The 55,851-nt window shown below is 63.6% G+C and carries 17 protein-coding genes; 12 read left to right on the top strand and 5 right to left on the bottom strand.

The window, feature by feature from the left end:
• Together ABDJ38_RS16500 and ABDJ38_RS16495 are read right to left on the bottom strand one after the other, a co-directional pair.
• On the bottom strand, nucleotides 1–5,448 hold a 5,448-nt coding region (locus ABDJ38_RS16500), incomplete at its 3' end, for a two-partner secretion domain-containing protein (protein WP_346786235.1).
• 16 nt (nucleotides 5,449–5,464) lie between these two features.
• Nucleotides 5,465–7,189: a ShlB/FhaC/HecB family hemolysin secretion/activation protein gene (locus ABDJ38_RS16495; RefSeq protein WP_346786234.1), complete on the bottom strand. Its 1,725-nt coding sequence runs from the start codon at nucleotides 7,187–7,189 to the stop codon at nucleotides 5,465–5,467.
• A 450-nt stretch (nucleotides 7,190–7,639) separates the two neighbouring features.
• Between ABDJ38_RS16495 and ABDJ38_RS16490 the strand changes: the two genes are divergently transcribed.
• From ABDJ38_RS16490 to ABDJ38_RS16440, 11 genes are all read left to right on the top strand, one after another.
• Nucleotides 7,640–8,842 (top strand): AAA family ATPase, encoded by a 1,203-nt coding sequence (locus tag ABDJ38_RS16490; protein WP_346786233.1) that lies wholly within the window; start codon nucleotides 7,640–7,642, stop codon nucleotides 8,840–8,842.
• A 74-nt stretch (nucleotides 8,843–8,916) separates the two neighbouring features.
• Complete coding sequence (locus tag ABDJ38_RS16485) at nucleotides 8,917–9,993, top strand: ParB/RepB/Spo0J family partition protein (protein ID WP_346786232.1); 1,077 nt, start codon at nucleotides 8,917–8,919, stop codon at nucleotides 9,991–9,993.
• 79 nt (nucleotides 9,994–10,072) lie between these two features.
• Nucleotides 10,073–11,320 (top strand): replication initiator protein A, encoded by a 1,248-nt coding sequence (locus tag ABDJ38_RS16480; RefSeq protein ID WP_346786231.1) that lies wholly within the window; start codon nucleotides 10,073–10,075, stop codon nucleotides 11,318–11,320.
• Between the two features lie 944 nt (nucleotides 11,321–12,264).
• Complete coding sequence (locus ABDJ38_RS16475) at nucleotides 12,265–13,563, top strand: TolC family protein (protein WP_346786230.1); 1,299 nt, start codon at nucleotides 12,265–12,267, stop codon at nucleotides 13,561–13,563.
• Nucleotides 13,563–15,770: an ATP-binding cassette domain-containing protein gene (locus ABDJ38_RS16470; protein ID WP_346786236.1), complete on the top strand. Its 2,208-nt coding sequence runs from the start codon at nucleotides 13,563–13,565 to the stop codon at nucleotides 15,768–15,770. The genes ABDJ38_RS16475 and ABDJ38_RS16470 overlap by 1 nt, the downstream gene beginning before the upstream one ends.
• Nucleotides 15,767–16,978, top strand: coding sequence for a beta-barrel domain-containing protein (locus ABDJ38_RS16465; protein WP_346786229.1), 1,212 nt, complete (start codon nucleotides 15,767–15,769; stop codon nucleotides 16,976–16,978). Before ABDJ38_RS16470 ends, ABDJ38_RS16465 begins: the two co-directional genes overlap by 4 nt.
• A gap of 36 nt (nucleotides 16,979–17,014) precedes the next feature.
• Nucleotides 17,015–21,340, top strand: coding sequence for a putative Ig domain-containing protein (locus ABDJ38_RS16460; protein ID WP_346786228.1), 4,326 nt, complete (start codon nucleotides 17,015–17,017; stop codon nucleotides 21,338–21,340).
• A gap of 84 nt (nucleotides 21,341–21,424) precedes the next feature.
• Nucleotides 21,425–38,101: a hypothetical protein gene (locus ABDJ38_RS16455; RefSeq protein WP_346786227.1), complete on the top strand. Its 16,677-nt coding sequence runs from the start codon at nucleotides 21,425–21,427 to the stop codon at nucleotides 38,099–38,101.
• Nucleotides 38,098–40,539 (top strand): tetratricopeptide repeat protein, encoded by a 2,442-nt coding sequence (locus ABDJ38_RS16450; RefSeq protein WP_346786226.1) that lies wholly within the window; start codon nucleotides 38,098–38,100, stop codon nucleotides 40,537–40,539. Before ABDJ38_RS16455 ends, ABDJ38_RS16450 begins: the two co-directional genes overlap by 4 nt.
• 27 nt (nucleotides 40,540–40,566) lie before the next feature.
• Entirely contained in the window at nucleotides 40,567–43,122 is a 2,556-nt protein-coding gene (locus ABDJ38_RS16445; protein WP_346786225.1) for a M10 family metallopeptidase C-terminal domain-containing protein, read from the top strand.
• A gap of 441 nt (nucleotides 43,123–43,563) precedes the next feature.
• Nucleotides 43,564–44,697: a Fic family protein gene (locus ABDJ38_RS16440; RefSeq protein ID WP_346786224.1), complete on the top strand. Its 1,134-nt coding sequence runs from the start codon at nucleotides 43,564–43,566 to the stop codon at nucleotides 44,695–44,697.
• A 192-nt stretch (nucleotides 44,698–44,889) separates the two neighbouring features.
• Here the strand turns inward: ABDJ38_RS16440 and ABDJ38_RS16435 are convergent, their stop codons facing one another.
• Nucleotides 44,890–51,537 carry an MBG domain-containing protein gene (locus ABDJ38_RS16435; protein ID WP_346786223.1) on the bottom strand — a complete coding sequence of 2,216 codons (6,648 nt, stop codon included), beginning with the start codon at nucleotides 51,535–51,537 and terminating at the stop codon, nucleotides 44,890–44,892.
• 20 nt (nucleotides 51,538–51,557) lie between these two features.
• Nucleotides 51,558–53,243 carry a ShlB/FhaC/HecB family hemolysin secretion/activation protein gene (locus tag ABDJ38_RS16430; protein ID WP_346786222.1) on the bottom strand — a complete coding sequence of 562 codons (1,686 nt, stop codon included), beginning with the start codon at nucleotides 53,241–53,243 and terminating at the stop codon, nucleotides 51,558–51,560.
• Between the two features lie 701 nt (nucleotides 53,244–53,944).
• Between ABDJ38_RS16430 and ABDJ38_RS16425 the strand changes: the two genes are divergently transcribed.
• Entirely contained in the window at nucleotides 53,945–54,127 is a 183-nt protein-coding gene (locus tag ABDJ38_RS16425; RefSeq protein ID WP_346786221.1) for a type II toxin-antitoxin system RelE/ParE family toxin, read from the top strand.
• A gap of 20 nt (nucleotides 54,128–54,147) precedes the next feature.
• On the opposite strand, the gene ABDJ38_RS16420 is transcribed toward ABDJ38_RS16425, so the two are convergent.
• On the bottom strand, nucleotides 54,148–55,851 hold a 1,704-nt coding region (locus ABDJ38_RS16420; RefSeq protein ID WP_346786220.1), incomplete at its 5' end, for a beta strand repeat-containing protein.

The following is a 55,851-nucleotide window of genomic DNA, read 5'->3' as shown; positions in this document are numbered from 1 at the left end:
CAGCCCCGTTCCTTCGATTGCGTAGCTGCCGATATCGCTGGTGCTGCCAGCACTCGTCGTCCAGCTCGCGCTGCCCGAGGTGATCGACGCCAGCGTATCGCCGCTCGCAAGGTTGCTCGCCGAGGCGGTGCCGGTCATCGTGCCCGGCGTATCGCCGTAGATGCGGCTCAACGCGTCTGCCGTATAGGTCACCACCGTCGCGCGCGGCGTAATCTTGTAGGTCCCTTGCGCGTAGGTGATCTTGTAGTTGAGTGCGCTCGTCAGCCCGGCCGGCGTCAGCGAATAGTCACCTGCATTCGCGCTGGACGTGGTGATACCCGTCGCCGTGCCGCCCAATTGCAACGTGTCGCCGTTGATCAGGCCGCTGCTGGCAAGCGTGGCGCTCTTCACGCTGCCGTCATAGGCACTGCTTCCGCCGACCGAGATCGTCAGCGTCGGCTGTTCGGCATAGACGAAGCGATTGCCCGAGGGGGGCGTGGCCGCAAAGGCCAGCGTCGAAAGATCAAGGGCGGTGCCATAGTAGCTCGTGCCCACAAGCCCGCCGCGCGTGCCGCCAAGCCCCGTGCCCTGATAGACCAGCCAGCGCCCGCCGGTGGCCGACGACAAGGCCGAGGCATCGCCATTGTTGGTGAAGGAGCCCCCTGCGGCAAGCAGGATAGCATCACCGCTGGCGCTGCTGCTGAGCGAAGCCCCATTGGCGATGCTGAGATTGCCCGTGGTGGCAACGGCCACCGATCCGGTGCGTGACAGAACGCTATCGATCGCGAAATCCTGCCGCGCCGCAATCACGAACGGCATGGCGGCAAGCGCCGTATTGGCCGCGCTTACCACCGAAGCGCCAAACGTATTGTCCACCTCCGTCAACAGCGCCGAGGTGCTGCCCAGCGCCGTGTTGTGATGGGCCCGCCCGAGCTTCAGCGTGCCCACCGCGAAATTGCCGTCGCTGTCGAGCGACAGCCCGTCACCATAGGCCAGCCCGCCGATGGTGCTGGCCCCGTCGGCTGTGAGCGTGGCGGCCAGCTTCGCAGTGCCATCGGCGTAGCTTTCAGGGCTCACAGGAGCATAGAAATAGCCATTGGCCCCTGCTTGGACAGAGCCGTAAAGCGACGGGTTCACGCCATTGAGACTGAGCCCAACGGAGGCAAGGGCCGCAGTTGTGCCATCGGCATTGGTGACCGTGCCCGACACCGCTTGCACCCCATCGGGGAAGAAAAACGACAGATAGGGATAGAGGCCAGAGCCGGTGGCCCACGTGCTGCCATCGAACCCGCTTGGCAGACTGCCCGACTGGAATTGGGCAGTGGTGAGCGCAGTGCTCCCGCCAGCGCTGGTCGTCTGGCCAGTGGTTTCGCTGTCCCAATAGCTGTTGTTTACCGAGGTTCCGGCCCCGAGAAGTCCGATCAGACCGCCGACGTCGGAGAGACTGGAGACGGCACCGGTGGCGTAGCTATCGTTCACGGTGCCGCCACCAAAGCCTCCGATCAGACCGCCAGCCCTGGTGTTGCTCGACACTGCGCCGGTGGCAAAGGCGTTGCTCACGGTGCCAAGGCTAACCGATCCGATCAGGCCGCCGGCAGAGGAACCAATAACCTTCACCCGGCCGGTGGCGAAGCTATCCATCACCAGGGAATCCTGCCCGATACTCCCGGCCAGACCGCCTGCGCTGCTGTCCCCCGACACTGTGCCCGTGGCAAAGCTCTTGCTTACGGTGCCGTTATCATCAACCCTGCCGATCAGGCCGCCGACACCGCCGACGCCGTTCACAGTACCGGTAGCATAGCTCTGGCTCACCACCGGCAGGCCATCGGCATCCGTCAGAAATCCGATCAGACTTCCGACCTGCCCGCTGCCGCTAACAGATCCACCAACCACCCCGACGTTGGAAACCAAGCCACCAGAGACATAACCAAACAGCCCGACACCATTAAGTGACGGCCGTTCGATCGCCAGCTCCGAAATGCGGTGGCCACCGCCGAGGAATGTGCCGGTGAACGGGTTGCTGTCAGTCCCCACCGGCGCAAAGCCCGCATTGCTGTTCCATCCGGCAGTGGCGCTGGCATCGATATCGGCGCCGAGCAGATAGCTGCCCGCCAGATTGCCCTGCATTCCCTGCAGGTCGGTGCCGGTGGTCGATCCCTCGGCACCAAGGCTGGTGATGATCGTGTGAACATTGTCGTTCAGCGAGAAGCTGCCCGGTGAAGCGCCGGTCAGCGGATTGCCGCTGGCATCGAGATAGGTCAGGCTGCCGCGGAACCCGTTTGCCGTGAGGCCGAAGCTCAGGTTGTCGAGGCTCGTGCTGTCATAGGCCATCGCGACATCGCCCGCACCCAGCACCGTGATCGGTGCGGTAATGGCGATCGAACCGCCAGCAACAAGGCCGAGGTTCTGGCCGTCACGCACGGTAACCGCGTCGGACACGTACAGGTTCGTCGCAGAAAATCTCATCGGATGATCGACATCCACCGCTTCGTCGATATCGAACTCGCTGCTGGCAAAAAATCGCTCGGGCCCGGTATTTTCGATGGCATTGACAGCCGCTGCGTTGCCGGCAAAATAGGTCAGCAGAAAGCTGCGGGTCGGCACGCGCGAGAGCAGTGTCTGATCGGTGTAGTGAAGGAAAGCCCCCTCGACGAGGTTGAGCGTCCGGTTCGTCTCACCGGCATAGCCGAAGGTAGCCGCAGCGCTTCGCGACGCATCGATGTTGGCAAAGGCGAACAGGTCACCGCCACTGCTGGAGATATCCGGATCGCCAAGCGCATAGTAATAGCCATTGGCGCCGGTCAACCCCGGGATCAGCAACCCGGCGCGGCTTCCGGCATAGACGGCCTTGCCCGAAACCAGATTGCCTAAATTATCTTTCAACGTGCCTGACACAGCATGCACGCCATCGGGGAACATGAGCCGGTTATAGGGATAAAGCCCGCTCACCCCCCTCCAAAAAAAGGGGGAACCGGCGAGCCCCGCCGGCAGCGTGCCCGATTGCAGCTGGGCTGTCGTAAGCCCGGTGCCGCCCACACCGGTCAAAAAACCGGTTGTGTCAGTGTCCCAGTAGTTGGCATTTATGGAGCCAGCAATAGCGCTGTCGCCGAATAGTACACCCACATTGCTATTGCCTGAAACAGAACCGGTAAAAATATTGCTATTTATAGAAACATATGACGACCCACCGTCTTTTTTCCCCAGAATACCACCAACATAATCGTTCCCGGAGACTGATCCGGCAGAGAAATTATTCTGAAGCTTTGCAGGCCCATCACTACCCCCAAGCACACCGCCTACATAATCATTTCCTGAAACCGATCCCGCAAAGTAATTATGGTAGATATTATAAAATGGGTTTGAGCCAGAATCGCCAACAATCCCGCCAACCCTGTTGTTGCCACTAACATTCGCAATAGAAACTGTACTATTTACATATCCATCGGAACGACCGGCAAGGCCCCCGACCTTATCTCGCCCTGAAACATGGCCGCTAACTCCAACATTATCAGATCCTGCTATATCGCTATTGCCAAAAGCCCCTCCAACATTATCTCTTCCCGTTATCGATATATTATGTAAGTTAAAGTTACTTGCAGAATAATATTCACCAACAAATTCAATATTACCAAAAAAGCCGATATTGTCGGCGGCAGGACGGTAGATTGTGAGTCCGGAAATAGTGTGGCCAGCTCCTTGGAAGGCCCCAGTGAATTTGTTTGTGCTGTTGCCTATTGGAAGGAAGCCAGCGCCACCGTTCCAGCTCGCAGTCGCGCTGGCATCGATGTCGGCGGCGAGAAGGTAGTAGTTACCCAGATCGCCATTCATCCCTTGCAGATCGGCGCCGGTGGTCGATCCTTCGGCACCGAGGCTGGTGATGATCGTGTAGCTCTTGCCATTGGTCGTGTAGCTGCCTGGGCTGGGACCGGTCAGCGCGCTGCCATCTTCAGCGAGATAGGTGAAGCTGCCCTTGAAACTGTAACCGCCTCTAACAAATGTAATATGAGAGGTCGAAGTGACATTGGCGTTGACATGGCCAGCTCCCTTGACTGTGATCGGTGCGGTAACGGTGATTGCTTGGGAGCTCAGCGTCAAACCGCCGTTGGTCATCGTCATGGCGGCGTTGACATCAATATCAGTCACCGCATCGAGCGTCAGGACATTGTCCGACCATGTGAGCGCATCGGCAACGGTGATATTGCCTTCCTGACTGCCGCCCGATCCGGTCGAGACCGTAACATCGGCCATTGCCAGCGCGTTCTGGAGCGTGGTCACATTGATCACGCTGTCATCGCCACTGGCGGTGAAGCCTGACTGGTTGCTGTCCGGGTCATTCGAAATCGTGACATTGTACGGATCGAGCAGCAGGTCGCCCGTCTTGCCCTTCGGCGCGCGCAGGTCGCTACTGCCCGTGTAGGCCAGCAGCACCTTGCCCGAAACCTCGGCCGAGCCGCCATCGCCGCCCGCCGCGCCGCCGCGCGCGGTGATCGTGCCGGCAAAGTCGGTCTTGCGGTCCGACCACAGCACAACCTCACCGCCATCGCCCTGCGCCAGCGCATCGGCGCGGATCACGGTCGCGCCATCGACGCTCAGGCTCCTCGCATGGGCGAGGTCGCCCGTGCCCTGATAGCCGCCGCCGATTGCGATCGAACCGCCGCCCGTCACCCCGGAGGCATCGATCTGTGCGCCGGTCAGCTGCACCTCGGCACCGGTCAGGCGGATCGTGCCGCCCTCCTGGCTCACGCTCGAGGCGTTGAGCGCGCCCGACACCTGCACCACCCCGCGCGCCAGATCGGTCGCGGTGCCGGTGGTCAGCGCGATGGTACGCGCGTCGATCGTGCCGGCAACGCTGATCCCGCCCTGCGGCACACCGACCTGCAGGAACCCGTCGCCGCCAAGATCGAGCGCCGCGCGCCCCTCGCTGTCCTCGACCAGACTGGCCAGCACAAGGCCATCGCCTGCCGCACCCCCCAGCAGCCCCGCAAAGCCGCCGCGCGCAAAGCGCAGCGCCTGCCCATCGCGCGGCGCGCTCACGGTCAGCCTGTTGCCGCCAGCCATGAAGTCCTCGTCGGCAATGTCGAGCGTCGAGGCGGTGAACCCGGCCGCGTTCACGCTGCCGGTGCCGGTGATCATGATCCCGTTGGGGTTGACCAGGAATACTTGCCCGTTCGCCTGCAGGTGCCCGGCGATCACGCTGGTGGCGTCGCCCGTCACACGGTTCAGCAGCGCCGACGAGACATCGGGCTGCACGACCTTCACCGTGCTGCCCTCCCCCACCGAGAAGCTCTGCCAGTTGACGATCGCCCGGTCGCTGCTCTGGGTGATGGTCATGTGATTGGCATCGGGGGTATCGATGGCCACCTGGCCGCCCGCAACAGCGCCGCCCTGCGGCAATGCCCCGGCCAGGGCACTGACCGGAGTAAGGGCGCTGGCAGTGGCCAGAAGGGCAGGAAGAGTGCGTGTTATCATAGTCTTTACCCCGAAATCAGAAACGCAGCATCAGGCTGACGGAGAGGCGGTCGTCCCAACCGCCGGGCAGATGGGCGCGGCCATATTCAAAGGCTGGCTGGAACAAGAGGCCACTGCCTGGGTCGATCACCGAGCCGCGCAGGCCCGCCCCGAAGGCCCAGGCCCGCGTCGTCTTGCGTTCCAGCGCAGTCGGCTGCTCGAAGCTCACCGCGCCGTGCGCGGCAAAGGCATAGGGCGAGAAGCTGGCCACGCTGCCCCCGCCCGACCAGCTGAAGGGCGCGCGCAATTCGCCGCGGGCGGCATAGCCCTTGTCACCCTGCAACACCCCGGTCGACAACGCCGAGATGGCATCGTCACCGGCAATGCCGAACTGCTCGGAGTTGACCAGCACCTCGCCGAACGACACCTGCCCCTTGGCATTGAGGTTCAGCGACAGGTGCTGCGCCAGCGGCAGGTCGAGCCGCGCCGAGCCTTTCAGCTTGCGGAAACCGGCATCGGCCCCCTGGCGCGACAGCGGCAGTAGCTCGGTCGCATCGCTTGCAGTGCGCGCGCCCAGCCCCTTGATCCCCCTCGACGCCTCGACATCGGCATAGAACGCACCCCCGTTCGCCAGATAGCTGGCCCCGTCGAAGCCGAACCGCAGCACCCGCAGCCTGTCGACCGAGATCGGCAAGGGGCTGGGCGTCACGATGTCGGCCGTCTCCTTGTGCGCATCGAAGGTGACATGCGCGGCCAGCGTTACTGCGCGCCGCCGGATGATCGGATAGCGCAGCTGCCCCGAAAGCCGGGTGAAGTGGCTGGCAAAGCCGGGCTCACCGGCGGCGTGATCGAGCCTGCTCTTCGCATCGGAATAGGATGCCGTGAACGTCAGCCCGTCGGTGCCGAGCGGCAGGATAATGCCCGCCGCCAGCGCCCGGTTGCGCGGGCTTTCGCCAAAGTAGCCACGTCCGCCCCGGGCCGCCGGATCGCCCGAAGCGCGCAGATAGACCAGCTCGCCCGCGCCCAGCACCGAGCGCAGGTCGACCCCGAGGCTGAGCGACACCCCGCCCAGCGAATCGGGCAGGCCGTTCTCGAGTGAAACAAAGCTGCTGAAGGGGCGCCACTCGCCGCTGACCCTCAGCACGACCGCCCCCTCGGCCTCGCCCGGCACGAGCGTCGAGCGCAGGCTGAGGCCGGGCAGCTCGCCCGCCAGCGTCAGGGCTCGGTCGATCTCGTTCAGCCCCACCCCCGGACGCCCGACCAACCGCTGCAATATGGCCGCAACGCGCCCGCGCTGGCGAGCCGGAACCGCGCTGAGGTCAAGCTCGGAGATGAAGCCGTCGACCACCAGCAGGCGCAGCGTGCCCCCGTCGCGCAGATCCTGCTGCGGCACCAGCACACGCGCGAGCACACGTCCGCGCCGCACTTCGATCGCCTCGGCTGCGCCCGCTGCCGCGAACACCTCAGCAACGGTGACGACCTTGCCGGTCAGCCGCGCGCGCAGCATGGCCATGGTCGCGGGCGCAAGCGCGGCACCTTCGAGCGTGATGTCAGCCAGCGTGAGCGAGACACTCCCGGCGCCTTCAGGGGCCTGCATCGTCGCCTCGGCGGGGAGCCGCAAGGGCGCTTGCGGGGCAGGCGCCGCGGGTGGAGCGAGCGTATCGGGCAAGGTCTGGCTGGCGGTCTGCGCCATGGCCGGAGCCGACAGCGCCAGCCCCGCAACGCAAAGCGAGGCAAGGCACGACCCTCGCCCCAACCGCACTAAACCGTCCGTACCAGCAGACAGCCCCGGGTGAGCACGAGGTTTTACTTGGCGAAGCGATCTCGCCGATAAGTCATAAATCATGATTAGCCTTCAATGCGCCCAGATTCCGGTCGTCTATTCGGCTTCTTATTATCCTGCCCCCTTCCCATGGTCAGGAGAGGAAGGATACGTAACTTCATGGAATCATTAACTATGCGAAAGAAGTTCTCGCCGGGCCGCTGAGGCCATCACGACGAGTTCTTTTCACCACCGCATGGGCCTGGGCGACGCGGGCGCCCGATCCCGGGAGAATGCTCGCGCTAGGCAGCGGGGCCGAAGGCCAGGCAGCGATCAATTGGCGGGCGCCGCGTCACTCCGGCCCCGTACAAACCCGGGCGAGCAATCCACATTGCAATTTTGCACGTTTTCCGCCATTGCTGGCTGCATACAGGTTCAAAGGCGCACCTCATGCCAGAAAAGCATTCAATCGGATCTCAAATCGGTGATCTCGCGCAAAGCGGCGAGAAGATGATCGAGCGGTTGCGCCGCAAGGCCTTCCTGCCCGAAAGCCGCAAGGGCCTCAACGTGCGGTTCGGCATTGCCGAGGCGGCCGGGTTGCTCGGCTGTTCCACCAACCGCATCCGCATGGCCGAGGACGACGGGCGCCTGCCCCCTCCCCCCGCCGGCGACAATGGCCGCCGCCTCGGCTATTCGATCGAGGATATGCTCAACATGCGCGAGGTGCTCGGCGCCTCGCCCCGGCGCGCCAGCGGCGATCCTGCCGCCATGATCGCGGTGCAGAACTTCAAGGGCGGCGTGGGCAAGTCCACCGTCACCACCCACCTTGCCCACTATTTCGCCGTGCGCGGTTATCGCGTGCTGGTGGTCGATTGCGACAGCCAGGCCACCACCACCACGCTGTTCGGCTTCAACCCGCATTTCAACATCACCCGCGAAGAGACGCTATACCCCTATCTCTCGATCGATCCGACCCAGGCCGACCTGCTCTATGCGGTCAAGCACACGCCCTGGCCCAATGTCGATCTTATCCCCTCGAACCTCGAACTGTTCGATGTGGAATACGAACTGGCCGCCGCCGGAGCCGATGGGCAGAGCGTTCTCGCTACGCGATTTCGCAAGCTAAAACAAGGGCTTACGGATATTTCGCGCAATTATGACGTGGTCATCCTCGATCCGCCGCCGGCGCTGGGCACGATCAGCCTGGCGGTGATGCAGGCGGCCAATGCGCTGCTGGTGCCGCTGGCGGCGACGACGCCCGATTTCTGCTCCACCGTCCAGTTCCTCTCGATGATGGATCAGGTGCTCGAACAGTTGACCGAGGCGGGGATCGCGGTGGACTACCAGTTCGTGCGGCTGCTGTGTTCGAAGTTCGACGCCAACGATCCCAGCCATGACATGGTGCGCGCGATCATGGAACAGAGCTTCGGCCCTGCCCTCCTCCCCGTGCCCATCCTCGAAAGCGCCGAGATCAGCCATGCGGCCATGCGCATGATGACGATCTACGAACTCGAAAAGCCGATCGGCACCGCGCGCACGCACAAGCGCTGCCGCGCCAATCTGGATGAGGCGCTGGGCCAGGTCGAGCAACTGGTGCGCAGCACATGGGGCCGGGTCGACAGAATCGACGAGGAGCTGGTGGTCAATGGCTAAGGAAGTGCTTTCCTACATGCCCGCTTTTGTGCTGAGGCCCCTGCCCTCCCCCTCAAGGCAAGGAGGCCCGGCGCGTGGCTAAGAAGCAGAAGGACTATCTGGCAGACCTGTTGGCCGATGACGAGGCTGCGCCCTCCCCTGCCCCCTCCCCTTCGGAAACTCCGAAGCAGGAGCCTGCTGTCGCCATGACCACAGAACAGCGGCGCGAGCGGGCGCGCGGCACCACCCTGCTCGGCCGTGAAAGCGCGCTGGCGCGGGTGGCCACCGGCGAGGTGCGGCAGGTCACGCAATTGCTGCTCGATCCGGCGCGGGTGCGCGTGTGGCCGGGCAATGCCCGCAGCTACGAGCATCTGAGCGAGGAGAGCTGCCGCGAACTGATCGATTCCATCGTTGCCGAAGGCGGGCAGAAAGTCCCCGCAGTGGTGCGCCGGATCGAGGGCGATCCGGAGCATGACTACGAGGTGATCGCGGGCACGCGGCGGCACTGGTCGATCAGCTGGCTGCGCCGCCATTCCTATCCCGAGATGAAGTTCGTGGCGCAGGTGGCCGACCTCGACGACGAGGCCGCCTTCCGCCTGGCCGATCTCGAAAACCGCGCGCGCAAGGACGTGTCGGACCTCGAACGCGCGCGCAACTATGCCGAGGCCCTGAAGGCGCACTACGGCAACCACCTCACCCGCATGGCCGAGCGGCTGAAGCTGTCGAAAGGGTGGCTGTCGAAGATGCTCAAGGTGGCATCGCTGCCCGATGCGGTGATCGCGGCCTTTGCCTCGCCCGCCGAGGTGCAGCTGAAGCCCGCCTATCCGCTGGCACAGGCGATGGACGACAAGGCGCGCGCCGCAGCCATTCGCCGCAAGGCCGATGCGCTGGCGAAGCAGCAGGCCGAACGCAAGGCCTCGGGCGAGAGCGCCCTCCCCTCGCCCGAGGTAATCGCGCAGTTGCTCGCCGCCGGGCAAGACAAGGCGAGCGCCGTCCCGCTGGTGATCGCCGGTGCCCATGGGCGACCTGCGGTCAGTGTCACGGCCTGCAACCGGCAGGGCGTGACCTTGCGCCTGCACGCCGGGCACGGCCTCTCCGAAGAGGAACTGGTCGCCCGCGTGCAGGATGCGCTGGCCTCGCTCGACGAGCAGGGCCGCGGGCTGCAACGGTGACCGCCCTGCCCCCTTCGCCAAGCCGTGTTTCCCCGGGGAAACGCAGCGCAGCGCAGTACCGCGAAGCGAAACATCAGGCATGAGCCGCGCCCGCCGCCAGTCCGTTCCCGAGCAGTTCGACCTGTTCCTGCCCTATCTGGCGGACCTGCCCTTGCGCGATCAGCGCGAGATGATGGAGCGGCCCTTCTTCAGTCTCGCCAAGACCAAGCGCGTGAAGCCGATCGACTATACCAGCCCTGACGGCAAGCTGTGGGTCCATGTCAGCGCCAATCCCGATTATGGCATGGCCACGATCTGGGATGCGGACATCCTGATCTACTGCGCCAGCCAGCTGGCCGACATGGCCCGGCGCGGGGTCAACGACGTGCCGCGCAAGCTGCACCTCATGCCCTATGACCTGCTGCGCGCCATCGGCCGCCCGACCACGGGCCGCGCTTACGAGCTGCTGGGCCAGGCGCTTGACCGGCTCGTATCCACCACGATCAAGACCAACATCCGCGCCGAGAACCGCCGCGAGGCGACCTTCAGCTGGCTCGATGGCTGGACCCAGCTGGTCGACGAGAAGACCGAGCGCAGCCGGGGCATGACTATCGAGCTGTCCAACTGGTTCTGGGAAGGGGTGATGATGAAGGGCGGGGTGCTCAGCATCGACCGCGCCTATTTCGACATCACCGGCGGCCGCGAACGCTGGCTCTATCGCGTTGCGCGCAAGCACGCGGGCGGGGCAGGGGAGGGGGGCTTTGCCATCTCAATGCCCGTCCTGTTCGAGAAGTCCGGGGCCGAAGGGCAATATCGCCGCTTCAAGTTCGAGATGCTCAAGCTGGCCGAGAAGAACGCCTTGCCCGGCTATGCGCTGGCGGTGGAAACTTCGGCCCGCGATGGCGAGCCGATGCTGCGGATGACGCGGGTGGACGGGAAGGATGGCGCCGAGAAGGGCCTTGCGCAAGCGAAGGAGCCTGCATCCGCCAGCGAGGCGGGGCAGGGGAGGGCGCAGGCTGTTTCCCCGGGGAAACGCCGCGAGGCGAAGGCAGCGCTTGATCCCGCTTCCGAGAGCGAAAGCGCCGCGCCCGAAACTGTCGACGCCAGCAAGCTCGTCCGCTCGGCCATTGCGGGCCTGAGCGACAAGGCCACGCGCGGTTTCATGACCGACGAGACGATCGCGCACCTGCGCGAGAAATGCCCCGGTTGGGATCTATACGCGCTCCACGCCGAGTTCACCCGCTGGGTAGATGCCGACGCCACCCGCCTGCCTGCCAACTGGCAGAAAGCGTTCATCGGGTGGGTGAAGCGCCATCACGAAAAGCACCGCCACCAGCTGCGCGGCTGACCGTCAGGCAGTCGCGAGGGCAGGGGGAGGGCAGGGCGCGTTCCCGAAGTGTCGTTCTCGCAGACCATGTCCACCGGTTCGCCCTGTCCCGTCCAGACAATTGAACGTGTTTTGCAGCAAGGCCCGAAGAACTGATTCAATTCGCGCAGCAAACCCACGGCTTGTCGCGTAGTGCCGATCCTTCGGGAACAGCCATCGCTCCATCGGGAACGCATGACCGATCCTTCGGGAACGCCGCCAACGACCTATCGGGAACGCATGATCGACACTTGAGGAACGGCCTGTGCGCGCGACTCGTGGAAGCGCAGGAGCCACAAGTCACAAGGCCGCGCTTAACCTGTCTAACAGTCTCTATAACCCCTCTAACATACCCTTGAATTCCGTATTTTTTTGGAATGAATGGGGGAGGGGCCAACAACGGCCTCGTGGCGCGCGGACCAACCGCCAGCGGCCAAGCTGCGAACGCAGTCTGAACAATGGACCTTCTCTCCGATACCCCTGGCACCGGTCGGTGACACAGCCGGAGAGGATCAGGGTCCACAACCAGGCCTGATGTAAGCAAGCGTCCGGATCCACAAAATGCTCCGCAGCCCAAACGCCACGCTCACCGGCGCATGACCCGATAAAGCACGGCCAACCTGCGGCTCCGCCAGTGCGGACATATCGATGAGACCATCAAAGAATCTACGCTCCCAATCGACAAGATCAGATGCCTCAGAGTAAAAAGTACGTACTTTATCTTATTATAGCCGGACTAGACAACATTCCTCCCTAGTAGGAAGGCGTATATGTCCATTTTGGAGTGGTAAAATGGTTCACAAATAGAGATATTCTCTACCAAGATTGGTCAGCTGCTTTAGCGATATGGCTGAGCTCGATCTTGATTGGGGATATTTGTGATTTTTATCTGTTGCCAGAATGTATGTAGCGAGAGGCTAGGTGGTGTGAGTGCCAGGTGGCGTGCTGCGGCGGGCTATTGGCCGCTCTTGTGTGCGGCGGTGTTCCTCGCCGCGTCGGCGACCAGCTCGGCAACCAGCTCGGCAGCCCTGTCCCCTGCGGATCCCGACATGTTGCGTTCCTGGTCGCTCGATGAGCTGGTCAGCCGCGCTGCCCAGCGCAATCCTTACGTCGAATCCCAGCGCAGCAACGCGCTTTCGTCGCAATATGCGGTGTCTGCCGCGCGCTGGGAGTATTTCCCGACCCCTTCGGTGAATGTGGAGGGCGGGCGCCATGGCTACCTGGTGACCGGCGCGCTGACGCAGCCGCTTTACAGTTTCGGCCGGATCGGTGCCGATCTCAGGGCCGCCAAGTCGCGGGCCTCGGTTGCCGAAGCAGGCATCGAGGAGGCGCGCTACGAAATCGCGCTGCGCGTGATGGATGCCTATGGCAGGCTGGTGGCGGCGCGCTCGTTCCGCGAGGTCTATGCCGAAGACATCGCGCGGCTCGAAGCGCTCGAAGGCATGATGCGCCGGCGCGTGGACACGGGCCTGTCCGCTTCGGTGGATTACAATCTCGTCTTCACCCGGCTCACGCTGTCGCAGAACAATCTCACCAACTATCGCGCGATCGAGGTCAGCGCGGTGGAGGCGCTTTCGCAGCTTGTGGGCGTGCCGATCATGGCCGCGCAGGTGGAAGAGCCGCAGGGCCTCGCAGAGCAGTTCTTCGCGACCACGACCGATGACCTGCTGTCGCGCGCGGTGGCCGCGAACCCGGGCCTGCAGCGCGCTGAGGAGCAGATTGATTTGGCCCGGGCCGAGGCACGCGCTGCCGAGCGCGCCGCGATGCCGACGATCTTCGCGCGCTTCGAACAGCGTGTGGCAGATGATGAGTACTACCCTTCGGCGACACCCGACACCCGCGTTTTCCTGGGCGTGAACTATGCCTTCGGTGCGGGTCTCTCGACGTTTGACCGGGCCAAGTCGGCGCAGGCGCTGGTGGGTGCGGCTTCCAGCCAGCGCGATGCCTATCTTGCCGATCTTGCCAGCCAGATCACGGCCGATCTCGAAAATTACCGCGCCTTGCGGACGCTGGTCGGCCAGCTGCGCGAGAGCAGCGAGGTGCAGCGGCAAACCTTCGAATCCTATCAGCGCATGTTCCTGGCCGGGAAACGCAGCTGGCTCGACCTGCTGAACGTTACGCGCGAGCAGACCGAAATCGAACGCAGCCTGGCCGATGCCGAGGTGCAGTTCATGATCGCGGCCTATCGCCTGAAACTGCTGTCGGGAGAATTCCCGTGGGAGTGATGGGCGTCTTCACCAAACCCAAGGCGCCGGACTTCGCCGACAGCCTCGTCTGGCTGGGCAAGCGTCTGGCCACCGTGTTCGATGCATCGGGAGGGTTGACCTACCGGGACGCGCGCAAGCTGCGCGCCCAGTTCGCCGACAAGGAAGGGGCCGGCGCCAACCGTGCGGCCGCCAAGTCCATCCACCTGTTGTGCCAGATGCTGAGCCTGAAGGCCTCGCGCTGGCGGCAGATGCCGCGCAAGAGCGACCTTCCGCTGGTGGCCCTGATCCCGGGCGAGGGCTATCGCTTCGTATACGATCTGAGCGGCGAGGGCTTGTGGCTGACCGAAGGCGCCGAAGGGCGCGAGCGGGTGGAAGCCTGGCCGCAGGGCACCGTGTTCAGTTCTCTGGAGCGCCGCCAGCAACTGCCGCGCGAAAAGACCGCACGCGGCGTGTTCGAAGATATCATGGCGGTCGACAAGTCGTGGATCTTCTTCGCCAGCCTCGCCTCGACCATTGCGAGCGTGCTCGTGCTGGCGACCTCGCTCTATTCGATGCAGGTCTATGACCGGGTGATCGGGCAGGGGGGTGTCGCCACCCTGATCGTGCTCACCATCGGGGCCATGATCGCGGTGCTGATCGAGCTGTGCCTGAAGCTGGCCCGCTCCGCCATCGTCGACCGGGCCTTGCGGCGGATCGATATCGACGCCGCGCGCAGCATCTTCCAGCGTATGCTGTCCACGCGGCTCGATCAATATCCGCGCAGCCTCGGCACCTTCGCCGCGCAGGTGCGCGGATACGAGGCGGTGCGCGCCTTCATCATTGCCCGCAAGCTCTACCTGTTCACCGACGCGCCCTTTGCTCTGTTCTTCCTCGGTGTGATCTTCCTGATCGGCGGCCCGGCCGTGGCCGCGGTTCCGCTGGTCGCCTTCGTCATCGCGCTGACGGTGGGTCTCGGCTTCCGGCGCGCGATCGAGGCGCACAGCAGCCGCGAGGACATGGTCGGCAACCAGCGGCATGGCCTGTTGGTCGAAGCGATCCAGGGGGCTGAATTCCTCAAGGCCACCGGCGGCTCGTGGCAGGCGCGCCAGCGCTGGGACTATCTCTCGCGCTGCACGGCGGAAGAGATGACGCAGATCAAGCATCTCAACGAGACGGCTTCCTATGCCTCGGGCGTGATCCAGCAGATCAGCTATATCGGGCTGGTCGCCACCGGCGCCTATCTCGCTGTCACCAGCAATTCCTTGACGGTCGGCTCGATCATCGCCTGCTCGATCGTTTCGGGCCGCGTGCTGATGCCGGTCAACGCCATTCCCGGCCTGCTGGTGCAGTGGGCCCACGCCAAGGTCGCGCTGCGTAACTTGGATCGGCTTTACGAGCTGGCCGAAGAGAATGACGGCGTCGATGCGCCGCTCGTCCCCGAAGTGATCCGCAGCCGGTTCGACGTGGCCAACCTCGAATTTTCGTGGGTGACGCAGCCAGTGCCGCTCGAGGTGAAATCGCTTGAGATCGCCGAGGGAGAGCGCGTTGCCATTCTCGGCGCGGTCGGCTGCGGCAAGAGCACGCTGCTCAAGCTGATGGCCGGGCTGATCAAGCCCGAGCGTGGGCACGTCCTGCTCGATGGGCTCGACGTGCAGCATATCTCGGCCGAGCGGCGCTCCGAACTGATCGGCTATCTTCCGCAGCAGATCCGGCTCGTCAGCGGCACCCTGCGCGACAACCTGACGATGGGTCTGCCCTATGTCGATGACGAGGCGCTGGCCGATGCCATTCGCGCAAGCGGCCTCGCCAGCCTGCTGGCCGGGCGTTCCGAAGGTGTGCAGATGCCGATCTCCGAAGGCGGGGAGGGCCTGTCCGGCGGGCAGCGCCAGATCGTGGGCCTCACACGGATGCTGCTGGCCAGGCCGCGGGTCTGGCTGCTCGATGAGCCGACCTCGGCGATGGACGATGCCACCGAAGAGCAGTGCCTGCGCGCGGTTCGCGATGCGGTCGCGCCGACGGACACGCTCGTGCTGGTGACGCACAAGATCCGGCTGTTGTCGCTGGTCGATCGCGTGATCGTGCTGACGCCCCAGGGCATCGCCCTCGACGGCCCGCGCGACGCGGTGCTGGAGCGCCTGCGTCAGGGTGCGTCCGCAGCGCAGGGATCGGCCAAAGGCAACCCAACCGGCCAGAACCGCCCGACGGCACCCACCGGCAATGCGCGTGCCGTGGAGACGGTATCATGAAGATGGAATATCCAATCGATGTGAACGCCAGCATTGCCCGGGAGCGGCGTCGCTTCGGGCTGCCGACGATCGGGCCCAGTGGCTGGCTGATCGTTGTGATCGGCCTTGGCCTCACCGGTCTGCTGATCTGGGCGGCCAACTCGCAGATCGACCAGATGGTGCGCGCGCGCGGGCAGGTGATTGCCGAGGCGCGGACGCAGGTCATCCAGGCTGCCGACAACGGCGTGCTTGCCGAAATGCGGGTCACCGAAGGGCAGCGGGTTCGCGAGGGCGATTTGCTTGCGCTGATGGATCAGAACCGCGTTTCGGCCGCGCTTGACGACAGCCAGAACAAGGTTGCGGCGCTGAAGGCCACGCTCGCCCGCCTCAAAGCGGAAGTCTATGGCGGAGCGCTGTCGTTTCCGGCCGAGCTCGATGGCTGGCCCAGTTTCCGCGAAAACCAGACGCAGCTTTACTATCGCAGGCGCCAGGCGCTGAACGAGGGGATTTCCGCCCTGCGGCAGAGCCGCGCGCTGGTTCAGGACGAGCTGGACATCACCGAGCCGCTGCTGGCGGCGGGCGATGTCGGCCAGGTCGATGTGATCCGCCTGCGCCGGTCGATCGCCGATCTCGACGGCCAGATCGTCAACCTGCGCAACAAGTATTTCCAGGACGCGCAGCAGGAGATGACCAAGGCCGAGGAAGAACTCGCCACGCAGGAAGAGATGCTGCGCGAGCGCTCGGTCGTCTACGATTTCACCGAACTGCGCGCGCCGCACGATGGCCAGATCAAGAAGATCGTCACCACCACAATCGGGGCCTCGCTGCGTGCGGGTGAGCCGGTGCTCGAAATCCTGCCGACGGCGAGCGACCTGATTGTCGAGGCGAAGTTCAAGCCGAGTGACCTTTCCGATGTGCGCGTGGGCCAGACGGCGCTGATCAAGCTCGATGCCTATGATCCCAGCATCTACGGCAGCCTTGAGGGCGAAGTCGCTTACATCAGCCCCGACACGCTGACCGAGCGCGGCCCGCAGGGCCAGGAAGAGGTCTTCTACCGCGTGCAGATCCGCCTGCCGGAGCAGCCCGCTCCTCCGCCCGGGCGCAAAGCCATCACTGTGGACGCCGGTATGACGGCGACCGTCGAGGTCCGGACCAAGCAGCGTTCGGTTCTCACGTTCCTCACCAAACCCATCACCAAGACGATCGACGACGCTTTCGGCGAACGCTGACGCGTGGATCGCAACCAGTTTCCAAGGAGTAGAGCAATGAAAAACAAAGACATCGCGAAGGACGACCAGGCTGTTCCTGCGAACGGTGCCCCGGCCGAAGTGGCCAAGGCCGCTATGTCACCGGTACCCGTCGCCGCTCCGCGTCATCCCAATGCCGATGGCGGACAGCTTGCAGGTCGGCAGCGTGCGCCGCAATCATTGCTCGATAAGATTTCCGCCAAGGCGGCCGAGCAGCGCCTTAGCGACGAAGACGAAGAAGATGAGGACGATCTGGCCGAGCAGACGGGCGCCGATGCCGAGGCCGAAGCGGCCGAGGAAGGGGCATCCGACGAAGCGCCTGCCGATTCCGTCGATGCAGGCACTGCAACCGCCGCGACCCAGGACGCAACCGAACAGACCGAGGAGCGCACGGACACGCCGCTCGATGGCAATTCGAACGGCTTCCTTTCCGGTGTGCCGCCGATCGTCTATGCGCTCGGCGCGGCGGGTATCGTTGGCGGTGGCATTGCGATCTTCCGCAGCGATGGCGGCAGCACAATCGCTGCGCCCGAAGCGAAGCTGAATAGCGACACCGGGGCCTCCGCCACCGACTTCATCACCAAAGACGGCACGATCGACGTCTCCGGCTTGGTCACCGGTAACACCTGGGAATACTCGACCGACGGCGGCACGAGCTGGACGGCCGGCAGCGGCAGCAGCTTTACGCTGGCCGAAGGCACCTATGCCGCAGGTTCGATCCAGGTCCGGCAGAAAGACACCGGCGGCCAGACCGGAGAAGTTGGCAAGATCGCAGGAGCGGTCACTGTCGACGAGACAGCGCCTTCGGCACCTGCCATCAATGCGGTCGCAGGCGATGACGTGATCGATCGCGACGAAGCCGAAGCGCCCGTGTCTGTTTCCGGTACCGGTGAGGCGGGGAGTGCGCTGACCGTAAAATGGGGCGCAGTCAGCAAGGCTGTGACGGTCAATCAAGACGGCACCTGGACCGCCGAATTCGCGGCCAACGAAGTGCCGGCGAACGGCGACTATGCGATTACTGCATCGGCAGTGGATGTCGCTGGCAATGTGTCTGAAACCGCGACCCATGACGTTGTCGTCGATCGGCAGAGCTACATCTCCGGCACAGTGTCGGCCGGGCCGGTCGTGGCGGGGCTGCAAGTGAAGGCATACACCGAGGACGGCACCTTGCTCGCCTCGGGTGTGACCGACGACACCGGATCGTTCCGCATCGGCTACGCCGACTATACCGGCCTGATACTGGTCTCCGTGGTTGACCCGCAAACCGACTCGCAGGGCTTCCTCGACGAGGCGACCGGGCAGCAGAGCGACCTTACGGTCATGCTGCGTGCGGTGAAGTCGGTCACGGCCGGTGAGGACGTGGTGATCAACATTACGCCGCTCACCGAAGTGGCGACCCGCCTGATGGGGGGATCGCTGAATTCTACGGGTGAAACGGATCTTTCGGGCGTTTCGGCGACAGACGTCACCAACGCCAATGCCTTTGTGGCCAAGCTGTTCACGGACCTGTCCGATGTGGTTCTGACGAACCAGGATCTGAAGCTCGTCATCGATGCGACCGGCGCCGACATATCGGATACCGCCAGCGTCTATGGTGTCTATCTCGCGGCGATCCAGGGGTGGACGCTGAAGCAGGGCCAGACGCTCGAAGAGACGATCGAGGAGATTGTCGTCTTGCTGCAGGGCCACCAGTCGCTCGGCTCGGCGATTACACGGCCAGACCTCGGCCTTACCGATGCGCAGAAACTTGCCGACATTCTCGAACAGGGCTTCGAGAATGTCGTCGCAGAGAACCAGAATCTGGCTTCTGCGCTGCTTCCGGCGGTCACGGTCAAGGCCCTCGGCTTCGTGAATGACGATACTGGCCCCGCCTTCGAGGGCGGCACGAGCATTAGCCAGTCTGTCGCAGAGGACGCGGCTGCCGGAAAGGTGGTCTTTACCGCCAGCGCCACCGATCCCACCGGCGGCGTGACCTACGCGCTCACTGGCAGCAGCGCCTTTGCCATCGACGCCGATACCGGGGAGGTGACCGTTGTTGGTGCGCTCGATCATGAGGCGACGGCGAGTTATTCGTTCACCATCACTGCGACGGATTTCTGGGGCAACACATCGACGCAGGCGGTGAATCTCGCCGTCACCAACGTGAACGAAGCGCCGGTGGTAGCTCAGAATCTCGTCGATCAGGCGGCGGTTGTCGGCCAGGCGTTCAGCTATGCGATCGCCACCAACAGCTTCACCGATCCCGATGCGAACACCACGCTGAGCTATTCGGCAACGCTGGGGGACGATTCGGCGCTGCCGACCTGGCTGAGCTTCGATGATCAGAGCGGCACGTTCAGCGCGACCAGTGTGCAGGCGCTTGCCAGCCCGGTCACGGTCAAGGTCACCGCGTCCGACGGCAGCCTGAGCGTGTCGGATGAGTTCACGCTGGGCACGGTCAACGCGCCGAAGGTTACAGCGATCACTGCCAGCGACGCTGCTGCCAAGCAGGGCGATACGGTCACATTCACTGTAACGCTCAGCGAGGCGGTGACGATCTCCGGCAATCTCAGCGACGTGTCGCTCAGCTTCAATGATGGAGCGTTCACCGCAACCGGTGCGAGTCAGCCGAATGCGAACAAGATCACGTTCACGGCAACGATCCCTGCAGGGGACTTTGCGCAGGCCACGCTCTCGGGCATCACCTTGGCTAATGGTGCGACCCTTGTCGGCAATACGAGCAATGAGGGGCTGCTGACCGGCGAGGTCGGCCAGACGGTTACCGACTTCGTGATCGACAACACCGCGCCGCAGGTAACTTCGGCGAGCGTGGATGCGGCGGAGAACGGCACGACGGTCGCTACGCTGACCGCCGACGAGACGGTGACCTGGGCGCTTAACGGCTCGACGGGTGACAATGCACTGTTCACGCTGGATGCTTCAGGTGCTCTGGCCTTCACGGCGGCGAAGGACTTCGAAGCAGATCCCACGAGTTACAACGTGGCGGTCACCGCGACCGACGCAGCCGGCAATGAGACCAACTCGACAATTACGGTCAACCTCACCAACGTGAACGAAGCGCCGGTGGTAGCTCAGAATCTCGTCGATCAGGCGGCGGTTGTCGGCCAGTCGTTCAGCTATGCGATCGCCACCAACAGCTTCACCGATCCCGATGCGAACACCACGCTGACCTATTCAGCAACGCTGGGGGACGATTCGGCGCTGCCGAGCTGGCTGAGCTTCGACGCGAACACCGGCACGTTCAGCGCGACCAGTATGCAGGCGCTTGCTAATCCGATCACGGTCAAGGTCACCGCGTCCGACGGCAGCCTGAGCGTATCGGATGTGTTCACGCTCGATTCCGTCACCCCGCCTTCGTTCTCGACCAACCTGAACGGTGTGACCAACCTCGATGTGCGGTCGAACCTGGTCCTCACGGCCAGCGAAAATATCGCGCTGACGAACGCCGCTGGCACCTATTCGATCGTCATCACGAACGATGCGAACGGCAATGGAAAGGACGGTTACTACGGCACCCTCGGCGAGACTGAAGCTAACACGCAGACGATCGAGGTGACGGTAGGAGGCACCAGTCCAACTGCGACCGTGAACGGAACGACCGTCGCCCTGTCTGAACTGCTGACGGTCACCGACAACAGGCTCGTGATCAACCCTTATTACGACCTCGACTTCTCCAACAACTATCACGTCGAAGTCGACGCCGGTATGTTCGTTGGCGAAACGTCAGGTCAGGGCAACTTCGCTCTGGCCGCAGCGGACGCCACCTTTGCGACGGTGACGCCGAATACGACGGGGTCCGGGTCGGCCCGTGTTTCCGGGGCAGCCGCATCGCAGATCATGGTCGATGCCGATGGCAGCCTGGCTGCGAGCAAGAAGTGGATCGGTCTCGACAATGTCGGGAATACCGGGGCGGGTGCCGCGGTCGATATGGGATCTCTCAGTGCTGATGCATATGGCTTGGTACTAACGGATCGAAACTCCAATCCAATAACTGTCGACAGTTTGAACATTGGCACTTGGGATTTGTGGGCAGCCTTTAGTTCTTTTGAGGATAACGACCTCATCTATATAGATAACCACGTCTTCGATAAGTCTGGAGATTGGACGTTGTCCGAAGGCGAGATTGCCTATGATGGTGTTCCACCTAGCGGTTCGAACCGATTGATGTTCGATGTGTTCATCGACTCTGCGCAGCCGGGTGTTCACGGGGAAAGTGACTATTACTCTCAGTCTAGCGGACAGGCATTCTTGGATTTCTATGTGAATGGTGAGTATTTTGCAACTCCGCAAGATCTTCAAGATCACTTTGGCTCTTCAAATCCTGCGGTCATCGTTGGAGGGTAAATATTTTCCCTAATAATCGGCTGCCCCACAATTAATTCAATAGTTTCTAATAGAAACTGATTTACCTATTTCTGAGGTCTTATCATGGCTATTACATCAAAGTATCTGGTTCTCGATGTCGACGGAGACGATAAGGGCTTCATCGATTTTGAACTCGCTTACGGTACTCTTTCGCTGCAAGGTCAGGAGATTCAGTACCTCGGAACATCTTATGTAGATGCGCTGTTTGTGAGGCCGGGGGCGACGTATTCGCTCGCCACGGGATCGGGGGCCGACCGAATATATCTGGAGGGCAAATTCTCCGACTACAGCCTGAGCACCAGCGCATCTACCCTGACCCTTACGCGCGAAGTCGCTGGCAAGGTCGAGACGGTCAACCTGGCTGGCGCCAGTTCCAGTCGCGGGGCCGACCAGTTCATCTTCTCGGATGGCACGGTGGCGGCGAATGAGGTGTTCAATCACGTTGCGGGCGGCACGTCGGCCCCCGTGCCATCCGGGGAAACGTCACAAAACCCGACCGGCGCCGCCGCGCCCGACGCAGATATTTCCGCTGCGATGAAGGTGGCGGTCTTCGATCCCGAAGGGGAAACCATTGCGCTTACCAAGCCTGGTGTCACGTTTCAGGTGCTGGGCAATTCCGGCGTAGATATCGTCTATGTCGCAGACGGAACCCAGGTCGATGCCACGGGCCTCGGCGGCGGGACCGACATCGTCTATTTTCGCGGCAAGTGGTCCGATTACGAGAAGGAGTTTTCCGCCGGCACCATCATCCTGACCCGCGAGGTCGATGGCGAAACCGAACGTGTGATGGTCGCGTCCGGAAGCCGCTCGCGCAACGATCAGCTGGTGTTCGCGGATGGCGCGGTGCTTTCGCAGGAAGCGGGCGATGCACTGCGCGCCGATCCTGAGGTCGCGTTCGATACGCTGCCCAGCTACGATCCCGAAACCGTGACACCGGGCGTCACTGTAACCGTGCAGGCCATCAGGAGCCCGGCGGAAACCGTGTGGCTGCACGAAGGCGATACGCTGTCCTTCACGCTGGATTTCAATCAGAAAGTCGTGCTGGCCGAAGGCAAGACGCTCACCGTGACCGCGCTGGTCGGCGGGCAGGAGTTCGTGCTCACTGCCACGGGCACGGCCGAGACGGCGCTCGGCGTCAAAGGGCTCGTCTTCACCGGCTCGCAGATTCCCGCAGACCTGCTGGATGCGGACGGCATTTCGCTCAAGCCCGACAGCCTTGCGCTGGGCACGGCCACGACCGATGATTTCACCGGCGATAAGGGCCAGGAGGTCGATTTCGCGCATGGGGAGATAACTGCGCCCGGAATCCGTGTCGATTCCGGCGTGCCGGATGCCGCCCAGCTGACCCTGGTCGGCGATGCCATCAAGAATGAAGATGCCGTGCTTTCGGCTGACGGCGTTCTCTCGCTCGTCGCCGAACAGGGCGCCACCGCCGAAGTGCGGTTCGAAGGCAGCTCCGGCGTCGTCATCCGCATCATCGAGGCCACCGGAACGGCGCAGACGCTCGCTCTGACTGCCGCAGAACTCGCGGAGCTGGGCGATGGGCCGGTGCATGTGACCAGTGTGGTGACCGATGCCAGCGGCAACCAGTCGCCGCCGGCTGAAGCGGACTTCACCATCGATACGCTCGCGCCGGGCGCGCCCGTTCTTTCGCTTTCCAATGGCGTGGCCGGGGGAGCAACTGCGGCAGAGGCGACCTCGGTGGATGGCATCGTCCACGTGGTGGCCGAGGCCGGATCCAGCGTTGTTGCCGTCCTCAGCTCTGCGAATGGCAGCGTGGAGATTACGCTGAACGCCGATGGAAGCTCGCAACCGCTGGTCCTGAGCGAGGCCGACCTGGCTACGCTCGGCGACGGAGAGGTCTCGGTTTCGGTGATGACCACGGATGCCGCCGGCAACGAATCCGGCACTGCGACCACCTCCTTCACCATCGATACCGTTGCGCCCACGGGCATGGCGGCCACTGTTGACGCGCTGTCCGGGGTCATCACCACGACCGGGGAAGAGGCCGGTTCGACCATCGAATACAGCATGGATGGCGGCGATAGCTGGAGCACCAGCTATTCTCCGAAGGACGGCTCCAATGTCATCCTGGTGCGCGAGGTCGATGCCGCCGGCAATGCCTCGGACTCGCAGACGCTGGAGTTCGATCTCACCGCCAGCCTCCCGAGCCTGGAAATCTCTCTGGTGCAAGACACCGGCCAGAGCGCCGGTGACGGCATCACCAACAATGGTCAGATCAACGTTGTGGGCAAAACCCCCAATGCCGTGATCCAGTACAGCACCGATCAGGGGGCGACCTGGACGCAGTCGTTCACGGCGGTCGAAGGGCTGAACCAGGTGCTTGTCAGGCAGGTCGAGGGCAGCGAAATCTCGCCTGTAACCGCGCTGACGTTCACGCTCGATAGCGAGGGGCCGGAGCTGCCCACGCTCACGCTGGGAACCGGCGTGGAAGGCGGCGCGACCCATGCCGAGGCAATTCACTCGGGCGGCGCGGTGCAAGTGACCGCGCAGAACGGCACAGAGGTGCAGGTCACCTTCTCGAGCGGGGTCGCTTCGGTCACGAAGACGGTGCAGGGCATCGGCACTGCACAGGCCATCGTGCTGTCTGCGGAGGACATCGCCCTGCTTGGCGATGGAGAGATCAGCGTCACGGCAACGGCCACCGACGTGGCCGGCAACAGCTCTGCCCTTGAGTCCTTGTCCTTCACGCTCGACGGCAATGCGCCGGGCGACCCGGTCATCGACCTTGTCGGAGACTCCCAGAAGACCGCTGCGGAAGTGACCGCCGCCGAAGGCGTGATCCTCGTCACGGCCGAGGCCGGCGCTACGGCGAAGGTGCTCTTCCAGGGCGCGGATGGCGTTGTCACCAAGACCATCGCGGGCACGGGCGAGCCTATCGCCGTCACGCTGACCGATGCCGAACTGGCGACGCTCGGCGACGGGACCGTCTCGGTGGAGGCCATGACGCGCGATGCCGCAGGCAATTCCTCGGTGAAGGCCGTGCTCAGCTTCACGATCGACACCGCCGCGCCAGCTACGCTCGAAGTGGAAGGCAATCCCTATACCGGGCTGCTGAGTATCACTGGGCAGGAGGCCGATGCTTCGATCGAATTCAGCGTCGATGGCGGGGCGACGTGGAGCAATACCTTTGTTGCCACATCGGGCCTGAATACCGTGTCCGTGCGCCAGGTCGACAAGGCCGGCAATGCATCCGATCCGGTGCTGGAGGAGTTCACGCTCGACGAATCGATCGACCAGCCTTCGCTGGGCCTGGCGCTCGAAAATGATACCGGCGCCTCGGATACGGACCACCTGACATCGGACAGCCGCCTCAATATCGAAGGCCTGTCGGCGGGCAACGAGGTCCAGTACAGTTCGGATGGCGGCGAGACCTGGACGTCCGATCCGGCCGCTGTCGAAGGCGCCAATCTGGTTGCCGTGCGCCAGTATAATGCGCAGAGCGGCACCTATTCCGCAGCCTCGATGATGAGCCTCACTCTCGATGAGACGGCGCCGGATGCGCCGGTGGTTCTGCCCGGTGCTGGCGTGGCCGATGGTGCGACGCTGAGCGAAGGTGCCTCCTCGGGCGGTGTCGTGCGCGTCAGCGCCGAGGCGGGGTCAACCGTCGTGGTGAAGTTCGTCGGCACCACCGGAGAGGGATCGGCGGTTGAGAAAACGATCACCGGCATCGGGACCGCCAAGGCCGTCATTCTGACCAGTGCGGAACTGGCGCAGCTTGGCGACGGGGCCGTAGCGGTGACCGCGATCGCAACCGATGCGGCGGGCAATGCATCGGAGGCTGGAAGCGGGAGCTTCACCCTCCAGGTCGAGCCGCCCGAAGCGCCGGTCGTGCAGCTGCTCGGCGGCCAGAACAAGTCGGAGGCCGATGCGCTGTCAGTCGATGGCGTTCTGACCGTTACCGCTCAGGCCGGCCTGGGTGTGCGGGTGGTCTTCAGCGGCGTCGGCGGTTCCGTTGCCAAGGTCGTCGAAACAGCGACCGGAGGTGCGGATTCGATCACGCTTACCGAGGCGGACCTGCTTACACTCGGCGACGGACCTGTCGAAATAACTGCGGTGACGATGGATGCTGCGGGCAACGCCTCCATCGTGGCCACGGCGGAATTCGTGCTCGACGCGGTCGCTCCTGACGCTCCCGTCCTGACGCTTGGCCAGGGTGTCAGCGAGGCGGGCGACGGTGCCACTGCCGCAGAAGCCGGTGCGGGCGCGGTCTTCATCAAGGCCGATACGGGCTCGATTGTGACGCTCACCTTCTCCAACGGCGGGAATGAGGTTGTCAAAGCGATCGAAGCCAATGGCGCTTCGCAGGCGGTGAAGCTGAATGCGGGCGACCTGGCCCGGCTTGGCGATGGTACGATCGCCGTTACCGCTTCGGCAAAGGATGCCGCAGGCAACCAGTCGGCGACTTCGGACGTAAGCTTTGCGCTGGATACGACGGCCCCTGTGGTTGGCCTGTCGCTGATCGGCACCACCTCGAAGAACCTCACCGAGGCGACGGCAGGAGACGGCGTCATTTCGGTCAGCGCCGAAACTGGCGCGGCGGTTACCGTTACGATGAACGGCTATTCCGGCGCGGTTATCAAGCTCGACCTGACGGGCACCGGCGCGGCCCAGACTGTGACGCTGAGCGAAGCGCAGGTGGCGGAATTGGGCGATGGCCCCGTCACCGTCTCGGCATCGGTGAAGGACAAGTCGGGTAACTCATCCGGCCTGAAGACGCTGAGCTTCGATCTCGATGCAACGCCGCCCGCCATTCCCGAACTGACTCTGGCCGAAGGTGCTGCAGACGGTGTGACGGCGCTGGAGGCTTCCGCCGGAACCGGACTGATCACGCTTGATGGCGAGAGTGGCGCGACCTTGTCTGTCACATTCGCTGGCTCGCTGGGCACATTCACCAAGGAATACGTCAGCGATGGCACGCCGATCCTCGTATCGCTGAATGCCGCCGAGCAGGCGACCCTGGGCGACGGCAGCGTGGGCGTCAGCGTCGTGGCGCGCGACGAGAGCGGCAACGCATCGGACCCTGCAACCGCAAGCTTCGATCTCGACCGGCAGGCTCCGGCCGTGCCTTCGGTCTGGCTGGCCAGTGGCATCAGCGGCGGCGCTACGGCGGAAGAGGCCACCGCGGAAACCGGCGTGGTCAAGGTGAATGCGGAGGGTGGCTCCAGCATTGTCGTGACGCTGACCGGCATCGGGGGCTCCATTGTCAGGGAACTTGTCGGCACAGGCACCACGCAATCAGTGGTGTTGACAGCAGCGGATCTCGACGAGCTTGGCGATGGCTCCATCGTTGTCAGCGCCACCGCCAAGGACACGGCCGGAAACGTCTCGGCTGCCACCGATCCGCTCCAGTTCGTGCTGGATCGCGCCCCTCCCGCCGAGCCGACGCTGTCGCTTGGCCTGGGCATTGCAGATGGCGCATCCGCTGCTGAAGCGTCGTCGCAGGGCGGGGTCGCCTATGTGACATCGCCAGTTGGCACTGCCATCGAGGTGACGTTCGCCAATGGCACCCGCACTGTGACCAAACAGGTCACGGCCAATGGCGGCCAGCAGGCGGTGGTTCTCTCGCAGACCGATCTTGCAACGCTGGGCAGCGGCACCATTACCGTTGCCGCCGTCGCCCGCGATAATGCGGGCAACGCTTCGAGCGAGGTTACGCAGAGCTTTGCGCTCGACATGCAGGCCCCCTCGGCTCCGGTGCTGACGCTGCTGGGATCGCAGGCGAAGACTTCTGAGCAGGCCGCAGATGCAGGCGGCATCCTCGAATTCACAGCCGAAGCAGGCTCCGTTGTCACCCTGAACTTCAGCAACGGCGTGGAGACCGTCACAAGGGCGGTGACGGCAACCGGCTCTGCCCAGACGATCATCCTCACTGAGGCCGAGGTGACACAGCTGGGCAATGGGGTGATCGCAGTCGGCGCTACCGCGGTCGACGCTGTCGGGAACGCGTCGCAGTCGCAGAACCTGAACCTCACCATCGATGACGTGGCGCCGAATGCTCCGACGTTGCAGCTCGGGACAGGCGTCGAGGGGGTTGTCTCGATCGCCGAGGCGACGTCTGCCACAGGTGTGGCAACAGTGGGCGCCGAGATCGGTTCGGTTGTTACCGTGACCTTCTCGAACGGCACCGACGAGATCACCAAGACGGTCGTGGGGCAGGGGACGCCGCAGGCGGTCGTGCTGACCGCTGGCGATCTGGCCACGCTGGGCGATAGCAACATCTCGGTGACGGCAACCGCCAAGGATGCCGCTGGCAACCAGTCCGACGTTTCTTCTGCGATCAACTTTACGCTCGACAGTTCGCCTCCTTCGGCACCGGCTCTCACGCTTGCTGCCGGCGTGTCCGACGGAGCGACGCTGGCCGAAGCCAAGGCCGCGACGGGCGCTGTGTCGGTGGTTGCAGAGAACGAGGCGCAGGTCACTGTCACCTTCAGCAACGGCTCCAACAAGATCGTCAAAACGCTTGTCGGCACGGGGTCTGCGCAGGCAGTCGTCCTGTCAGCATCCAATCTCGCGGCGCTGGGCGATGGAACCATCACTGTTTCCGCCGTTGCGCGCGACGGAGTCGGCAATGAATCGGGCGCCACGACGACGACCTTCGTGCTCGACATGACGCCTCCGCCGAGCCCGACTCTTGCTTTGATCGGCCAGGACGAGAAATCCGCCACAACGGCGGCAAGTGCTGAGGGGGCCGTTCATGTAACCGCCGAAACCGGGACTGCCGTGACCGTGAAGTTCACCGGCACCAGTGGCACTATCACCAAGTCCGTGGTCGGGAACGGCAACCCGCAGGCGATCTCTCTGTCGCTCAGCGATCTCGCTACCCTTGGGGACGGCGGAGTGCTCGTGGAGGCATCCTCGCGTGACACCGCAGGCAATGTCGCGGTGTCGAGCAGTACGGCACAGTTCACGCTGGATCGTACGGCGCCCGATGCCCCGGTTCTGGCACTCAAGGCCAATGTGCTCGACGGTGCCTCGATGGACGAAGCCAGCACCGAATCCGGCCTCGCCACGGTGACCGCCGACGTGGGCAGCACGGTCACCGTCACATTCGTGAACGGATCGAACAGCGTTGCCAAGGTTCTGGTGGCCAACGGCAGTGAACAGGCCGTGGTCCTCACCGAGTCCGAGATCGCCTTGCTTGGCAATGGCACCGTGCTGGTTTCCGTCGTGGCCACCGATAGTGTCGGCAACGAAAGCTCCGAGGTCAGCAACAGCTTCGAGCTGGACATCGAGGCGCCCGTCGCACCCACGGTGAGCGTGGTCGGCTCCGCAGACAAGACGTCGGACCAGGCCGAGAGCGTCGGCGGCGTCGTCAGGGTCGTTGCCGAAGTCGGCGCGACCGCGACAATCAAGTTCGAAACCAACGCGGGAAGCGTGACCAAGGAAATCACCGGCACCGGGGTTGGCCAGGCGGTTGCCCTGTCTGCGACGGATGTCACGGCGCTGGGTGAGGGCGATGTCACGGTCTCCGTGGTCGTGCAGGACGATGTCGGGAACATTTCTTCCACGGTGACCAGCACCTTCACAATCGACGACACCCCGCCCGCCGCGCCGACCCTGCAACTGGGCACCGGTGTGGACGATATCGCCTCCGGCCCCGAAGCGACGGCCGCTACCGGTGTCGTCCTGCTGACCGCCGAGGTCGGCTCGACCGCGACCGTTACCTTCACCAATGGCTCGAAGAGCGTCTCCAAGACGGTGACCGCCACCGGCGGCAGCCAGGCTATCAGGCTGACGTCGGCGGATCTCGTCACGCTTGGCGATGGCACGATTTCGGTCAGCGCGCAGGCGAAGGATGCGGCAGGCAACACGTCGGACCCTGAAACCACGAGCTTCTTGCTCGACAATTCGCCGCCGCCTGCCCCGCTGGTGACGCTTGGCGCAGGAATCGCCAATGGCGCCACGCGGGCTGAAGCATCGGCAGCAACCGGCGCGGTGAGCGTGAAGGGCGAAGCCGGTGGCACCATTGTGGTGACCTTCACCAACGGTGCCAACAGCGTCACCAAGACCGTTACCTCGACCGGCAATGCTCAGGCGGTGACCCTGACTGCCAGCGATCTTGCCGAGCTTGACGATGGTGTGATCTCTGTTTCGGCAGTGACGCGCGATCAGGTCGGCAACGTTTCGCCTGCGGCGACCAACAGCTTCACTCTCGACATGACCGCGCCGACCGTTCCGGTTCTCACCCTGCTCGGCGACGGCGTGAAGGCGCAGGAGGCCGCGACAGATGCGGCGGGTGTCGTCTCGGTCACGGGCGAAGCTGGCTCCACCATCAAGGTGACCATCGCCCAGGGCAGCCAGCAGATCGTGAAAACGCTGGTCGCTACCGGATCGGCGCAGACGATCTCTCTCAGCGCCACCGAACTCGCCACTTTGGGCGAGGGCAAGGTGGTGATCACCGCCAGTGCGACCGACGTTGCGGGCAACGGTTCCACCGTGTCCGAGGCGGTTGAGTTCACGCTCGATCGCGTGGCGCCCGCCGCGCCGGATCTTGCGGTGGCCACGGATGTGGCCGATGTGGCGTCGGCTACCGAAGCCACGTCTGCCTCGGGTGCCGTCACGGTTACGGCCGAATCGGGGTCCACCGTCTCGGTGGTCTTCATCAACGGCTCGAACAGCGTCCTCAAGCAGCTTGAGGCCGATGGGACCGCGCAGGCGGTGACGCTGACCGAAGGCGATCTTCAGATCCTGGGCGATGGCACCATCACCGTGGTGGCAACCACCAGCGACGAAGCCGGCAACACCTCGGCCGAGACCAGCGATAGCTTCGTGCTCGACGTCACGCCTCCCGGTTCGCCCAACCTCGTGCTTAGCAGCGGTATCGCCAATGGCGCCACCACGGCAGAGGCGACCTCGGCCACCGGTGTGGTAGGGCTGACGGCAGAGGCAGGCGCGGAAGTTACGGTCGTGTTCACCAAAGGGGCGAACACGGTTACCAAGAATCTTACCGGCACCGGCAGCCAGGAGAACGTTTCGCTCACGGCGGTGGAAGCCAGCACACTGGGCAGCGGCACCATTTCGGTGTCGTCCTATGTGACTGACGGCGCCGGCAACAAGTCTGATCCGACCGCGACCTCGTTTGTGCTCGATCTGGTTGCGCCGACCAAGCCGACGCTCGCGATCACCGGTTCGGCGATCAAGTCGGCGGATGGCGCCATGGATGTGGGCGGTGTCGCCACTGTCACGGCGGAAGCCGGCAGCACGATCACCGTCACGATCAAGCAGGGCTCGGAGACCATCACCAAGACGCTGATTGCCACCGGCAGCGCGCAGGCGATCACGCTCTCCTCGGGCAATCTGGCCCAGCTCGGTGACGGGACGGTGTCGATCACTGCCGTGGCGAAAGACCCGGCGGGCAACGTTTCGGCAGTGGGCGATGCGGCCGAGTTCACGCTCGACCGGCAAGCTCCAACGCTGGAGCCGCTGAGCTTCCCGGCAGGCATCGACAATGTGATGTCGGCTGACGATGCGACATCGGCGAATGGCGCGGTGCTTGTCACGGCGGAGGACGGGGCCACGGTGAAGGTCGTCTTCATCGGCACCCTGGGCACGGTGACCAAGGATGTCACGGGCACGGGCTCTGCACTCGCAGTGCAGCTGACCAGCGCGGATCTCACGACGCTGGGCGAGGGCGAGGTCGTCGTCGCCGCCGAAGCGGAAGATGTGGCAGGCAACACCGCGGCGAGCGGCCAGTTGGCCTTTACGCTCGACGCGACAGCGCCCGATGCGCCTGCGGTCGTCATGGGGCCGCAGGTGGACGGCGCGGTATCGCGTGCGGAAGCGGTCGATGCGGCAGGCGTCGTGCAGGTGACGGCGGAAAATGGCACCACGGTTTCGGTGGTCTTCACGGGCACCAACAAGTCCATCACCAAGACCTTCGAGAGCGATGGCTCCACCCACGCCATTACGCTGACCGAGGCTGAACTGGCCACGATCGGCAACGGCGCGGTGACGGCCAGCGTCACCGCCACCGACGATGCGGGCAACGTTTCGGCGGCCGGTACGCAGACCTTCACGCTCGACGCGACGGCTCCGCTCGCCACGCTGACGGCGGGCAACGGGGCGAACACCAATGAGGCCACGGTGCAGAGCAGCGAGGCAGGCACGGCCTATCTCGTGAATGTGACGGAGGCCGGCACGATCACCCAGATTTCCGACATCACCTCGCTCGACACGCAATTCTGGAACAGTGTCGATGTGACTGCGGACAGCAGCACCACGCTGTCTCTGGCAGGCCTGATGAGTGGCACTTACAGGCTCTATACGCTGGACGCGGCGGGTAACCTTTCGGCGGCCAGCAACGAAACCTACTCGGTGACCAACACCGTCGACCTTGCCGCTCTTTCCAATGCAGAGAACACCGTGGGCTTCCAGGTTGTCGGATCGTCGGCGGACGATACGGCAGGCCATTCGGTATCGTCGGCAGGCGATGTCAACGGTGACGGGCTGGATGATCTCATCATCGGCGCGTATCTTGCCAACGGTCAGGTCGGCAAGGCCTATGTCGTGTTCGGCCAGACTGACAGCGGGCTATCGCTGGACCTGTCTGCACTGTCGGCAGCGGGCAACACGCTGGGCTTCCAGATCGCCGGAACGGCGGCCAGCGATTATGTCGGCATCTCGGTATCCTCGGCGGGTGACGTCAACGGCGATGGGCTGATGGATCTTATCGTCGGTGCGACTGGCAACTTTGATAAGCCGGGCAAGGCCTTCGTTGTCTACGGGCGCACCGAAGGCGGCACGATCAGTGTTGGCGGCCTGTCTCAGGCAGGCAACACGCTGGGCTTCGAGATCTCTGGTTGCAGCAATGCTGACCGGACGGGAGCATCCGTATCGGCGGCAGGCGATGTGAACGGCGATGGCCTGGCCGACCTTATTGTCGGCGCATCCTCTGACGATAGTGTCGGCAGCAACAAGGGTCAGGCCTATGTGGTTTACGGGCGCACCAGCGGGTTGCCGGTGAACGTCAGGGATCTGGACGCTTCGGGCAACGCGCTCGGCTTCAAGATTCTGGCCAGCACCGATGGCGGCGACCAGCTTGTGGGCCATTCCGTATCCTACGCGGGCGATCTGAACGGTGATGGGCTGGCCGATATGGTTGTCGGCGCTCGTTACGATGACACCAATGGAAACAATGTCGGCAAGGCTTACGTTATCTATGGCCGCACCGGCGGGGAGGCGATCGAGCTTTCGGCAGTTGGCGCGCAAGACAGCACGCTGGGCTTCGAGATCGTCGGATCCAGTGACAATGATGGTCTTGGCCATTCGGTATCGTCCGCCGGGGACGTCAACGGTGATGGCCTGGGCGACCTGATTATCGGCGTTCCCGACGCCGGTAGTTCGGGCACCGCCAATATCGGCAAGGCCTATGTAGTCTATGGCCGCACCAATGCCGGGCAGGTGAATGTCGCGGAGCTGAACGCAGCCGGCAATACGCTGGGCTTTGTCATCAACGGCTTCGAAGATAATGGTCAAGCAGGCTTTTCGGTATCGTCTGCCGGGGATATCAACGGCGATGGCCTGGCCGATCTGCTCGTCGGGATGCGCAACGGTGACAACGGTGCGGTGGATGCCGGGAGCGCCTATGTCGTCTATGGCCGCAAGGGCGGCGCTCCGGTGGAGCTGAGCGCGCTGACCGCGCCCGGCAATTCGGATGGCTTTGCCGTCCTGGGATCGAGCGGCAACGACTATACGGGCGCTTCGGTATCGGCGGCAGGCGATGTGAACGGCGATGGCCTGGCCGATCTGCTCGTCGGCGCCCCAAATGCCGATGGCACTTCTTCGAATATGGGCAAGGCCTATGTCCTGTTCGGCACCACCAATGGCGCGTTCAGCGCCAGCCAGGTGGATCAGCTCGGCACGGCCAATGCGGATGTGCTGACCGGCACGCTCGACGATGAGACGCTGGTTGGCGGGGCCGGCAACGATCAGCTGATCGGCGGCGGCGGCATCGACGTTCTCTATGGCGGTGCGGGCAATGACCGGATCGTGCTGAACGCCGACAACTTCGCCAATCTCGGCGCTGCGGGCAACCGGGTCGACGGCGGCAGCGGCGTGGATACGCTGGCGATCGATGGTGCGGGGCTCTCGCTCGACTTCGGCGACTTCGGCAACACCATCATCCAGGGTATCGAACGGATCGATCTGACCGGCACCGGCGACAACAGCCTGACGCTGAACCTCGGCAACATCCTGGCACTGCACGCGGGCACCGGCGAAAGCGGGTTCGACAAGTTCGAGGCGCAGGTCGGCAAGATGGGCCGCCAGCAGGTGATGGTCGATGGCAATGCCGGAGACACCCTGAACCTGGATGGCGCGGGCTGGACGCTCACGAGCGGAACCGTTCGCATCGGCACCAACGACTATGTGATGTACAATTCGATCCGCTCTGCGGTGCAGGTGCTGGTCGATAGCGATGTGACGGTGAACTACACGCCGGATTCGGTCTTCGATGTTCGCGCGCTGAGCGATGGGCAGAACACGATGGGCTTCCAGATCGTGGGATCCTTTGCCGATGACAACACCGGCTATTCGGTATCGTCCGCAGGCGACGTCAACGGCGATGGCCTGGAGGATATGATCATTGGGGCACCTAGCGCCGAGGCCTTCCTCGCCGACTGGGCGGGCAAGGCCTACGTGGTCTATGGCCGCACCGATGGTAAGCAGGTCGATCTTGCCGCGCTGACCGTGCAGGACAACACTCAGGGCTTCGAGATCGTGGGCACTGGAGCGGATATCCTTGCCGGCTATTCGGTCTCGGCTGCCGGGGATGTGAACGGCGATGGCCTGGCCGATGTCATTGTTAGCGCGCGCGATGTCGCTGGTGTTGACGAAGTCAAATCGGGCGCGGCCTATGTGATCTATGGCCGTTCGGTCGGTGGTCCGGTGCACATCTCCAACGTAACCGCTGCCAACAACACGCTGGGCTTCCAGATTTTGGGAACCTCTGGCAACGATGGGATCAGTTACTCGGTATCGTCCGCAGGCGACGTCAACGGCGATGGCCTGGCCGATCTGATCATCGGTGCGCCTGACAACAACGGCCAGGTGGGCAAGGCCTATGTGGTCTATGGCCGCACGGGCGGTGCGCCGGTCAATGTCTCCGATCTGGCTGCTTCGGGCAACACCCTGGGCTTCGAGATCGTGGGATCTGCGGTGGGTGACTCCACCGGTCTTTCGGTATCGTCACTCGGCGATGTGAACGGCGATGGCCTGGGCGATATGATCATTGGTGTGCAGAATGCCGATGGTCCGGGCGGCGAAAACGTGGGCAAGGCCTATGTGGTCTATGGCCGTACGGGTGGCCTCTCGATCGATATTTCCGATCTGAATGCAGCCAACAACACACTTGGCTTCGAGATCGTGGGATCTGCGGCGAGTGACAACCTCGGCTATTGGGTATCGTCCGCAGGCGACGTCAACGGCGATGGACTGGCCGATATGGTCGTCGGCGCGGTTGGTGCCGATGGCGCGGCCGGTGAAGGCGTGGGCAAGGCCTATGTGATCTATGGCCGCACCAACGGTTCGGCGGTCGATCTTGCCGCGCTGAGCGACACGGCAAACACGCTGGGCTTCCAGATCGTGGGATCTTCCGTGGGCGACAATGCCGGTTCTTCCGTCTCGTCTGCCGGGGATATCAACGGCGATGGCCTCGACGACCTGATCATCGGCGTGCGCAATGCCGACGTTGACGGCGGCAATGACACGGGCAAGACCTATGTGGTCTATGGCCGCACCGATGGTGCGCAGATCGATATTTCCGATCTGAGCGTGGCCGGCAACACCTTGGGCTTCGAGATCGCGGGATCTTCTGCGGGTGACAATACCGGCACTTCGGTATCGTCCGCAGGCGACATCAACGGCGATGGCCTCGACGACCTGATCATCGGCTCGTTCCAGTCCGCTAGCGGAGGTGTCACCGGGACCGGCAAGACCTATGTCCTCTACGGTTCGACCAGCGGCGTGTTCAGCGCCAGCCAGGTCGATCAGCTCGGCACCAGCGGCGCCGATACGATGACGGGCAGTTCTGGCGATGACAGCCTGGTCGGCGGGCGCGGCAATGACGTGCTGATCGGCGGCGGGGGCAAGGATGTGCTCTACGGCGGTGCCGGGGATGACCGGTTCGTGCTGAACGCCGACAACGTCGCCAATTTCGGCGCCAGCGGCGCACGGATCAAAGGCGGCACCGGGCTGGATACGCTTGCGCTTGACGGGGCGGGCATCACGCTCGACCTCGCGGGCGAGGGCAAGGGCCATATGACCGGGATCGAGAAGATCGACATCACCGGCAGCGGCGATAACAAGCTGATCCTGAGCCTGGGCAACTTCCGCGAGTTGCACGATCTGACCGGCGAGAGCTCGTTCAATGTGTTCCAGAACCTGACCGGTGCCAACGGCAAGCAGCAGTTGCTGATCGAAGGCAACGCCGGCGACTCGCTCGACCTTACCGGGGCGGGCTGGACCGAATCGAACACCATCGAGCGCAACGGCACCAAGTACTACGCGGTGTACAACGCGCGCAATTCGGACATGCAGCTGCTGGTGAACACCGAGATCACGGTGGACGTCACCACGGATGCGGTTATCGATCTTTCCAATATGAGCGTGGCCGGCAGAGGGCTGGGCTTCCAGATCGAGGGATCTTCCGCGGGTGACAATGCCGGCTATTCGGTATCGTCCGCAGGCGACGTCAACGGCGATGGCCTGGACGACCTGATCGTCGGCGCTCAAAATGCCGATGGTCCTGGCCGCACCAATTCGGGCAAGGCCTATGTGGTCTATGGCCACACTGGCGATACGCCGATCAATCTTTCCGCGCTGAGCGTGGCCGGCAATACGCTGGGCTTCGAGATCGTGGGATCTGAGGCGAGTGACAATGCCGGCTGGTCGGTATCGTCCGCAGGCGACGTCAACGGCGATGGCCTGGCCGATATGATCGTCGGCGCCACTGGCAATAATGCTTACGGCCAGGACTTTGCGGGCAAGGCCTATGTGGTTTATGGCCGCACCAGTGGCGGGTCGATTGATCTTTCCGCCGTAACCGACGCCGGCAACGGCCTGGGCTTCGAGATCGTCGGGACCGGGGAATTTAGCTATGTCGGCAATTCGGTATCGTCCGTAGGCGATGTGAACGGCGATGGCCTGGCCGATCTGATCGTCAGCGCCCATGGAACCGCGGGCACGCCGGGCGCGGCCTATGTCATCTATGGCCGCACCGATGGTGCGACGGTCGTTGTCTCGAATATTGACCCTGACGGGAATACGGCGGGCTTCCAGATCGAGGGATCCTCTGTCGGCGACCAGACCAGCTATTCGGTATCGTCGGCAGGCGATGTGAACGGCGATGGCCTGGCTGATATGATCGTCAGCGCACACGATGCCGATGGTCCGGGCGGCGAAAACGTGGGCAAGGCCTATGTGGTCTACGGCCGTACGGGTGGTAACTCGATCAATGTTACCGAGCTGACTGTTCCGGGGAACACGCTGGGCTTCGAGATCGTGGGATCTGAGGCGAGTGACAATGCCGGCTATTCGGTATCGTCTGCTGGCGATGTGAACGGCGATGGCCTGGACGATCTGATCGTCGGCGCCCAAAATGCCGATGGTCCGGGCGTCCAAGACGCGGGCAAGGCCTATGTGGTCTATGGCCGTACTGAAGGTTCAACGGTCAACCTTTCGGCGCTGAGCGACTCGGCAAACACGCTGGGCTTCCAGATCGAGGGGTCCTTTGCACAAGACGTTGCCGGCTGGTCGGTATCGTCGGCAGGCGACATCAACGGCGATGGCTTGGACGACCTGATCGTCGGCGCCCGATATGCCGATAGCGTGGGTGGCAGTGGCGCAGGCAAGGCCTATGTGGTCTATGGTCGCGCTGACGGTGCGCCGGTTGATCTGGCAGCGCTGAGCGAAGCCGGCAACACGGTGGGCTTCCAGATCGAGGGGTCTTCCGCGCTGGACTTTGTTGGCCATTCGGTCTCGGCAGCCGGGGATGTGAACGGCGATGGCCTGGCCGATCTGATCGTCGGCGCGCCCAATGCCGATGGCCAGGGCGGCTCCGATGTGGGCAAGGCCTATGTCCTCTTCGGCGCGACCAATGGGGCCTTCGGCGCCAACCAGGTCGATCAGCTCGGCACCAGTGGCGCCGATACGCTGACCGGCACCACCGGCGATGAGACCCTGGTCGGCGGGCGCGGCAATGACGTGCTGATCGGCGGCGGGGGCAAGGATGTGCTCTACGGCGGTGCCGGTGCCGACCAGCTCGTGATCGATGGGGACAACCTCGCCAAGCTCGACCTCAGCGGTTCGCGCATCGACGGCGGCGGCGGCATCGATACGCTGACGCTCGACGGCGCGGGGATGGCGCTCGACCTGCGTGATATCGGCAACAGCCATATCACCGGCATCGAGAAGATCGACCTGACCGGCAGCGGCGATAACAGCCTGACGCTGGAGCTGGGCGACATGCTGGCCTTGCACGCCAACACCAGCGAAAGCGCCATCAACATCTTCGAGGATATCATCGGGGCCAACGACAAGCAGCAACTGCTGATTGATGGCGATACCGGGGATATCGTGAACCTGAGCAGCGACTGGGCCGCAGGCGGTATCGACTACGACTTCGGGGACGATACCTATCAGGTCTACACCCACTCCGGTAACTCGTCGGTGCAGTTGATCGTCAATGTCGAACTCACCGTCCAGACGATTGCGGCATGATCATGAACGAAGGACAGAAACCCGAGGTGAACGACGCGGTCCAGGCGCAGTTGCGTGGCGACTGGACCGTGGCGGCGGGCCTCTATGAGAACCTGCTGAAGCAGGAACCGGAAGATCCGGTGCTGCGCGGCAACTATGGCCAGGTGCTCAGGCAGCTTGGCCGCGACGACGACGCGCTGCGGCAATACCGGCGCGCCGTCGATGGCGGCGAGGCGCCGGGGGCGATCTGGTTCAACTATGGCAATGCGCTGTTCGACAAGGAAAAATGGGTGGAGGCCGCGCAGGCCTTCACCAGCGCGCTCGAACACGATCAGGGGGAGGGGCAGGGCCAGGTTGTCGTTCCCTCGCTGACCCAGCTCGCGCGCTGCGCCGTCAAACAGGGCGAGTGGAAGGAGGCGCGCCAGCGGTTCAGCGATGTGCTGCGGGCCGATCCCGAAAACTTCACCGCCTGGCTGGAGGCAGGCAATGTCTGCCGCCACCACGGCACGCTGGACGAGGCGCTGACCTGCTATCGCAAGGCCGCAACAGTGGCCACCGAACGCTATGGCGCGCATCTGAGCCTCGCCCGCGCGCTCGAACAGATCGGCCAGCGCGAGGAGGCGACCGTCGCCTGGCTGCGCGCGCTCGAATGCCCCGATGCGGGGACGGGCAGCGATGTGCACTATCGCATCGGCCTGGGCCGGGCGGAGCGCGGCGAATGGGCGGCGGCGGCGGAAGCCTTCCGCCACGCGCTGACGGCGGAGCCCGAATTCCACAAGGCGGCAATCGAACTCGGCGATGCGCTGATGCAGATGGGCGTCTATGACGATGGCGACCGTTTGCTCAGCGATCTGTGCGAGAAGACGCTGAGCGAAGACGAGGAAATCGGCCTTGTCGGCGTGCTGATGAAGCATAAGCGCCATGCCCAGGCCGATGTGCTGCTGCGCCGCAAGGTGGAGGCCAACCCCGATAGCTGGCAGGCGCATTTCAACCTCGGCAAGCTGCTGATCGAGGGATCATGGCTTGATGAGGCGGAACAGTGCTTCGCCCGCGTGGCCGAGCTTACCTCCGACAAGGAGAAGGAGCTGCGCGTGTTCAAGGCGGCGATCGCGGGCAAGCGCGGGGAGGTCGACTTGGCGCTCGATCTCTATCGCCAGCTTGGCGAGGAAGAAGGGCCGGAATCGACCTTCCGCGGCTCGGCGGCCATGGCTGCGCTTTACAGCGAGACGCTGAGCGCGGGCGAGGTGTGCGAGCTGCACAAGGAGCTGTTCGCCCCGCTCGCCGAAGACGTTCGCCCGGTGGAGACGTTCCGTAACGAGCTTTCGCCCGGTGCCGGTGCGGCCGAGCCTTCGGCGCGCACGCGCAAGCTGCGGGTCGGCTATGTCACGGCGGACCTGCACGGCGAACATCCCGTCAGCCTGTTCATGCGTCCGGTGTTCGCGCAGCACGATCACGATGCCTTCGAGATCACCGTCTATTCCACCAGCCCGCTGACCGACGAGATGACGCGGCGCGCGCGCTCGCGGGTGGACCATTGGCGCGATGTGGCGACGATCAGCAATCGCCGTCTGGCCGAGCTGATCGAGGCCGACGGGATCGACGTTCTGGTCGATCTCAACGGGCTGACCGGGCGCCACCGCGCCAGCGTCTTCGCGCGGCGTGCGGCGCCGGTGCAGGCGACCTTCCTCGGCTATCCCTCCACCACGGGCGTGCCCAACATGGACTGGCTGATCAGCGATCCGGTCACCTCGCCGCCCGAAAAGCACGACCTCTATAGCGAGCGGGTGATGCATCTGCCGAACTTCGTGTTCTGCTATGCGCCCGAGCAGGATTATCCGAGCCCGCGCTTCGGCAAGAAGCACCTGTCGCGGCCGCTCACCTTCGGGTCGTTCAACAATGTTTCCAAGCTCACGCCGTTCACGGTTTCGCTGTGGGCGAAGGCCATGCTTGCCGTGCCCGATTCCCGGCTGATGCTTAAGGGTCCGAGTTTTCAGGACGATGGCGGAAAGCAGCGCTTCGCCGGGATGTTCGCCGAGGTCGGCATCGGTGCTGACAGGCTGGAGTTCCGCGGGCCTTCCGGGCTTGACGACATGATGGCCGAATATGGCGATGTCGACATCGCGCTCGATTGCTTCCCCTACAACGGCGGCACCACGAGCTGCCAGGCGCTGTGGATGGGGGCCCCGCTGATTACGCTGGCTGGAGACAGCTTCGTGCAGCGGATGGGCGCGGGCCTGCTGACCTCGATCGGACGCTCCGAATGGGTGGCGAAGGACGAGGGCGACTTCGTGCGCATCGCCAAGGAATTGGCGAGTGATCGCAAGGCCTTGCTGGAAGAAAAGAAGGGTCTGCGCGAGCTGATGGCCGGTGCTCCCGGCAGCGACGTGAAGCAATACACCCGCGATCTGGAGGACGCCCTCCGCCGCATGTGGCTCGATCACGTCGAGAGCCGGAGCTAAGGGGCCTTCCCGCCAGCGTGGTGTGCCATGGCAATTTCGTCGAAATACATCGTCCTTGGCGTGGCCGGGGACGATGATAGCTTTCTCGATTTCGCCATGCCCTATGGCGGGCTGTCGCTCGATGGGCAGGAGATCCAGTATCTCGGCTCCGCCTATGTCGATACGCTGTTCGTGCGGCCGGGTGCTACCTATTGGCTAAGCACGGGATCGGGCGCGGACCGGATCTATTTCGGGGGCGCCTTCTCAGACTACACCGTGAGCACCAGCGCATCGACGCTGGTGTTGACGCGCGAAGCCGATGGCAAGGCCGAGACGGTCATGCTGGCGGGTGCCAGTTCCTCGCGCGCGCCCGACGAACTGGTGTTCTCCGATGGCTCGGTAACGGCGTACAATACATTCAATCACGCCGCACAGGGGGCCAATAGCCCGGTCCCCTCGGGCGACACGTCGATTGCCCCGACAAAGGCCGCGGCACCCGATGCCGAGCTGTCGGCACTGGTCAAGGTGGCGCTGTTCGATCCCGCTGGCGAAACCGTGGCGCTGACGCAGCCGGGGGTGGCGTTTCAGGTGCTCGGCAATGCCGGAACCGATGTGGTCTACATTGCCGAGGGAACGCAGGTGGATGCCAGCGCGCTCGGCGGCGGGGTGGACATCGTCTATTTCCGCGGCACCTGGGCCGACTACGCGAAGTCAGCTGTTACCGGGACGATGACGCTCACCCGCGAAATCGGCGGGATCACAGAGGAGGTCAGGGTCGCCGCCAGTGGCGGTTCGCGTAACGATCTGCTGGTCTTCGCCGATGGCGCGGTGCGATCCAGCGATGCTGCCGCTGCTGTGCGGGCCGATCCGTCGGTCGCCATCAGCGCGATTCCCACGCACGATCCGAGCACCTTTGTCGATGTCGTGCCGCCCGATGCGCCGACCATCGCCGGCTTCCTCGATCCCTTCGCCAGCACCATCGACGGGCAGGGCAATGTGGTGACCCCGGCCTATACCTCGGTGGCAGGCGCGCCGGTGGTGCAGCCGGGCGGGGCCAGCATCCATGGCAGCAGCGCGCCGGGCGAAACGGTTTCGCTGAAGATCGGCAGCGCGCTCACCCGCGAGGTGACTGCCGACGCGCAGGGCAGCTGGTCGCTCGCGCTGACTCATGCGGAGCTTGCAACGTTAGGGCTGGGCGAGGTCTCTCTCGAAGCCGTGGTGCGCGACGCTGCGGGCAACAGCGCGCAAGCAGAAGAGGTGCTGACCATCAACGCGCAGGCTGTCACCACATCCTCCGTCGCGCCATCGGGCTATGGCAGCGCCTATGTCGATGCGCTGGTGGTGGGCGAGGCCGGATGGACTTCCGGAACCATCACCTATGCCTTCGCCACCGGCACCACGGCCACCACCTGGACCGAGGCCGAAAAGCAGGCGGCAAGGGACGCGCTGCAGACCTATAGCAACGTGGCCAACCTGACCTTCGCCGAGGGTCTCTATTACGGCGACACCGCGCAAGAGGCGAATATCGTGCTGAAAAAGGTGCCAGCCTCGGCCCTGCCAACGACCAGCACGCTGGCGGAGTTCTCGATCCCGTTCGGTGACCTCAACGGCACGGGCACCGATGTAAACCTCAGCCAGCTTGGCCAGTTCAACTATCAGGCCGCCTCGTGGCAGAACCTCACCCCCGGCGGGCTGGGGTTCAACACGCTGGTGCACGAGATCGGCCATGGGCTGGGGCTGGGGCATACCTTCTCCACCACGGTAAACGGCGTGGCGCAGACGACCTTTCCCGGCGTGTCGGCAGGCGATGCGCAGGCGCTGGGCGACTTCGATCTGAGCCAGAGCGTGTGGAGCGTGATGGCCTACAACTTCGGATGGAACCTGGAGCCGCCGGCGGCGGACAAGAGCTGGGGCCTGACGAAAACGCCAATGGTGTTCGATGTGGCGGCGATCCAGCAGCTTTACGGCGCCAATACGTCCTACCGCACCGGGGATGATGTCTATGAATTGCCCCGGCAAGAGGCAGCAGGCACGGGCTGGACCTGCATCTGGGACGCGGGCGGGACCGATACGATTTCGAACCTCGGCGGCACGGCGTCTTGCGTGATCAACCTCAATGCCTATCCGCTGAGCGGCGGGGTTGCATCGAAGCTTTACGTCTCCGGCAATGTGGGAATTTCCGGCGGCTATACGGTTGCGCAAGGCGCGGTGATCGAAAATGCCATCGGCGGGGCAGGAAACGACGTTATCGTCGCCAATGCTGCGGCCAATATGCTGACTGGCAGCGCAGGCTCCGATCGCTTCTGCTTCCTCCACGCGCCCGATGCCACGGCGATCGACAGCATTCTCGATTTCTCCACCGGGGAAAGCGACAAGATCGCGCTAAGCACCGAGGCTTTCGCCGCGCTGGCCGGCCTCAGCGATCTGGCGGGTGAATTTGCCTGGCTCGACGCCGATGCGCCGCAAGGCGGCACGATCGTCTACGATCAGGCCACCGGCGACCTGCACTACGACGCGAGCGGCGCAGGCGACGCTGGCGTGGTCTTCGCGAACCTCGCCACCCGGCCGGACGACCTGAGCGCAGCGGATTTTCTGATTATCTGAGCTTGTGCTGGCAGCGGCGCTGAGCAAAGCTGCGGGCACCGTGTCCGCGCTTAGGCCTCTGCCCTTATGCTCTTGCGGCAAACCCAGTACAGATTGTCTGCAGGAACGGGATAATTTAACATAACATTTATTATCATCCTGCTATTGCAGCCCTGGCCCGCCCCGATTCCCTGGAATCTTACTGATCCACCTTGCCCCCCTCCCCATGGGGAGGGGCTGGGGGTGGGGGCTCGACGCTGGCTGGCGTGGAACCCCCATCCCAACCCTTCCCCACAGGGGAAGGGCTTTGTGGGTCAATGCTATGTCATCCTGCTCTCACAGGCGGCAGTTCTCTATCATCAAGCCGGTTTGACGACAGAATAAACCCCAATCCTGTTGTCAAACTCTGTTACCAACGATAGACTAACATCAAACCCCGTTGATGACAGGATCGCCCCTTATATGATCGCCAAACCGTTCGACCTGTCGGAGGCCGTCCATTATCACACCGGCGCCTTCCCTCCCCCTGCCCTCGATTACGAGGCATTGCTCGGGCCGCTGGAAGACGCGGCGGCCTCTTTGGCGCGCTACGATGCGAAGATGTCGGGCATGGTCAACGCCGAGCTGTTCGTCGCCCCGCTGCGGCGGCAGGATGCGGTCAGCTCTTCGCGCATGGAAGGCACGATCTCGACCATCGAGGAACTGTACCGCCTGGAGGCCGAGGAAGATGCGGGATCGAGCGACCCCTATCGCGAAGCGCGCAACGATGACGTCGAAACCTACCTTTACTCGCGCGCCCTGCGCAGCGCGCAGCAAGCGCTGGAAGACGGCGCGCCGATCAGCGAACACCTGATCCGGGCCGCGCATCAGCAATTGCTCTCTTTCGGCCGGGGTGCCCGGAAAAACCCCGGCGCCTACAAGGTCGAGCAGAACTATATCGGGCAGAACCAGCGGGGCAAAATCTCCTATGTCCCCATCGCGCCCGAGCATTTGCAGCCCGCCATGGCGGAGCTGGTGCAGTTCATCAACGCAGGCACCATGCGCCCGCTGCTGCGCACCGCCCTCGCCCATGTGGAATTCGAGGCGCTGCACCCGTTCGAGGACGGCAACGGCCGGATCGGGCGGATGCTGATCACGCTGATGCTGTGGAAGCTCGGCATCATCGGCCAGCCCAACTTTTTCGTCTCGGGCTACTTCGAGACGCACAAGGACGAATATATCGCCCGAATGCGCGCCGTTTCTGCCGAGGGCGACTGGTCGGGCTGGTGCGTGTTCTTCCTTGAGGCGATGCACGCGCAGGCCTCACTCAACATCGAGACCTCGGACCGGATCTTTGCCCTCCACGGCGACATGCGCGAGCGCTTTCGCGAGGTGCTCAATTCGCAGTTCCACGATCAGGCGCTCGATTTCGTGTTCGCCAGCCCGGTGTTCCGCAACGACCGCTTCGTGGACCGCTCGGGCATTCCGGCCTCCTCTGCCCGGGCATTGTCACGCCGCTTGGTAGAGGCGGGCCTGCTGCGCACGATCGAGCCTGCCGCCGGGCGCCGGGCCGCGCTTTACGCGTTCGATCCGCTGCTCGACCTGCTCAAGGTCTAGGCTCATGCACGGATCCTCCAAGGCCTGTCGGGATGCGTGGGCGGGCAGGCTGGATTTGAGTAAGGCCCCGGGCAACAGGCAACCCTCTGGCGCGCTGCATACCGGCATACAAACGGCAGAGCCGTATCGGGGGCTGCCCCGATACGGCTCTGCTTGTCAGGCCCTGGGAAGGGCTTTGCGGCGCGTGAACGATTAGCAGCTGCCGTCTTCGCAGTAGGTTTCGATCGAGTCGAGCGACCGGCCTTGCGAGCCCGAATTCGCCGTCACGTTCATGCTTGCCTGCGGTGCCTGGCTGTTCACGAGAATGCCTGCAGTCATGTCCGGAGTGGGGCCGGTCCGCACCGGCGCGGCAGGCTGGGCGATAGTGAGCGCGGTCGCGTTGCCCTCGGCCTGCTGTTCGGTCAGCTCGTAGTTGTCGCTCGCCCCGATGCCCGAACCGGTGATGGCATAGCTGCCCATCTGACTGTCGGCATTGGCAGTCGTGCTCCAGTTCGCCGTTCCGGTCAGCTCATCGCCGTTGACAAGGCCCTCGCTTGACACGCCGCCGGTCAAGACAGGCATATCTTCGCCCATGTCGATCTTGGCGCTGTCAGCCGTGTAGGTGACGGTGAGGCTGCGCGGGGTGATAACCAGCGTGCCGTCGACGAAGGTGAGGTCGTAGTTCTCGCCCGCTTCGAGCGTCGAGGCGTCGATCACATAGCTACCCACATTCGACGCCACACCGGCACCGGTCGACAGCGTGCCCGACAGCGTGTCATCGTTGACGAGGCTGCCGGTGGTGACCTTGTAAGTCAGCTCCGGATTGGCATCGCCGTAGATGCGGCTGAGGTCGTCGGCCGTCACGGTGATCGCACGTTTCGTGATCGTCAGTGCCGTTGCGTTGGCATCGGCCTGCACTGCCGTGATCGTGTAGTTGTCGCTTGCGCCAAGTCCCGCACCGGTGATGGCATAGTTGCCGACGCTGCTCGTGCCAGTGGCTTGGGTGGTCCAGCTTGCCGCGCCCGTCAGCTCATCGCCGTTCACCAGCCCATCGCTCTTGAACTCGCCGGTCACCTCCGCAGGAGCATCGCCGTAGATGCTGGTGGCACCCTTGGCGGTGTAGGTTACGGTCAGCGCGCGCTTGGTGATCGTCAGCGTGCCGTTATTCACGGTGAGATCGTAGTTGCCACCCGCTTCAAGCGCCGAGGCGTCGATCACATAGCTACCCACATTCGACGCCCCATCGGCACCGGTCGACAGCGTGCCCGACAGCACGTCATCGTTGACGAGGCTGCCAGTGGTCACCTTGTAGGTCAGCTCCGGATTGGCATCACCGTAGATGCGGCTGAGGTCGTCGGCCGTCACGGTGATTGCCCGTTTCGTGATCGTCAGCGTGCCGTTATTCACGGTGAGATCGTAGTTGCCGCCCGCTTCAAGTGCCGAGGCGTCGATCACATAGGTATCGACATCGGAGGTCGCAGTGGCATCGGTCGCCAGCGCGCCCGACAGGGTATCGCCGTTGACAAGGCTGCCGGTGGCGACCTTGTAGGTCAGCGCCGGGTTGGCTTCGCCGTAGCTGCGGCTGAGATCGTCGGCCGTCACGGTGATTGCCCGTTTCGTGATCGTCAGTGCGTTTGCGTTGCCTGCGGCCTGCGCTGCCTTGACCGTGTAGTTGGCGCTGTTGCTGGAAATCCCCCCGCCGGTGATGGCATAGTTGCCGACACCCGTGGTCTGATCCGCCGTGCTGGTCCAGCTGGCCGTGCCGGTTGTGAGGCCAGTGATATCCTCGCCATTGACCGCACCGCTTGCCTCGTAGGTTCCGCTGAACGTGCCATTGGCATCTCCATAGCTGCGACTGGCTGCCGCTGCGGTATAGGTAACGGTCAGCTCGGCGGGATTGATCGTCAGTGCCGTTGCGTTGGCTGCGGCCTGCACTGCCTTGATCGTGTAGTTGGCGCTGTTGCTGGAAATCCCCCCGCCGGTGATGGCATATTTGCCGACACCCGTGGTCTGATCCGCCGTGCTGGTCCAGCTGGCCGTGCCGGTTGTGAGGCCAGTGATATCCTCGCCATTGACCGCACCGCTTGCCGTGTAGGTTCCGCTGAGCGTGCCATTGCCCCCACCGCTTGACCCGTAGCCTCCGCTGGACGTGGCAATGACATCGCCATAGGTGCGACTGGCCGCCGCTGCGGTATAGGTAACGGTCAGCTCTGCGGGATTGATCGTGAGGCCGCCCGAGCCCGAAACCACGAGGTCGTAGCCCTGCTGCTCCGAGTAGAAACCCGAAGCCGCAGTATAGGTCCCGGCATTGGTGCCGCGAATTGTCTGCGACGAGCCTTTCACGAGAGCCGCGTTTGCGCCGGTCGGTGTTTCGAGGGTCGGGGTCAGGCTCTGTTCCTGCCCGTTGTAGGTGACCGTCTTGCTGCCTGATACCGTGACATCGAGCCGCGTCATAAAGGTTTTGAGCAACGGCATGGTGTAGCCGTCATACATCCGCCACACCTTGTCCTGGCCGCCCACGGTATCGATGTCGCTGCTGCCGGTCGTCTGGAAGTTGCCCCAGGCGCTGGCCTTCAAGGCATAGTTGACCGCATCCGACTCGGTCGGATCGCTGGTCACGGCAGTAACGGTGCTGGTGACGGTAATCGGAGTGTCTTCGACCTTGCCAAGCGCGTTGTCCTGAGTGGTCGCAAAGCTGTCCCAATAACTGTTGGTGACTGTCCCTTCTCGACCCCCGCCGATAAGCCCGCCGACTTCCATATTCCCCGTCACCTTGCCTGCCGCATAGCTGTTGCTGATCGTGAAGGAACCGGCGCCCGCACCGACCAGCCCGCCAATGGCCAGGTCTCCCGATACGTCTCCAGTCGCATAGCTGTTGCTGACACTGGAAGTATTTCGCATGAGACCAACCAGCCCACCAGCGACGCTTCCCGCTGCTACGGTCGCAGTGGAATAGCTGTGGCTTATCTGGGTCGAACCAAGTGACTGTCCAACCAGCCCGCCGGCATATCCGCCCCCCGATACCGAGCCAGTAACATAGACATTATTTATTTCGAGATCAGATGCCAATCCGACGAGCCCGCCGAAATTCGATCTACCTACAATCGAAACGTTTTCGAGGCCGACGTTGGTTATCGCCCCCCCATTGGCCAGTCCGAACAAGCCGATGCGGTCCGATGTCGGATGATCGATTGTTAGGCCGGATATCACATGACCCTGCCCGTTGAATTCCCCAGTGAAAGGCTCGGCGGTATCGCCAATCCGCCACCAGCCCTCGCTGCTCCACATCCCGGCATAGCTCGCGGGGTCGCCTACCGTAGCCGCACCGGTTGCGGACAGGTCGATGTCCGCGCCGAGCGTGTAGCTGGCGGTAAGGTCCATCACCATCAGCTGCAACTCGGACGCGTTGGTGATCTCAGTGCTGTGTTCCCAGCGGCCAAACGGTCGCGTGGAGCCATCGATCATGAACCAGTCGTTGGTGAAGTCGAAGACAGCGTAGGTGCTTTGGTTGAAGGCATAGTTGCCAGCGCCCGATTGCGAAGGATCGCTGGTGACTTCGACGATATCGCTATTCGTCCCACCTTCGCTGCCGAAGGCCGCTGTAAGCCCTGTTGAATAACTGTCCCAATAGGCCTTGAAGATGTAGCCGCCGACTTGGTCGCCCACCAGCCCGCCGACATCGGCAGATCCAGAGACCGAGCCGGTGGCGTAGACATTGGCGACGTTGCCGCCGTCTTGTTGGCCGATCAACCCGCCGAGCGTCGACTGTCCAGAGACCGAGCCGGTCGCATAGGAGTTGGTTAGGTAGGAGGCGTTGCTGACGATCTGTCCGACCAGCCCGCCGATGTTTGTCTCTCCAGTCACCGCCACGTTTGCGTGGGCGTTGTCAATTGACGAATCATAGATTTGCCCGACCAACCCACCGACTACGGTTAAAAGGGGGGATGTCCCCTCCACCGCGCCAGATGCATAGACATCGCTGATCTGTGTGTTCTGCACGGCTTGTCCGACCAAACTACCGGTCCTCCAGCGCCCGGTGATCGACACGTTGTTCAGGCCAACATTGGATATCCACGCGTCAGAGGTTTTGCCGAAGAGTGCATTGTAGTCGGTGCTGGGCCGATTGATCGTCAGGCCGGAGATAGCATGGCCCTGCCCGATGAATATCCCGGTGAAAGGATCGAGGGAATCGCCAACCGGCGACCAACCCGCGCTGGTCCACATTCCGGCATAGCTCGCGGGGTCGCCTTCCGTAACCGCACCGGTTGCGGACAGGTCGATATCCGCGCCAAGCGTGTAGCTGGTGGCAAGGTCCATCGCCATCAGCTGCAACTGGTGCGAATTGGTGATCTCGGAGGAGTGCTCCCAGCGCCCGAAGGGCCGGGTGGAGCCATTGATCATGAACCAGTCGTTGGTGAAGTCGAAGACAGCGTAGGCGCTTTGGTTGAAGGCATAGTTGCCAGCGCCCGATTGCGAGGGGTCGCTGGTGACTTCGACGATATTGCTACTCGTCCCACTTTCGTTGCCGAAGGCCGCTGCGATCCCTGTTGAATAGCTGTCCCAATAGGCATTGCTGATGGCGCCGCTGATTTGGTTGCCGATCAACCCGCCGACAAAACTGCCGCCGCTGACCGGGCCTGTGACATAGGCATTGCTGATGGTGCCGTTGCTACTGGCGCCCACCAGACCGCCGACAGAACTGCCGCCGCTGACTGAGCCTGTGACATAGGCATTGCTGATGGTGCCGTTGTTCACGGAGCCCACCAGCCCGCCGACAAAACTGCCGCCGCTGACCGAGCCTGTGACATAGGCATTGTTGATGGTGACGTTGTTAATGGCGCCCACCAGCCCGCCGACAGAACTGCCGCCGACAGAACTGCCGCCGCTGACCGAGCCTGTGACATAGGCATTGTTGATGGTGCCGTTGCTACTGGCGCCCACCAGCCCGCCGACATTTCCATTGCCGGTAATCGCTCCGCCTTCGAGCCCGACATTGGCTATGGTCGCGTCACGCGCAAAGCCGAACAAGCCGACGATATTCTCATCCGGGCGATTGATCGTGAGGTTGGAAATGGCATTGCTCTGACCATCCAACTTGCCGGTGAATTCGGTGCCGTTCTCTCCAATTGGATCGAAGCCCGCGCCCTGGTTCCAGTTCACCGTATCGCTGGCGTCGATACTCTTCGACAGGGCATAGTTGCCGCTAAGGTTGATGCTGATGTCCTGCAGGTCCTGCAGGGTGTTCACCAGCATCCAGGCGTTGAATGTCCCGGCCGTCACACTGCCACTGAAGTCCGTCGGGGTCGTATAATCGGTCGGGTTGTAACTGTTGTCGGTCGGATTGTAGTAGATATCGACCGTGCTGTTCGCGCCGCTGAGGTTGATGCTGCCGTTGATAGGAAAAATGGAGAAGAAAACAAATCCGTTTCCGCTTCCGTCTGCGTCGGCACGCAGGATCACGCCAGCATTGTCGGCTGAGTTGGTGATACCGGCATTGACGTAGATACGATTCGCCGCCCTCAATTCGAGCGTTGTCGCGGCGTTCCAGTTGATAGCGGATTCAACGGCGATATTGCCATCGTGCGATCCGCCTGTGCCGGTGGAAACGGTGACATTGGCGCTGGCCAGCGCAGTGGTCAGCGTGCCGACATTGATCACGCTGGCGTCGCCGGTGGCGGTGAAACCGGAGCTGTTGTTGTCCGCATTGACCGAGATCTTGACGTTATACGGATCGAGCAGCAGGTCACCGGTCTTGCCCTTGGGGGCGAGCAGGTTGGTGAAGCCCTCGTAGGCGAGCAGCGCCTTGCCCGAGACTTCCGCATCGCCGCCGTCGCCGCCCGCCGCGCCGCCGCGCGCGGTGATCGTGCCGGCGAAGGCGGTCTTGTGGTCAGACCACAGCACGACATCGCCGCCGTCGCCGCGCTCGATGGCGTCGGCGCGGATCACCGTGCCAGCATCGACATTGAGATCGGTGGCATGGGCAAGGTCGCCCGTGCCCTGATAGCCGCCGCCGATCTCGATCGAGCCGCCGCCCAGCGTGCCCGAAGCGTCGATCTGCGCGCCGGTGAGGTTGATCACATCGCCCGTCAGGCGGACCACGCCGCCCTTGGTGTCGACACCGGTGGCGTTGATCACGCCGCTCATGTTCACCACCCCGCGCGCCGCATCACGCGCCGTGCCCGCGGTCAGCACCACGGTGTCGGCGTTGATCGTGCCTGCCACGTCGATTGTGCCAGTGGGCAGGCCGAGCCGCAGGAAGCCGTCGCCGGTGAGGTCAAGCGCAGCCTGATCGCTGCCATCCATCTTCGCGACCCCGGCCACCAGCAAGGTGCCATCGGCAAGGTCGGGCGACATCAGGTCCGACAGACCAGCGCGCAGGCGCATCACTTCCACATTGGCAGGCGCGGTAACGGTGATCGCATCGCGGCCGGCCATGAAGTCGCGGTCGGAGATATCGAGCGTCGAGGCGGTAAAGGCCGCCGCATTGACCGTGCCGGTCTTGGTGATCGCAATGCCGTTGGGGTTGATCAGGAACACCTGCCCGTTGGCGTTGATCTGCCCGGCGATGACGCTGGTGGCATCGCTGGTGACGCGGTTCAGCAGCGCCGACTGCGCATTGGGCTGCGCGATGTTCACCGTGTTGCCCTCGCCCACCGAGAAGCTGGTCCAGTTCACCACCGCGCGGTCGCTGTTCTGGGTGATCGCCATGCTGCCCGCCGAAGGCGTGCCGATGGTGACCGAGCCGGCGGCCACCTCCCCGCCCGTGGGCAGGTCGTTGGCCATGGCGGCGGTGGAGATGGCGGTGCTCGCAAGCAGGACTGCAGAGCGGAGCGACTTGGCGATAAAGGTCGACTTGGTCATGATGCGTGGCTCCGAAGAAATTAGTAGGAAAGCTGGAAGGAGAGCGAGAAGCGTTCCGGCGCGCCCCGAATGCCATCAACCTCGGCGGCGCCATATTCGGCGTTGAGGCCCCAGCGGACCGTGTGGTTGCCCGCCAGGCGCACACCCGCGCCATAGGCCCATGCCGTGGTGTCGCGCCGTTCCAGCGCGCTCGATTGCTTGAGCAGGACGCGGCCATTGGCCCCGAACACATAGGGCGCGACAAAGAGGTTCTGCGTGGTGTACGAGAACGGGGCCTGCAGCTCGCCGCGCACGGCATAGCCGGTGTCGCCCTGCAGCGTGCCTTGCGACAGCGTCGAGATGGCGTCGCCATGGGCGATGCCGAAGCTCTCCGAGTTGACCAGGGCATAGCCGAAGCTGGTCTGGGCCGAGGCGCTCAGACGTCCGGAAAGGTGTTCGGCAAAGGGCCAGTCGAGCCCGGCGCTAATGCTGAGGGCGGTGAAGTCGGCATCGGCTCCGGCGCGTGACAGCGGCAGGGTCGGCGTGGCATCGGCGGCACTGCGCGCGCCGGGGATGTTGAGGCCCTGGGACAGCTCCATCGCGGCGGTCATCCGGCCGCCGCTGGCAAAGGCCGTGGCAAAGTCGCCGCCAAGCCGCGCAACCCGCAGGCGGTCGCGCGAGACGCCGATCTGCGAGGGCTCGATCAGGTTGATGTTCTCCTCGGCCACATCGAAGGCGATCGAGCCGGTGAGCCGGGTGGTCCGGCTGAGGATAAAGGGATAGCTCAGCCGCGTGGAGAGACGCCGGAAGTGGCTGGCGAAGCGCGGGCGGTTGATCGGAACATTGCCCGCAGTGCGCGCATCGATGCCTTCGATGTTGAGCGACAGGCCGTCGTTGCCGAGCGGCGCGACGACACCCGCGGCCAGCACGCGGTTGCGCGGGCGCTTGTCGAAGTAGTCGCCCGAAGGATCGCCCGAGGCGCGCAGGTAGATCGTCTCGCCCAAGCCGGCGATGCCGTTAAGGTCGAAGCCGAGCGAGACCGCCTCGCGGCCAAGGCCGTCGCTTTGCAGGTTGTTGAAGCCGACGAGCGCGCCGAGGGGGCGATAGTCGCCCTCGACGGCAAGAATGCTCATGCCCGGCTTGCTGCCGGGAATGAGGGTCGAGCGCATGGTGAAGCCGGGCAGGTCGGAGGCGAGCAGCAGCTTGCGCTCGATCTGGCTGATCTTCACGCCGGGCTTGCCGACGAGCGACTGCAGATAGGCGGCGACATTGCCCTTGACGGCGCGCGGCAGGGCCTCGGTGTCGACGGCCTCGATCCGGCCCTGGACGACGACGAGGCGCAAGGTGGCGCCATCGGCAAGGTCCTGCGCCGGGACGACGACGCGGGTCAGCGCCTCGCCACTGGCGGAGAAGGCGCGTTCGAGCTCGTGGGCGGCGGCGAAGATGGCGGCAACCTTGACCGGCTTGCCGAGCAGCTTTGCTTCGAGCGCGGCCACGAGCGCAGGATCAACCCCGGCGCCTTCGATGCGCACACCGTTCAGTGTGACGACGAGGTCCTCGGCGCCTTCGGGCACCTGACTGGGCATATCCTGCGGGATGACGACGGGTCCACCGGGCTGCTGCGCCACCGGGGCATAGCTGTCGGGGACGACCTGACTGGCCGACTGGGCAAATGCCGGAGACGCGACAAGCGCAACCCCAAGCAGGAGTTCTTTGCGAAATAGCATATGTGGAACCCGTTCTTTTGTTTGCATTACATGGGATCCGCACCATACTTACTTGCTGGTGGGGATGTTTGCTATCACGATGAGTTGCCTATCGCGGTAACACCTATGTAAAATTGTTAGTGAGGCAAGTATCGCATACAGTAAATGCTCGCGAATGAAGGTGATTTATTGCTGTGTTTTCAGCGCGAATATGTCAGGGGGCTAGAGGCTGAACTTCCTACCATATACGTAGTTCCCCCTAGGATTAAGTTAACCATTAGTTACGCTCATCGTCATTCCCTCGATCGGCGTTGCTGGCCCGTTCGCTTGGTCTCTCTATTGGAATTTTGGTTAAGAAGCTGTTGAAGGCGGCGGCTACTTTTGGCGTAGTGGCGCGCAAAAAACCGCAGATCTGCGGCTTTCCTGACCGGGAAAAGAGACAGGCGCACTCGACGTGCCATGGCAATCAAGATCTTGATTGCGCAGCGTTATTTGGAAAGCTCACTCCAGCAGCGAGCCCCTATGGGACAGGGCCCTGTTCACACATATGCCGGTGTGCAGCGCGCCAGAGGGCCGCCTATTGCCCTGGCCGTTAATCAAATCCAGCCTGTCCGCCCATGCGTCGCTCCAAGTATTGAGCGCAAAATTACATATTATCAGGAAGATGTTCGGATGAGGCGCGCACTATCGGATCGGGCAGGCTATCATCCATCGAAAGCGGGATGCCTGAGGCCGAATGGACACATCTTGCGCTTTCCGACCTGCTCTCGATCATCGACCATATCTCGGATCACGATCCTGTCGCAGCCCAGCAAATCAAAGATGGCATCGAGTCGCGTGTAGCGACGCTCCATATGGGCGAGCCTCGTATCGCGGAGGCAGATGGCGAGGTGAACTGCCGATAGATGATGGTGGTGCCTGATGATCAGTTCGGGATCGGCACACCCGGGGCAATGATGCACCCCCCGCCCAATACGCCACCGCTCGACGATGATGTGCAAAGTTCGTCGATTTCCGGCGCCTCGGTCACGGGGATCGCATCCCACATGTGCCAGCCAGAGGTTCCGGGTGGAAGCCAGGCAACAATCCTGAAGTCGGCACCATTGTAGGTCAGCACATAGTTGTCGCTCGCCGACAGCGTGCCTTGCAGGATCGGATAGATGCCAATTTCGCTCGATGGGCCAGCCTCGGTCGAGAGCACGCCGGATAGTGTGTCGCCATTGACCAGTCCCATGCCTCCAACGCTGTAAGTCAAGGCCGGGTTATCCGCACCAAAGCTACGGGCAACACCATTGGCCGTAACCACCAGCGCGCGCCTGGTGATCGTCAGCGCCGTGGCATTGGCTGCCGCCTGCTCGAAAGTGACGCTGTAGTTGCCCGAGTTCAGCGACAGCCCCGATCCTTCGATTGCGTAGCTGCCGATATCGCTGGTGCTGCCAGCACTCGTCGTCCAGCTCGCGCTGCCCGAGGTGATCGACGCCAGCGTATCGCCGCTCGCAAGATTGCTCGCCGAGGCAGTGCCGGTCATCGTGCCCGGTGCATCGCCGTAGATGCTGCTCAACGCGTCTGCCGTATAGGTCACCACCGCCGCGCGCGGCGTGATCGTCAGCGCCGTGGCATTGGCTGCCGCCTGCTCGAAAGTGATGCTGTAGTTGCCCGAGCTCACCGTCAGCCCCGTTCCTTCGATTGCATAGCTGCCAGCATCGCTGGCGCTGGTCGCGCCGGTCGTCCAGCTCGCGCTGCCCGAGGTGATCGACGCCAGCGTATCGCCGCCCACAAGATTGCTCGCCGAGGCAGTTCCGGTCATCGTGCCCGGCGCATCGCCGTAGATGCTGCTCAACGCGTCTGCGGTGTAGGTCACCACCGCCGCGCGCGGCGTGATCGTCAGCGCCGTGGCATTGGCTGCCGCCTGGTCGAAAGTGATGCTGTAGTTACCCGAGTTCACCGCCAGCCCCGATCCTTCGATTGCATAGCTGCCAGCATCGCTGGCGCTGGTCGCGCCGGTCGTCCAGCTCGCGCTGCCCGAGGTGATCGACGCCAGCGTATCGCCGCTCGCAAGGTTGCTCGCCGAGGCGGCGCCGGTCATCGTGCCCGGCGTATCGCCGTAGATGCTGCTCAACGCGTCTGCCGTATAGGTCACCACCGCCGCGCGCGGCGTGATCGTCAGCGCCGTGGCATTGGCTGCCGCCTGCTCGAAAGTGACGCTGTAGTTGCCCGAGTTCAGCGACAGCCCCGTTCCTTCGATTGCGTAGCTGCCGATATCGCTGGTGCTGCCAGCACTCGTCGTCCAGCTCGCGCTGCCCGAGGTGATCGACGCCAGCGTATCGCCGCTCGCAAGGTTGCTCACCGAGGCGGCGCCGGTCACCGTGCCCGGCGTATCGCCGTAGATGCTGCTCAACGCGTCTGCGGTGTAGGTCACCACCGCCGCGCGCGGCGTGATCGTCAGCGCCGTGGCATTGGCTGCCGCCTGCTCGAAAGTGATGCTGTAGTTGCCCGAGTTGGCCGTCAGCCCCGTTCCTTCGATTGCGTAGCTGCCGATATCGCTGGTGCTGCCAGCACTCGTCGTCCAGCTCGCGCTGCCCGAGGTGATCGACGCCAGCGTATCGCCGCTCGCAAGGTTGCTCGCCGA

This window comes from Aurantiacibacter flavus (genome assembly GCF_039710615.1).
GTDB classification, from domain to species: Bacteria; Pseudomonadota; Alphaproteobacteria; order Sphingomonadales; family Sphingomonadaceae; genus Alteraurantiacibacter; species Alteraurantiacibacter flavus.
Note: the sequence above shows the minus strand (reverse complement) of the source record. Positions and strands in the feature narration are given on the sequence as shown.

What these genes read in the sequence shown, in the direction of transcription:
- ABDJ38_RS16435 (WP_346786223.1), bottom strand. Translation starts at nt 51,537, where the DNA reads ATGACCAAGTCGACCTTTATCGCCAAGTCGCTCCGCTCTGCAGTCCTG.
- ABDJ38_RS16425 (WP_346786221.1), top strand. Translation starts at nt 53,945, where the DNA reads ATGCCTGAGGCCGAATGGACACATCTTGCGCTTTCCGACCTGCTCTCG.
- ABDJ38_RS16460 (WP_346786228.1), top strand. Translation starts at nt 17,015, where the DNA reads ATGAAAAACAAAGACATCGCGAAGGACGACCAGGCTGTTCCTGCGAAC.
- ABDJ38_RS16480 (WP_346786231.1), top strand. Translation starts at nt 10,073, where the DNA reads ATGAGCCGCGCCCGCCGCCAGTCCGTTCCCGAGCAGTTCGACCTGTTC.
- ABDJ38_RS16445 (WP_346786225.1), top strand. Translation starts at nt 40,567, where the DNA reads ATGGCAATTTCGTCGAAATACATCGTCCTTGGCGTGGCCGGGGACGAT.
- ABDJ38_RS16455 (WP_346786227.1), top strand. Translation starts at nt 21,425, where the DNA reads ATGGCTATTACATCAAAGTATCTGGTTCTCGATGTCGACGGAGACGAT.
- ABDJ38_RS16450 (WP_346786226.1), top strand. Translation starts at nt 38,098, where the DNA reads ATGATCATGAACGAAGGACAGAAACCCGAGGTGAACGACGCGGTCCAG.
- ABDJ38_RS16470 (WP_346786236.1), top strand. Translation starts at nt 13,563, where the DNA reads ATGGGCGTCTTCACCAAACCCAAGGCGCCGGACTTCGCCGACAGCCTC.
- ABDJ38_RS16490 (WP_346786233.1), top strand. Translation starts at nt 7,640, where the DNA reads ATGCCAGAAAAGCATTCAATCGGATCTCAAATCGGTGATCTCGCGCAA.
- ABDJ38_RS16430 (WP_346786222.1), bottom strand. Translation starts at nt 53,243, where the DNA reads ATGCTATTTCGCAAAGAACTCCTGCTTGGGGTTGCGCTTGTCGCGTCT.
- ABDJ38_RS16465 (WP_346786229.1), top strand. Translation starts at nt 15,767, where the DNA reads ATGAAGATGGAATATCCAATCGATGTGAACGCCAGCATTGCCCGGGAG.
- ABDJ38_RS16440 (WP_346786224.1), top strand. Translation starts at nt 43,564, where the DNA reads ATGATCGCCAAACCGTTCGACCTGTCGGAGGCCGTCCATTATCACACC.